Here is a 46906-nt window from a genome sequence, read left to right on the forward strand (position 1 = left end):
GATATTTCGATACTGGGAGGTACCTGTGCGCTCATCGGTTCTGATTGCCTGTCTCATGCCCCTTGCCCTTACTCTCGGCGCTGCCCAAGCCGGCGCGGAAGATCTCTACGTCGCCTACGCTGGCTCCATGGGTGCCGTGATGGATCTGCATCTAGGGCCGGAGTTCGCCAAGGCGCACCAGGTCCAATACCGCGGCGAGGGTCAGGGAGCCTATGGCCTCGCCCGCCTCATCGCCGACCACAAGATTCGTCCGGACGTCTTCGTATCCATCACCCCTGGACCCATAGAGATCCTGCAGCAGGCGGGTCTCGTGCGTGCGGCCTATCCCGTCGCCAGCACCCAGATGTGCATCGCCTACAGTCCCGACAGTCCCTACGCCAAGGAATTTGCCGCCGCAGCCCAGGGTCGGAAACCCTGGTACGAGGTCCTGCAGATGCCTGGCGTGAGCTTTGGACGCACCGATCCGCGCACGGACCCGCAGGGACAGAACATCATCTTCACGATGCTCTTGGCGGAACGGTATTACCACATCCCGGATCTTGCGAAAAAGATCCTGGGTTCACAGACGAATCCGCAGCAGATCTTTACGGAGCCCTCGCTGCTGGCGCGGCTCAAAAGTGGGCAGCTCGCCGCAAGCTCGGGCTATCTCAGTGCCGTCAGCTCCCAGAAACTGCCCTGCATAAAACTGCCGCCGGAAATCAATCTGAGCGACCCACGCTATGCCAAAGACTGGTACGACAAGGTGCAGTTCACCATCACCGTGGATGGCAAGGAAAAAGTCGTGCATCCTCAGCCTCTGGTATTCTATGCCGCGGTTCTGACCGATGCGCCCCACCCCAAGCTCGGCCAGGAATTTGTCGACTATCTGCGCAGTGCCGCGGGGCAAAAACAGTTCCGCGACAACGGCTACAGCGCGCCCCACGGCCCAACCCTGGGCACGGCCGGCGCCGGCTGACGCAAGGGCAGTTCGCATCCCCGCTCTAGAGGCGCCATTGCGCTGCGATTGGGCCCAAGGCAAGAGCGGGGAAAAAGGTCACGGCCGCGAGCAGCAGGATGACGAGGGCCACAAAGACGATCATCAAAGGAGAGTCTTCGCGCAAGGTTGCGGCTCCCACCGCCGTACCCTGCTTGCACACCAGGCTCCCGGCCAGGGCCAGGAGCGGCAAGATACCAAAATATCGCCCAAAGAGCATGGCCAGAGCCGACAGCAAATTGTAAAAGCTGGTATTGACATTCAGGCCACCCATATCGCTGCCATTGTTGTTCACAGCACTGCTGAATTCATAGAGGATCTCACTGAAGCCTTGTGGTCCGGGATTAAAAACGCTTTCCCGGCCTGCCGGCAGGGCCACGGCCAGGGCGGTGGTCAGCAGCACCAACAGGGGCATCAGCAGAATGGCGAAGGACACCATTTTGACGTCGTAAGCTTCAATTTTCTTACCCAGAAACACCGGCGTCCGTCCAGTCATGAGGCCAGCCAGAAAAACAGCGAAGATCATCACGGCCAGAAAACTCTCCAGACCTACGCCGATTCCGCCGTAGAGCAACTCCCCTAGCTGCATGTAGAGCATGTTGATCCCACTACTCATCGGGGCGGCGGAATCGTAAGCACAGCCGGACATCCCGGCACCTGTAGTAGCGGCTAGACTGCCAAATAGCCCACAGGCACCAGCGCCAAAACGCAGATCTACCCCCTCGAGATCACCCCCTCCAGCATAGAGGGGAAGCGCCTCTTGAGCGACGCTGGCGGGTAAACGCGGATTCCCTTGCAGCTCGAAATATTGGCTGGACAAGGATAAAGGCAGCCACAACAGCACCGTTGTGGCGAGAATGGCCCAAGCGAGCCTTCGACGCCCCAGCATACGTCCAAAGAGAAAGATATAGGCCGTGGGAAAAAGGATGAAGGACAGCATCTGCCCAAGATTCGATAAAGGGCTCGGATTGGCGAAAGGATGTGCCGCACCGCCATTGAAAAAGGCGCCACCGTTACCACCCAGGATAGTGATAGCTTCTTGCGAAGCAGCAGGGCCCATGGCCAGAACCTGCTGATGCACTCCACGGCCGTCATACACGAAGGGCTGTATGAGATCGGCGTGGACATAGGCCGCCAGATTCTGAATGGCCCCCTGCTGTACATAAAAGAGCGCAAATATGGCAGCGACGGGCAGAAAAAGGTAGAGCACCGTGCGGGTGACATCGACCCAGAAATTTCCGAGACCCTTGCCCTTCCTGCGCATAAACGCACGGGTGAGGGCGAGCAGAGTCGCCGCGCCGCTCGCCCCCGCCAGAAAGTTTTGTTGGGCCAGACCCAAGGCCTGGGAAAGATAACTCAAGGTACTTTCGCCGCCATAGTCCTGCAGATTGGTGGTCGTCACAAAACTCGCGGCCGTGTTGAATGCCATCACCGAAGACATCCCGGGGAAATGCTCGGGGTTGAAGGGCAGATGTCCCTGCAACGGGAGCAAAAGATAGAGGGTTACGGCACCCAGTACATTGAAGCCGAGGAAGTTCAGAGCATAACTTTTCCAGTCCATGTCCTCCCGGGCGGCTCCGCCCGCCACACGATAAATCCCTTTTTCCACAGGGCCCAGGAGCCTACGCGCCCAAAAGGGTCGACCGTCGTAGACCGCTTCCAGATAGGCGGCCAAGGGGTAGGCCAAGGCTATGGAAAGGCCCAGAACCAAAAGAGTTTGCAGGAGGGAAGCCGTAAAACCGCTCACAAGTCACGCTCCATGGATTCGGACGGCCTCATCGGTATCGGAATACGCCAAGACCGCCACGGAAGGTCTCTCGCGGACAAGATCGTGCTGACAAACGGAGCGCGAGACGCTCTGTCCAGGGAAAGACCTTCCGTCGCCGCCTTTGGCTGGATAGATTTATCAAAAACCGACGGCGCGTTGCTGTACCGTGGACTGTGGGGACTGCTCGGCGGTCGCGGACTCCGTGGACGGGGAGTGCGCGTAGCGTGTCCGAAGGCGCGCCAAATCCCCGGCGCTCAGACGCCATTCCTGCCAGAAGGCGGCACCATCGAGGCCGATGCGCCAGAAGCCAAGGGTGGAGCTTTCGCGGCAGTACCAGAAGGCTCGATGTTCGATATCGGCCAAGAGCTCCCAGCGACGCATTTCCCTTGCCTTACGCGCAGGCTCGGCAAAGGCCTTGCCCCAGGGGAAATCATCGTGCGGCGCCACTTGCGGCAGCAGTTCACTGAGATCGAGCGTGGTGACGCTTCCCGAATACCTCGCGCGATGCGTACGGTGTGCGGCATCCAGGCCGCGCAGATGCCGGGAATACAGCCAATACAATGCCAACAAGAGCAGCGCGAAGCTGAGAATCACGACCGATAACATAAGAAAACCCTCCCAATCGCGAGACACGACGGACACAGTGGAATCCCATCCCAGATCGATCACGGCCGCAGCCTCCGCAGATGGGCGTCGGACCAGTGGCCCTTCCTGGCCTCATGCCGCACTTCGTGAAAGCCGCGCAAAAAGGCGTAGAGGCAAGGATCCTGCCCCTCACTGCGCAAAGGCCAGCGCCCTTGGGCGATGGTGATGGCCTGGTACAGGGGCGCGGCGGGATGCTCCTCGGCCCAACGACGACCGTCGCGATAGGCAGCGCGCCGGCGGCTCCGCTCTCGCGCCGCCCAACTCAGGAATGCCGCTAGTGCCAGCACAAACCATGGCATTGCGGGCAGCAGATGGGACCACCAATCCTGCGAAATCATGGCAGCATCCTCGTATCGAACCGGTCCGAAGCCGAGCCTAGGCCCAGGTATAAACGGGCTGCGGCAGGGTCGGCAGACCCAGTCGCTGGGCAAGACTGCGCATCGTCGCCGGCGCCAGCCAGGTACCCAGTCCTTCACCCTGTCGCACCCGCAGCAGCACCCTTGCCTGGCGGCCCGCAGCGATAAGGGTCGGGATACCGCGACGTCCGACAAGGCCCGCTGCCCGAATCTTGGTTGCCATGCCGCCCGTACCCAGAGCGCCTTTGCTGCCGCCAGCCATGGCGATGAGCCTCGGATCATCGCAGCGGCAGCTGTCCACCAGGCGTGCCATGGGGTCTCGGCGAGGATCGGCGGTATACAATCCGACCTGATCCGTGAGCAGCAAGAGAAGATCGGCGCGCCAGATCCGAGCTACCTGTGCCGCCAGCAGATCGTTGTTGCCGATACCATTGTTGGCATGGACCGTAGCGTCGTTTTCATTGAGGATAGGGATCGCGCCAGCCACCAGCAGCGCGTCGATGGAATCCCGCAGACGCCGCTGGGCCGACCGCCCCGATAGGTCCACATTGGTCAGCAACAGTTGCCCACAGAGGGTATCGCTGGCCTCGAAGCACTCCTGAAAAACGCGCAGCAGTGTCGCCTGCCCGAGACTCGCGGCGGCACGACGCGCCACGTCTGCGGCGCTGCCGTTCACATCGCCGCATGCCAGATGGCCGCGCCCGACACTGACGGAACCCGAACTTACCAGTACGACGTCCAAACCCTGTTGGCGTAGAGTCGCCATCTGAAAAACCAGACTGCGAATGGCGAGACGATCCGGCTGACCGTCTTCCCGGGTGAGCAGACTGCTGCCCACCTTGACCACCCAACGCCGCCCATACTGCGCGGCACGCCGGTTGGGCGGACTCGACCGCGTCATTTCATTGGCGTATATCGACATGGCAGACTCCTGTGCTGACCATTGGTCTTGGCGCGAGGTATTCCTCAGGCCGGCTCGCTTTCGGCCGGTTGTTCACCAGCGCGGGCCATGGCGAACCCGCGTTCGAAGGCGTAAAGCAAGACTCCTGCACTGGTTTCGGGATACAGGGCATAACAGGCCGCTTCCACCGCATCGGCATCGGCCTGCGGATGCTCCAAGGCCCAACGGTATCCCTGCCATTCGGCCTTCATTATCTGCAGTTTCAGAGATTCCATGACTCGTCTCCCATGACTGACAAGCACATTTTTATGAGCGCACGTTCTTTGTTTTAGAAGTTTAGTCCCGACCATTTTCCCGGGCTATAAAAAACGCATAAATTCGGACGGGCCAGCAGAACTAGAAAAGCAAACCCGTTTCCAGAAGTCCCCGGGTCTGGCTGCGATCCTTGCCCCTCGGCCCGGCAAAGCCCTGACCCGAAGGGGAGAAGGCGCAGACATAAGAGAACTCCGCCCGGGCAAAGAAAGCTCCCTGCCGAAAGCTCGGAGTCAGGGTCAGGGACCAGGCGTGGGAGTCGCCCGGCAGGTTGGTGATGCCCTGAGCATAGGGACTGGCGGCGCCACTACCCGACACCTCCAGATACTCCACCCGCCCGCCCAGAGACCAGTGCGAGGTCCAATGGTAGCTTCCCAAAACCCCGACACCCAGATTGTGGAAGGACTGAGTCAGACCGATACCGGGTTGACGCGGGGTGTGCATATATTGCACGTACGTTGTCAGCGCCCAAGGCTCGGCATCGTAGCTGTAACTGAGCCCATAGATTGCGCTGTCGTCGGCACCATCGCTGATATTGCCACCTGTGGCACTGCTGGTATTCCCGCCCGCGCGACCCAGATTACCGCCACCGTAAAAACCAATGCTATTGTGGGCATCCAGAGCGTAGCTGAGAGCACCCGAAAGGTTATTGAAACGATCGCTGTAGTAACCATCCGTCCAAGCCAGAGACGCCGTCAGCGCGCCCCAATGGCCATTGAGCTGTACGCCCCGGCTGATGTTGGGTGCCACATTCCAGAGCAGGCCCCGTTCGATATCGATATTTTCGTAGGTGAAGCCACTTTCGACACCAATGAGGGAGGGCAGCTTGCCCACCTGTAAGGAGAAATGCGCATTGGGAACGATGCTCAGATAGGCAATGGGCAGCGCGCCGAACTGCTGCAGGGTGTTGCTGGTGGAGCTGAAGCCGCTGGCGAGGGTGGGATAGTTGTAGGCACCCCCTTCCAAATAGAATTGCACGAGGCCCTGATCCTTCTGCACGATGACCAGTGCATTGCTGAGATCAAGGCCTTCGTGCTTGGCGCCCAGAGTGCCGCCCGCACCCTGGGGATGGTTCTGGGCAAAGGCAAAGGCGCTGACGACACCCTGCACCCCCAGCCTCCCCAAAGGCCCGGCATCGATCTCATAGGGCTTGGGCAGGGTATAGGCGCAAGCCATGGCCGGCAGGCCGAGGAGGCCGACGGCCACAACCCAGTTGCGGCATTTCAGGATACGAGCGTAACGAGACATGGAACTTCCTCTGGAGAATTGCCTGTGCGCCACACTAATCAAAATCCTGTAAAAAGGCTCTAAAAAACCCATAAAATTTCTGTAAAATTCAGGATCGTGATCATAAAAAAAGGCGCCGTATGGCGCCTTGAAAAAAGTGAAGCGTTTTACTTAGCCTTTCCTTGTTGCTGATATAGCCGATGTAGGGCCAGGTTCAATTCCAACACATTCACCCGGGGCTCGCCGATGAAACCCAGAACGGCGGGGCGGGTGTAGCGCTGGATGAGTGCCGCCACCTGCGCCTCCGGCAAATGCCCCGCCTGGGCCACCCGCGCCAGCTGGTAGCGAGCAGCGGCAATGCTGATGTCAGGGTCAAGTCCGCTCATGGACGAGGTGACGAGATCTACCGGCACTGGACGATCGCCATCGGCCGGATCCGCCGCCCGCAGGCGCGCGACCCGCTCCTGGACGTGTCGGACGAGCTCTGGATTGGTCGGCCCGAGATTGGAGGCGCCGGAGTTTTCGGCGTCGTAGGGCACCGGGTCCGTCGCCGATGGACGTCCCCAGAAATACTGGGGCTGGTCAAAGTACTGACCGATGAGCCGGGAGCCCACCACCTTGCCGTTTTCGCGGATGAGGGAGCCGTTGGCCTGGTGCGGAAACAGTACTTGGGCCAGGCCCGTGACCAGGAGCGGATAAACGATGCCCGTAGCGACCACCAGCAGGGCAAAGACGATGAGTGCTGCGCGTAAGGAACGGATCATGGTGCGGTCCTCAGATAAGGCTCAGGACGATATCGATGAGCTTGATGCCGATGAACGGAGCGATCAGCCCCCCCAGGCCGTATATCAGGAGGTTGCGACGCAAAAGCGCCTGCGCAGACACCGCCCGATAGGCAACCCCCTTCAGCGCCAAGGGAATCAGGAAAGGAATGACCACGGCATTGAAGATCACGGCAGACAGAATCGCGCTCTGGGGCGAACTCAGGTCCATGATGTTCAGGGCAGCCAGCTGCGGATAGGTCCCCACGAAGGCCGCCGGAATGATGGCGAAATACTTGGCCACATCGTTGGCGATACTGAAGGTCGTCAAGGACCCGCGGGTCATGAGCAACTGCTTGCCGATGCGGACAATCTCCAGGAGCTTGGTGGGGTCCGAATCCAGATCCACCATATTCGCCGCCTCGCGCGCTGCCTGGGTGCCACTGGCCATGCACACGGCCACGTCCGCCTGGGCCAGGGCCGGCGCATCGTTGGTGCCGTCGCCGGTCATGGCCACCATGTGCCCTTCCTGATGATATTCGCGGATACGCGCCAGTTTGGTCTCGGGCTTGGCCTCGGCCATGTAATCGTCGACCCCGGCCTCGGCCGCAATGGCCCCTGCCGTCAGTGGGTTGTCGCCCGTAACCATGACAGTACGGATGCCCATCTTCCGCAGCTCGGCAAAGCGCTCCTTGATGCCGGGCTTGACGATGTCCTTGAGCTCCACCACACCGAGGCCACGGCCGTCCAGGGCCACCACCAGGGGTGTGGCACCGGATTGCGCCACCTTCTGGACGATCTGATCGATCTCCGCCGGCCATTGACCACCCTTTTCCTTCACCCAGGCTTTGACGGCATCGGGGGCGCCCTTACGCAATTCCTTCCCACCGGCATCAACACCACTCATCCGCGTTTCGGCGGTAAACGGAATCCATTTGGCGTCGTCGCCCAAGGTCTCCTTCGCTTCCGGATATTTCTGCTCCGCCAGCAGGACGATGCTCTTGCCCTCGGGGGTATCGTCCGTCAATGAGGACAGGCGCGCGGCACTGGCCAGCTCCTGATCCGTCACCCCGGGCGCGGTGTAGAAGGCCGAGGCCTGGCGATTGCCAAAGGTGATGGTACCGGTCTTGTCCAGAAAAAGGACGTCGGCATCGCCCGCCGCCTCGATGGCGCGACCCGACTTCGCCACCACATTGGCTTGCAGCAGGCGCATGATACCGGCAATACCGATGGCGGGCAGCAAAGCGCCGATGGTGGTGGGAATAAGGCAGACCAAAAGGGCCACCAGCACCGTGGTGCTGATCACGGTTCCGCTGTGGTTGGCGTAGTGCACGCTGTAGTAAGAGAAAGGATAGAGCGTGACCGTCACCACCAGGAAAACGATGGTGAGCAGAACCAGCAGCACGGCCAGGGCAATCTCGTTGGGAGTCTTGCGGCGGGCCGCCCCCTCCACCATACGGATCATGCGGTCCAGGAAGGTCTCGCCGGCACTACTGGTAATCTTCACCACCAGCCAGTCCGAGAGCACTCGGGTGCCGCCGGTGACGGCGCTGCGGTCGCCACCGCCCTCGCGGATGACCGGTGCCGACTCGCCGGTGATGGCGCTCTCGTCCACCGAGGCCACGCCCTCCACCGCCTCGCCATCGGAAGGGATGGCATCACCCGCCTCCACCAGGACGTAATCGCCGGGCTGCAGGCTCGCTCCGGGGACCTCTTCCCAAGCGGCGCCGTGGCGTGGCTCACGGAGCTTCTTGGCGGTCACCTCGTGACGAGCCTGTCGCAGACTCGCCGCCTGTGCCTTGCCCTGCCCCTCGGCCAGGGCCTCGGAGAAATTGGCAAAGAGCACCGTGAGCCAGAGCCAGAAATCCACGGCCCAGACGAAGCCCGCCTCCGCCCACCGGCCGTGCAGCAGGTCGGCAATACCGATGACCGTAACCAGGATGGCGCCGATGAACACCACGAACATCACCGGATTGCGCCATTGTACCCGCGGGTCGAGCTTGCGGAAGCTCTCGCGTACGGCGGTCCGGCCCAGCTGCCGCCAGGAAAAACTCGCACTATGAATGTGATGGGTCGTCATGATCTGTCTCTCAATGACCAATCGAAGAGGTGTTGTGTACCGCCGTCGGCAGGCTCAACTGCTCCGCTATGGGCCCAAGGCCCAGCGCCGGGATGAAGTTCAAGGCCCCCACCAGCAGCACCACGACGGTAGTGAAGACCACGAAGAGGGGTGTGGCCGGGTTGAGGGTGCCCGGGCTTGCCGGGATGCGCCTCTTCGCCGCCAGGGAACCGGCGATAGCCAGCAGCGGGAGATAGGCGAGATAGCGATTGAGCAGAACACACAGGCCCGTGAGCAGGTTATAGAAGGTGGTGTTGGCATTGAGCCCACCGAAGGCGCTGCCGTTATTGTTGCTGGGACTGGTGACGGCATAGAGAATCTCCGAGAACCCATGGGCCCCGGGATTCAGCACGGCATCGCGGCCGCCCGGCAGACTCACCGCCACCGCCGTGCCGATGAGCACCAGCATCGGCATGACCAATATGGCCAGCGAGGCCATCTTGATCTCGTAGGACTCGATCTTCTTGCCCAGAAACTCCGGGGTGCGACCGATCATGAGGCCCGCCAGGAATACCGCGATGAGGACGAAGGCCAGCATGGAAGCAATACCGGTCCCCACGCCACCGGGAGTGACCTCACCCAACTGCATCAGGAGCAGATTCACCATACCCGACAAGGGCATGAAGGAGTCGTAGGCGGAATTGGCGGCTCCCGTCGAGGTTCCCGTGGCCACAGCGCCGAAGAGGGCACTGCCAGCAGTACCGATGCGATCCTCGACCCCCTCCATATTGCCACCACCGGCTAGCAGACTCGTATTCTTCTGGTCGACGCCGATGGTCGTGAGCACAGGGTTGCCGGCCAGATCCTGCTGCTGACTCAGTATGGCGAGAGGGGTGAAGAGCAGTAGCATGACCGCCAGAATACCCACCCCGAGACGCATGTTCTTGACGCGATGACCGAAGTAGAAAACCAAGGCAAAGGGGATGAGAAAAATGGCCACCATCTGGAAGAAATTGGTGAGGCCCGTGGGATTCTCAAAGGGATGTCCGGAATTGGCATTGAAAAAGCCGCCGCCGTTGGTACCCAGCAGCTTGATGGCTTCCTGCGACGCCACCGGCCCCATGGCGATGACTTGCTGCGTCACCATCTGGCCTTTGTGCAGAAAGGGCTGAATCAGGTCGACGTGGACGTACGCGGCAAAGTTCTGGATGGCACCTTGCTCGACGAAAAACAGAGCGAGGATAACCGACAAGGGAAGGAGCACGTAGAGCGTCGTGCGCACGAGATCCACCCACAGATTACCGATGCCCGATTTCTCGGCACGGGTAAAACCACGGATCATGGCCAGGGCCAAGACAATACCGGAAGCGGCAGAGAGAAAGTTCTGTACCGCCATACCCAGCATCTGGCTCACGTAACTCATGGTACTTTCGCCACCATAATCCTGCCAATTGGTGTTGGAGACGAAACTCGCCGCGGTATTGAAACTTATCTGCACCCCGGGACTGCCGAAGTGCATGGGGTTGAGGGGCAGGTAATTCTGGAAATACAAAAGCAGATAGAGAAAGACAGCGCCTACCAGATTGAAGAGAATCCAGAGCAGGGCATATTGCCGCCAGCTCATATCGGCTTTGGCATCGACACCGGCCGCGGCATATATGGCGTGCTCCACTGGACCCAGCAGCCTTTTGGCAAGGCAGCTTTGGTCACTGAAGATACGCTGCATATAGGCACCCAAAGGCCACGCCAGGACGATGGTCACCACCAACATGGTAAAGGTGAGCAGCAGGGCGTCGTTCATAGGAAACGCTCCGGATTGAACAGGAAGAAGAAAAGATAGACGAGCAAGGCGGCGGCAAGCCCCAGTCCGATCCAGGTGAAGATATCCATCACCAACTCCTTACACGCTCGAGGAAATAGACGAGGCCTGTGCCCAGACCAAAGGGTATCAGCAGTATCACCAGATAGAGCAAAAACATGATCGATCTCCTTGCAGACTCCGGCACCATAACGGCAGCGGTATAAAAATGCCATAAAAAGTCGGGCTCCGGCTGGCGGCAGTACCGCTGCCTATTGGCCCGCCGCGGCCCTTACCCTATGATGCCGAAGAGCGAGGGCGCCACGGCTGGCCACAAGGAACCCATGAGCGACGACAGTACAGAGGATAGACCGGACCCCGATGCCCTGCTGGCGGCGGTGCAGAAAGAAGAGGCCGCCAAACAGCGGGGACGACTGAAGATCTTTTTCGGTGCAGCGCCCGGGGTAGGCAAGACCTACGCCATGCTTCGCTACGGCCTGGACGAGATGAACAAGGGTCGGGACGTGCTCATCGGCGTGGTGGAAACGCACCAGCGCAGCGACACCCAGGCCCTGGCCGACGCCCTGCCACAGCTCCCCCTGCGGGAGGTACAGCACCGCAACGTCACGCTCAAGGAATTCGATCTGGACGCCGCCCTGGCGCGCCGTCCCGGTCTGCTGCTGCTGGACGAACTGGCCCACAGCAACGCGCCGGGCTCCCGTCACCAAAAGCGCTGGCAAGACCTGGAAGAGCTTCTGGACGCCGGCATCCACGTCGCCACCACCGTCAATGTCCAGCATCTCGAGAGCGTCAACGAAGTGGTGCGCGCCATCACCGGCGTGCAGGTGCGCGAAACCGTGCCCGATCGCATCATTGCCGAGGCGGAAGAGCTCACCCTGGTGGACATCAGCGATACCGACCTCCTTCAGCGCCTGAAGGAGGGCAAGGTCTACCTGGGGGAGCGCGGTGAGCGGGCCATGGCCAACTTCTTCCGCAAGGGTAACCTCATCGCCCTGCGGCAGCTGGCCATGCGCATCGCCGCCGATCGCGTGGATCTGGAACTGCGCCAGTTCAATGCCGAGAACCCGGAAGACTCCAAATCCGGCGGCGGCGTGCGGGAGCGGCTGATGGTGGCCATCGGCATGTATCCCGAGGACGAACATCTGGTGCGGGCGGGCTATCACCTGGCGACGGCCTTGCGCTGTCCCTGGATCGTGGTACACGTGGATACCCCCCGGGGATTGCTGCAGAAGCCCGAGGAGCAGGCGTGGCTGTGGAGCCACCTGCATCTGGCCGAACGTTTGGGTGCCGAGACCGTGCGCCTGACGGGCGTGGACGTGGCCGCGGAGATCCTGGCCTATGCCGAACTGCGGGACGTGACCCAGATCCTCGTCGGTCAGGCCCAAGGCCTGCGTCGCTACATCTGGTGGTGGCCCGGCTCGCTGCTGGGCAAGCTGCTCAACCGGCAGCGGCGCATGGATGTGGTCGTGCACCCCCTGCCCCTGAAGAAGGCCGTGAGCGAGGAGAGCCTGGAGCGAAGTCGTCAGTACCTGGGCATGACCATCAGCCCGGAGCAACGGCGCCAGCGCAACCGCGCCCTGGCCATGGGTGCGGGCCTCGGCATCGGTCTGTCGCTGCTCGCACTGGCCCTGAATCCGCTCCTGGGTCTGCCCAGCGTCTTCCTCCTGTACCTGGTGGGTACCGTGGGCACGGCTCTACACTACGGGCGCTGGCCCTCCATCATCGCCCTGTCCAGCGCCCTGGTGACCTTCTACGCCTTCGGTCTCAGCCGCGGTCTGCCGGCCACCCTCGGCTCCCTGGTGACCTTTGGCATCATCCTGGCCCTGGCCGTACTCATCAGCCAATTGGTAGCTCGCTCCCGCGAACAGGAAAACATGGCGCGCATGCGCGAGCGGCGGGCGCGCAATCTCTACACGCTGGTGCAGGCCCTCAGCCGTCTGCGCAGCGCCCCGGAGATTCTGACCACGGCGGCGGAGCAGATCCACAGTACCCTCGGCCTCAGCACCGCCTTCTGGTTGCCGGCAGGGGCCGACGACGGCTTGCCCCTGCGGCTGCTGCCAGAGGACACCGATCTGGGGGAGCAGCGCGATGGTCTGCAGTCCGCAGCCGTCTGGGTCTTTCAGCACGGTCGCCCGGCGGGCATGGGCACCGATACCCTCTCGGGTCTGCCGGCCCTGATGCTGCCCATCTCCGCCGGCGAACGAGTGCTGGGGGTGATGATGGTCAGCGACGTGGAGATCCGACGCACACCGGCGGACTGGCTGCGCTACATGGAGACCATCACCCGTCTGGTAGCCGTCGCCCTGGAGTCGGCCCGCACCTTTCAGCGGCGCAGCGAGGCCGACCTGCACCTGCAGCTGGAACGCATGCAGAGCGCCCTCTTGAGCGCCGTCTCCCACGATCTGCGCACACCGCTCACCACCATTCTGGGCTCTCTCGCCACCCTCGAGCGCCTGCACGGCACCCTGCCAGAGGCAGAACAGCAGCAGCTGATTCGCGATATCCGCACCGAGACGGAACGCATGAGCCAGACCATGGAGCGCATCCTGCGGGTAGCCGCTCTGCTGTCGGGCGGTGCCGAACTGCACAAGGAGTGGGTACCGCTCACGGAGATTTTGGGCAGCGCCCGGCGAGAGCGCGAGAGTCTCTGCGCCGATCGCCCCTTCAACGTCCAGATCCCCGCCGATCTGCCCTTGCTGCACGGAGACCCCACCCTGCTCACCCAGGTGCTGGGCAATCTCATCGAAAACGCCTGCCGCTACACCCCGCCGGGTAGCGCCGTGGATATCCAGGCCTGGGCCAATCCGCAGGAGATCTTCGTCTGCGTCATCGACCACGGCTATGGCATCCCGCCCGGGCGCGAACGCGAGATCTTCGAGCGCTTCAGTCGCGTCAAACCGCCGGTTGGCACGGGAGGCAGTGGCCTGGGTCTGGCCATCGCCCAGAGTGTTCTGCAGATGCACGGCGGGCGCATCTGGGCCAGCAACCAGGTCATGAACCGGGGCGCCAAATTCTGTTTTTCCCTGCCGCGGGAAGCGCCGCCCTCTCTGCCCAAGGAGGAGTAGGTGGCAGAAAACGGCACGATCCTGCTGGTGGAGGATGATACGGCCATCGCCCAGTTCCTGCGTCGCGCCCTCGCCGCCGAGGGCCGCTACCAGTTGCAATGGGAAAACACCGGGACCAAGGCCAAAGCCGGTCTGCGCCAGCGGCGGGCACAGGGGTCGGACCCCTTCCTCGCCGTTTTCCTGGATCTCGGCCTGCCCGACGGCGACGGCCTGGACCTGATCCCCTGGTTTCGCCGGGAAGCGCCGGAAAGCATCGTCATGGTGCTGTCCGCGCGTGGCCAGGAAGCCGACAAGGTCGAAGCCCTGCAGCGCGGCGCCGACGATTACCTGACCAAGCCCTTCACGGTGGGAGAGCTGCTCGCTCGGCTGCAGGCGCACCTGCGTCGTCTTGGCCGCAAAAGCGAGCAGGGGCCTCTGCGGGTAGGCGATTGGATCCTGGTGGACGATCGCCGCTGCCTGCAGTTGGGCGATCGGGAGATCCCCCTCACCGCCAAGGAATATCAACTGCTGCGCCTGCTTCTGCGTCATGCCGGTGCGGTACTCACCCACCGCCAGATCCTCGCTGCCATCTGGGGGCCGTCCCACGCCGAGGACAATCATTACGTGCGTATCTATATCCAGCGCCTGCGTGAAAAGATCGAGACGGATCCCAACGCGCCACAGTACTTGATCACGGAGCTCGGTCTGGGCTACCGTTTGCTCGTTCCCGACCAGAGCCGGAGCCAGCCCTGATGCCCGTCGACACCCCGAGCATCCACGCCATCGCGGTCATGATCATCGCACTGCTGGCGCTGGTGTCCTACAGCCGTCAGAGCATCCCGGTGGCGACCACGAGCCTGGGCATCCTGGTGATCATTCCCCTGTTCTTCGCCTTGCTGCCCATGCACAACGGCCACGGCACCCTGGATCCCACCATCTTTTTCCAAGGCTTCGGCAACGAGGCCCTGGTCGCCATCGTCTCCTTGATGGTGGCCGGTGCTGCCATCGTCCACACCGGCGCTCTGGAACCCTTGGGCCGCTTCCTCAGCAAAGTCTGGAACTGGGCGCCGCCCCTGGCTCTGCTGCTGGTGCTTCTGGTCACGGCGGTCCTGAGCGCCTTCGTCAACGACACCCCGCTGGTCGTGCTCCTGATTCCGCTGCTCACCAGCATTGCTCTGCGCACCAACCGGCCGGTGTCGCGCATGCTCATGCCGCTGGGCTTTTCCGCCCTGATCGGCGGTATGGCCACCACCATCGGCACCTCCACCAACCTCGTGGTGGTGTCGGTGGCGCAGTCCCTGGGGCTGCCGCCCATGGGGATGTTTCACTTCACCTTGCCCGCGGCCATCGCCGGTGGTGTGGCCATGCTGTATCTCTGGCTCATCGCACCGCTGCTCCTGCCCAACCGCCCGACCCCCTCCGGTGACCGCTCGCCGCGCATTTTCAATGCCAAGCTCAAGCTGAAGGAGGACAGCAAGTTTGTCGGCAAGACCCTGGCGGAGCTGCGTAAGGATGTGGGCGACATCAAGGTCAGTCGGGTACAGCGCGGCGAGCAGATCCTCGTACCATTTCCGGACCTCAAGCTCGCCGCGGGCGACGAGCTGCAGGTGCGCGATTACGCCGATAAGCTGAAGGATCTCGAGGCTGGCCTGGGGGCGGAACTGACCCTGGGCGACAAAAAGCATGAGTCCGCGGAAAAGGACAAGAACAAGGACGAAGACAGCGATCAGCAAGTGGTGGAAGTCGTGATACTGCCCGCCTCACCGCTGGTGGGGCGGACGCTCAAGGGCAGCCGCTTCGCGGCCCGCTTCGACCTCGTTCCCCTCGGCATCTACCGTCGTGGTACCAGTCTGCAGACCGACGATCTGGAAGCGGAGCGGCTGCGCAACGGCGACGTCATCCTGGTGCAGGGCTCGCGTGAGCGAATCGCCGAAATCCGTGCCCGCGGCGATCTCACCTTCCTCGATGCCAGTGTCGATCTGCCACGCAGCAAGAAAGCGCCTTTGGCTCTGCTCATCATGCTTGCCATCGTCCTGCCGGCGGCACTCAACCTCCTGCCCATTGCCGTGACCGCTCCAGTGGGGGTTCTACTCATGATCGTCACCGGCTGCATCGAGTGGCGCCAGGTGGGCGGTGCCATCAGCGCCTCCGTCATCCTCCTCATCGCCGCCGGTATCGCTTTGAGCACGGCGCTGGTCAAGACGGGCGCCGCCCATTTTCTGGCCCAGGCCTTCCTCAGCCTGACCCACGGGTTGCCACCGACCATCCTGGTGGGACTCATCCTCTTTTTCGTGGCTTTCCTCGGCAACGTCGCCTCGCACACCACCGGCGCCCTCATCGGCGCCCCCATCTCGGTCCAGATTGCTCACGGCTTGGGGCTCTCTCCGGAACCCTTCCTGCTGGCTGTGCTCTTCGGTGCCAATCTAGGCTACGCCACGCCCATGGCCTACCAGACCAACGTCCTGACCATGAATGCGGCGGGCTACACCTTCATGGACTTCTTCCGGGTCGGGCTGCCCTTGTTGATCCTCATGGGTGTGCTCATCAGCTGGATGTTGCCGCAGTTCTTTCCCTTCTGAGGGTGCGGTGCCCACCGCAGCGGGACACTCGACCACCCACCGGACAGGTGCAAGCGTCGCCGGGGTCAGTCGGTGACCGTCCTTTCCGTCGACCTCGCCTATAGACGTTACCGCGATTGCGGAACGGTGCTCCTGCGGCGGCAGGCGGGCGCCATCGCCGTCGATTTCCCGTCCTTGGAGCTTTCCGGCACGCCGGCGCCCGAGCCCTTGGCGGCGCGACTCGCCCACATCGCGGCCGAGGCTCAGGTCCACTGTATCCTCCTGGACGGCCCCCAGGCCTGGAAGGATGAGGACAACGGGCTCGTGCACGCGCGCCGCTGCGAGCGGGCCCTCAATACCCCGGCCAAGACCGGCCCGCCGGGACAGGTGAAGCCGGCCAACTATGGACCCTTCGTCGAATTTTCCATCGCCGTCTTCGATGCCCTGGAGCGCCTGGGCTGGCCACGTCTGGAGGACCCGCTGCGACCACGGCGGCGGAGCGTAGAGTCCTTCCCCACCGCCGCCTGGCGCGGGCTTGGCCTGCTCAGCCTGCCGGCGAAGAGCAGAACCCATCCCGCCGATCTTCAAGAGGCGCTCAGGCGCTTGTGCGCGGTCTTCCACCTGGAACTCGCCCGCGAACCCAATCACGACGAGCTCCAAGCCATCGTGGCCGGACTCGGCGGGCTTGCCCTGGAAGCTCAGAATGGTGGGGGTTTTCGCGCCGAGGGCGTACCGCCCTTCCGGAAGGCGGGCAGCCCGCGCGAAGGTTTCATCCTGCTACCTCAAAGCCGGTTTGGACTTTTCCCAGACTGAGCGGGGTCCTCCTGCCCTTGACGCTCGCGCCGGGGCTAAGCCATCATTGACCGGATTTACCTTCAACCAGAATCGTATTCAGGAGGATCATGGACGCGACCGACCAGAAGCGCCTGTTGCGGGAGATGCTCTTCGCCCGCCGCTTTGAGGAGCGCTGTGCAGAGGCTTATCAGGAGCGGCAGATCGGCGGTTTTCTGCATCTCTATCCCGGTCAGGAAGCCTGCGCCATCGGCGTGCTGGAAAAGGCACGTCCGGGCCACGACTATGTGGTCACCGGCTATCGGGACCACATCCACGCCATCAAGTCGGGGGTCGACCCCAAGGCGGTCATGGCCGAGCTTTTCGGCAAGGAAACGGGCTGCTCCAAGGGTCGCGGCGGTTCCATGCACATCTTCGATCCGGACCGGCATTTCATGGGCGGTTATGCGCTGGTGGGCGGGCCTTTTCCGCTGGCTGCCGGTTTTGGCAAGGCCATCCAGATGCGCGGCGGCGACGAGATCAGCATCTGCTTTCTGGGGGACGGGGCCAATAACCAGGGCACCTTCCACGAGACCATGAACATGGCCAGTCTCTGGGATCTGCCGGTGCTCTTCGTCTGTGAGAACAACCTCTACGGCATCGGCACGGCCATCGAGCGCGCCACCGTCGAGATCAACCAGTACAAGCGGGTGGCGCCCTACCGCATCGAGGCGGCGCAGTGCGACGGTCAGGACATCGATGTGGTCATGCAGCACGCCGAGACGGCGGTGAACTACGTGCGCGAAAAGCGCCGTCCCTACTTCCTGGAGCTCATGACCTACCGCCTGCGCGGTCACTCCATGTCCGACTCTGGCGCCTACCGCAGCAAGGACGAGGTGGAACAGTGGGCACGGCGCGATCCCATCGGCATCTACAAGGCCCGCCTCGTCGCCGCCGGGGTGCTGAGTGAAGCCGATTTCGCCGCCATGGACCAGGCCGTTCAGGACGAGATCGAGCAGGAGATCATTCCCTTTGCCGAGCAGAGCCCCGAGCCGGCGGTAGAGGATCTGGAGCGCTACGTCTACGTCGAAGGAGGCTGCACGGCATGGCAGAACTGAGTTATTGGCAGGCCATCCTGCGCGCCCACGACGAGGAGATGGCGCGCGACCCGCTGGTCTTTGCCATGGGCGAGGATATCGGTGTCGCCGGCGGCACCTACAAGGCGACCACGGGCCTCTACGCCAAATACGGGGAGAAGCGGGTCATGGATACCCCTATCTCCGAGAACAGCTATACGGGTATCGGTGTGGGTGCTGCCATGCTCGGCTGCCGCCCCATCGTCGAGATCATGAGCGTCAACTTTGCTTGGCTGGCCATGGACCAGCTGATGAACAACGCCGCCAAGATCCACTACATGTCCGGCGGCCGTATCCGCTGCCCCTTGGTGCTGCGCCTGCCCGGCGGTACGGCCCACCAGCTGGGGGCACAGCACTCGGCGCGCATGGAAAAAGTCTTCATGGGTGTACCCGGCCTGCGCGTCGTCACCCCCTCGTCCCCCCGCGATGCCTACGGCCTGCTGAAGAGTGCGGTCCGCTGTGACGACCCGGTGGTGATCATCGAACACGAGGCCATGTACAACCTCAAGGGCGAAGTGCCGGACGATGAGCACTTCACTCCCCTGGAGGGCTCAGAGGTGGTGCGCCCGGGCAAGGATCTGACCCTCTTTGCTTACAACATCAGCGTGCACTGGGCTCTGGCGGCGGCGGAAAGACTCGCCAAGGAGCAGGGAGTGGAGGCAGAGGTCGTGGATCTGCGCGCACTCAAGCCCCTGGATCGCACGGGTATCGCCGCCAGCGTGCGCAAGACCCATCGTGCCATCGTGGTGGAGGAAGACGAGGCCGCGGTGGGAGTGGGTGCCGAGGTCATCGCCATCCTCAACGAGGAATGCTTCTTCGAGCTCGATGCGGCACCAGTGCGGGTCCACGCCCGGGACGTGCCTACCCCCTACAACCGGCGCCTCGAGAAGGCGTCCATTCCCAACGCCGATGACGTCGTCGCGGCGGCGCGCAAACTCCTGGGTCGCTAGGCCAAAAGCTCGGCCGCCCCACCCCTTCTGTCCTGAGGAATTCGTAGACCATGGCTGAACCCTACGTCATCAAGATGCCCCAGCTCTCGGACACCATGACCGAGGGCGTACTCGTCTCCTGGGAAAAGCAACCCGGTGATCGGGTGGAACGGGGCGACGTGGTGGCCACCATCGAAACGGACAAGGCCATCATGGACGTGGAGGTATTCCGCTCGGGTTTCCTCGCCGGGCCTTTGGCGGCCGTGGACAGCGTCGTACCCGTGGGTGAGGCTATCGCCTATCTGACGGATACCCCGGTGCAGTCCATCGAAACCGCCGACACGGCCGTGACAGGCGCCGCCGAACCGGGGGCTGCTCCAGGAACGGCGACCGCGGTGAGTACGACCGCACCGGCGCCAGCCGCCCCGGCCGCGCCCGCCGACAATGCACACCCCATCAAGATGCCCCAGCTTTCGGACACCATGACCGAGGGCGTGCTGGTGTCCTGGGAAAAGCAGCTGGGCGAGCGGGTGGAGCGTGGCGATGTGGTGGCAACCGTCGAGACGGACAAGGCCATCATGGACGTGGAGGTCTTTCGTTCGGGCTTCCTGTCGGGGCCCATGCTGGCCGTGGACAGCGTCGTCCCTGTGGGCGAACCCATGGCCTGGCTGGTGGATACCGCCGACAAGGTGCAGCGCGGGACGACGACAGCCGCTCCCCCCACCCCGATCAAGACCGTCGATACGCCTCCTGCGGAGACGGCCAAAGCACCGGCAAAGGATGGGCGAGCGGCAGAGGCCGACGCGCGGGCGCCAGCGCCACGTCCTGACGAGAACGTTCTCCCTGCTCCCCGTCCCCAGGGGGCTAAGGCCAGCCCCTATGCCCGGCTGCTGGCGGGCAGCCGCGGTCTGCGCCTGGATGGTGTGCAGGGCAGCGGGCCCGATGGGGTCATCGTCGCCGCCGACGTCCCTGGCGGTACCGCCGCGGCTGTCGTCGAATCGGTGCCCGTGGCTGGTGAGGGCCGGCCCATGACGGCCATCGAGAAGTCCATCAGTCAGGCCATGACCGCCTCCCTGAGCATCCCGGTCTTCCACGTGACCATGCACATTCGTCCCGAGGCCTTGCAGCGTGCGGCCAAGGCAGCGGGTGTCTCCTTCACCGTGGCCCTGGCCAAAGCGGTGTCCGAGGCGCTGCGGCGCCAGCCTCGAATCAATGCGGCCTATCAGCATCCGGATCGCATCGTCGAGGGGCGGCCGCACGACATCGGTATCGCCGCCACCACCGAGGATGGCAGTCTGGTGGTACCGGTGCTGCGCGACCTGGCCCACAAGGACGTCCAGACGCTGCAGGAGGAGTGGAAGCCGCTGCTGGAAAAGGCGCGCAAGCGGCGCCTGAGTCCGGCGGACTATCAGCACCCCACCTTCACCATCTCCAATATGGGCATGTACGGCGTCAGTCAGTTCGACGCCATCGTCACCCCCGGGACGGCGGCCATCCTGGCGGTGGCGGCGACGGGACCGGAGGGTATGCCCGTCACCATCACCGCCGATCATCGGGTGGTGAACGGCGCCGATGCCGCGGCCTTCCTCAAGGATCTCAAGGAGCTGGTGGAAGCTCCGCAGAGCTGGCTCGCGGCCGGTGGTCCCGCCATTCCCCCGGGCGACTACGATGTTCAGGTACTCGTCATCGGTGCCGGTCCCGGAGGTGAAGATTGCGCTCGGGAGCTGGCCGAGAACGGTATCCGCGTGGCCATGGTCAACCATGCGCCCCTGCCCGGTGGTGAGTGCCTCTGGCGCGGTTGCATTCCTTCCAAGGCCTGGCGCGCGGCGGCGGATCGCATCCGGAATCGCGAGCACGATGCCGCCATGGGGATCCACTTGGGCGAGGCACGGCTGGACTGGGAACAGCTGGAGAGGCATCGGCGCGGGATCGTCCAGACCCGTGGGGAGATGGCGCTGAAGACGGATCAGGGCATGAAGATCCAGTTCCTCGAGGGCCACGCCCGCTTCACCGGTCCGCACAGCGTCGAGATCGAGGGCAAGGACGCGCGCACCCTCAGCTTTGGCGCCTGTGTCATCGCCACTGGGGCGCCTGCCTTCGTGCCGCCCATTCCCGGCGCCCAGGAAGCTCTGGCGGCAGGTGCCGCCGTTACCTCGGATACCGTCTGGAATCTGTCCGCCCCACCCAAGCGCCTGTGCATCATCGGTGCCGGCGCCATCGGCATGGAAATGGCGCAGATGTTTCACGACTTCGGTGCCGACGTCACGGTTCTGGAGGCGCTGCCACGCCCCGTGGCCGAGATGGAGGCCGAACTGGCCGAGCAGCTCATGCGTGCCCTGGCCAAGAACAGTCCGCGACTAAAGGTCCTCACCGGCGTGCAGGTGGAGGAGATCGCGGGGAAGGCGGGCGACCTGCGACTGCGCTATCGCAAGGATCAGGAAACCCAGACGGTTGGCGCGGACCTGCTCCTCATCGCCACCGGCAAGCGCCCCGACTGTTCCCGACTCGCCCTGGACCGCGCCGGGGTACGCCTGGGTGAGCGCGGCGCCATCGCCGTGGACGCGCGCGGCCAGACCTCGGTACCCCACATCTATGCGGTGGGTGACGTGGTGGGCGGCTACATGCTCGCCCACACGGCCGCCCAGCAAGGACGGGTGGCGGCGGCCAATCTTCTGGGGCACCACGCCGTCTACTCGGCCAGCAAGGACTGCGGGGTCACCTTCACCCGACCTCAGGTGGCCTTTGTCGGTCTGACAACGGAGCAGGCCAAGGCCGCCGGCCTGGATGTGGTGGAGGTCAAGGTCCCCATGAGCATCGATGCCAAGGCGATGATGACCGGGGAAACGGACGGCCTCATCAAGATGGTGGCGGAGCGCCGGAGCCACCGCATCGTCGGCGTCCACTTTCTGACGGATCACGCCGATACCCTGGTAGGTGAGGCGGTGATGATGATCAGCGCTGAGCTCACGCTGGAGCAGGTGGCCACCGCCATCCATCCGCACCCCACCCAGACGGAGCTCTTTGGCGAAATGGCGCGGCGGCTGCTTTCCCGCCTGCGCCGCTCGGCGCGGGCCAAAACCTGAGCGGTACAGGGCCCGTGAACGAGGGCAAGCGCACGGCACCTACGCACCCATCCCAGATCCTGCCGGGCAGTTTCGTGGAGGGTCTGCGGGGGACCATCCTGCGCTTTTACGCGAAGATCCTCGACGTCATCGTCGCGGTGCTCATCTTCCTGATGCTACTCACCCTGATTTTTGCCGTGGCCAGCCTGTTCTGGGATATCTACGGATCTTTGGTGGACTTTCGTCAGGAAGAGGTGATCCGCAGTCTGGTGTCGGATGTGCTCTCGGTCTTCGTGCTCATCGAGCTCTTCCGTACCTTCACCGACTACCTGGAGTTTCACCGCATCCGTCTGCGAGTGCTGTCGGAGGTCGCCATCGTCTTTGTCCTGCGCGAGCTTTTCATCGGCCTCTACGCGCACCGCCTGGGCCCGCTGGATCTGCTGGCCACCGCCGCGCTGTTGGCGGTGCTCGTCGGGGCGCGCATCGCCGCCGTGCGCTTCACCCCCAGGCACGGTGATCTGGACTGACAGGAGCCATGAAGAGAGCCAGGGAGAAAACCGGATAGTGTCATGTTGAAAATGATTACCATTATGATATAGTCCGCTCACGAATCCTTTGGGAGTGTGAGCGTCATGACCCAAATCTCTCCTTCTCTGGTAACTCTCGGCCGTGCCACCCAGGGTAGCCCGGTGGAGATCTGCGCCATCCAGACTTCGCCGCAAGAGCGGCGACGTCTGCTCGGTCTCGGTCTGCGTCTCGGCAGTGTTGCCCACATCTGCCAAGGACCCAACGCCCAGGGCGTCGTCCTGCAGATCGGCAGCGTGCGCATTGCCCTGGGTCGGCCCTGGTTGGAAGTCATTGCGGTACGGCAGCGGCCGTGCCCAGCGGCGCCAACACTGGCGGAAAAGCGTGTCTGAGCCTATGCAAGCGGCGACAGCAATGCCGATCAGCGCTGGTGGACCCAGACGGGTCATCGCCCTGGTGGGCAACCCCAACAGCGGCAAGACCACTCTCTTCAATGCCTTGACGGGTGCGCACCAGCAGGTGGGCAACTGGCCCGGGGTGACGGTGGAGCGACGGGAGGGGCGACTGCGCCTCGATTCCGGACGCGAGCTGATGCTCGTGGATCTGCCGGGTGTCTACAGCCTCCTGGGCGGCGGCGGCCTGGATCAGGACATCGCCCGGCAATATGTGCAGAGCGGTGCGGCCGACGGGATCGTCCAGGTAGTGGACGTCGGGAATCTGCAGCGCCACCTGTTGCTCACCCATGAGCTGCTGGAGCTCGGCGGCCCCTTGCTGCTGGTTCTCAACATGATGGACGAGGCCCGCGCACGGGGCCAGCTGCCCGATCTGGACGCACTGCGCCAGCGTCTGGGCGGCATCGTCGTGCTACCCATCGTCGCCCGCCGCGGCGAGGGTCTGGCGGAGCTGCGCCACGCCCTGGAAGAGGACTTTCCGCGCGCGGACGCGCATCTCCCTCCCCTCTATCCGCCGGCTATCCAAGACATTCTGTCGGTACTGCGCGCCGGTACCGGGGACCTCGGGCCATTGGATCGCCTGCGCACGCTGGAGGGTCTGGCAGCCGTGCCACCAGAGCACGAGCAAGGCTTTCGCGAGGCGCGGGAAGCCATAGTGGACAAGACCGGTGAGGATGCCGCCGACGCGCTGGCGGCCGCCCGCTTTGCCTGGGCCGAGGAGACGGCCAGCGCCGCGCTGCCAGCGGTTTCGGACGCTTTACCCCGGGATACCTGGACACAGCGCCTGGATCGTTGGATCCTGCATCCGGCCGCGGGTCTGCCCATCTTCCTGCTGGTGCTCTACGCCCTGCTGGTGAGCAGTTTCAATGCCGGCGCCATCTTCCAGGACTTTTTCGAGGATAGCAGCAAGGCGCTCTTCGTCCACGGCCTGGGCCACGTGCTGCTCGCCGCGGGACTGCCGGACTGGAGTGTGCAGGCGCTGGCAGGGGGCCTCGGAGGCGGCGTGAGCATCGTCCTCAGTTTCGTCCCGCCCATCGCCTTCACCTTTCTCTTTCTGGCGGCCCTGGAGGATTCCGGTTACCTCGCGCGGGCGGCCTTCACCATGGATCGTTTTTTTCGCCGGCTGGGTCTGCCAGGCACGGCCATGGTGCCCATGGTCATCGGCTTTGGCTGTAACGTACCGGCGATCATGGCGACGCGCACCGTCGAAGACCCGCGGGCGCGGGTAATCACCGCCTTGATGCAGCCCTTCATGTCCTGCTCGGCACGCCTGGCGGTGTACCTGGCCTTTGCCGCGGTTTTTTTTCGGGGCTACGGTGGTCAGGTAGTCTTTGCTCTGTATCTCACCGGCATCCTGGCCGCCCTCGTCACGGCCTGGCTGCTGCGGCGGGGACCACTGCGGGGAGCGGACCGACCGCTGGCGCTGGAACTGCCGCCCTATCGCTGGCCGGGACTGCGCAGTGTCGTCCTGCACGCCTGGCAACGTCTGCGGGTCTTCGTGCTGCGGGTGGGCAAGGTCATCGCCGTACTGGGGGCCGTGCTCCTGCTTCTGCCGGGCATCGGTTGGGTCGACGGTGGGCTGCGCGGCACCGATATCGATCACTCCCTGTTGGCGCAGGGCAGTCGGGCTCTGACCGTCGTCTTCGCCCCCATGGGTATCGGCGAAGAACAGTGGCCGGCCGTAGCGGGGCTCGTTGCCGGCGCCATGGTCAAGGAGGTGGTCATCGGGGTCATGAACGGCATCTATCAGCGGCAGGAGAGTGCGGACCTGATGGCAGCCTACCGGGAACCCGCGATCGGCGCCGAGTTGCGCGCTGCTGTCCTGACCATCCCGGCGCACGGGCGAGAATTTCTGAAGAATCTGACGGATCCCCTGGGCTTTGCCAACATCGGCGACACTGCTGCCAGCGCTGCGGCCGCCGGCGCCGACCACGCCACGCTCCGCGGGCTGGCAGCGGGCTTTACGGATCTGTCGGCCTTTGCCTACCTGCTCTTTGTCCTGCTCTATCTGCCCTGCGCCAGTACTTTTGCCGCCCTGCGGCGGGAGCTCGGCAGCCGCTGGGCCTGGTTCTCCATGGTCTACAGCCTGGCGCTGGCCTGGCTTCTGGCAGGAAGCGTCTATCAGCTGGGGACCTTTGACCGCCACCCATCCCAGTCGCTGCTCTGGCTGGTCATGGTCCTGACGGTGGTGCTGGTCTTCTGGTGGTGGTGGCGACGTCCCGGGCACATCGCCATGGCCGAGACCCACATCCTCGGGCGGGGACCCGGATCGTGAACAGCCCTCTTTTCCGAGTGCGCGATGCCTTGCGCACCGGACCGCAAAGTCTTGCGGAGCTGGCGCGGGCCACGGGCCTCGACAGCGACAGCACGGCCCTGGCCTTGGCGCACTGGCGTCAGCGCGGGAAGATACGCAGGATCTTTGCCCTTGGGACTGCCGCCCACGGCGGATCCACCTGCGCCAGCGCCTGTGCCGCCTGCCGCGGCTGCGCTGCCGGGGCGGCGGCACCATCCCGGGACGAGTCGCGCTACCTCTGGCTGGACCAAGACCAAACTTGACGACGGCGGCCATGGACGAGCAAACTAGTCGGGTATCAGCATATCAGAGCGCTAACGCGCGGGAGAACCCTTTCATGAGCACTGCAACCGAAAGCATGACCAATCTCAGCGAGCTGCCGCCCGTCATGACCCTGACCACCAACGCGGCGGAGAAGATCAAATCCCTCATCGAAGAAGAGGGCTCTACGGATCTCAAGCTGCGGGTCTTCGTCACCGGCGGCGGCTGCTCCGGTTTTCAGTATGGTTTCACCTTCGATGAGAACGTCAACGACGGCGATACGGAAGTGGAGCAGCACGGCGTTACCCTGCTGGTGGACCCCATGAGCTATCAATATCTCGTAGGCGCCGAAATCGACTACAGCGAAGGCCTGGAAGGGGCGCAGTTCGTCATCAAGAATCCGAACGCTACCACCACCTGCGGCTGCGGCTCCTCGTTCTCGGCCTGAGTCCTATCGCTTTACCGGGGAGACGCTCTCGTCTCCCCATCCTCGCCCGTTCTGGGTTATGATCCGGCCTTTGGCTGCGTTGAGGAGTCGTTATGGCCGAAACATCCGTCGCCCCGGGTCTCGAGGGCATTCCCGCCACCCGTTCCAGCATCTCTGAAATCGACGGGCAGGCCGGCCGCCTCTCCTATCGCGGCTACCCCATCGACGAACTGGTCGAGCACAGCAGCTTCGAGGAGGTTGCCCTGCTGCTGCTGGACGGTGATCTGCCCAGCGCCGAGGTACTGGAGCGTTTCGATCGGGGCCTGCGCAGCCACCGCCAGGTCAAGTATAACGTCCGCGAAATCATGAAGTTCATGCCCATCACCGGGCATCCCATGGACATGCTCCATTGTGCCGTGGCCAGTCTCGGCATGTTCTACCCCCAGCAGGAGCTATCCGACAGCGAACGGGAAAACGTCTCGCACCTGGATGCCATGGCCATGCGCATCATCGCCCGCATCCCGACCATCGTCGCCATGTGGGAGCAGATGCGCTATGGCAACGATCCACTGCCGCCGCGGGCGGATCTGGGCCACGCCGCCAATTTTCTCTACATGTTGACGGGAAACGAGCCGGACCCGCTGCACGCCCGCATCCTCGATGCCTGCCTCATTCTCCACGCCGAGCACACCATCAACGCCAGCACCTTCTCGGTCCTGGTGACGGCATCGACCCTGACCAACCCCTACCACGTGATCGCCGGAGCCATCGGCACTCTGGCCGGTCCCCTGCACGGGGGCGCCAACCAGAAGGTCATCGAAATGCTGGAAAGCATCGGCCGGGTGGAACGGGTGGGAAGCTTTCTGGACGAGCGCCTGGCCCGCAAGGAAAAAATCTGGGGCTTCGGTCATCGGGTCTACAAGACCCGGGATCCGCGCGCCGTCCTGCTCAAGGAAATGATGCAACGCCTGGCCGAGGCCGGCAATCTCCGGCACAGCCAGCTCTTCGACGTGGCCCTGGAGCTGGAACGTCAGGCCAGCGAGCGGCTCGGACCCAAGGGTATCCACGCCAATGTGGATTTCTACTCCGGTATCCTCTACCACGAGATGGGGATCCGCAGCGATCTGTTCACCCCCATCTTCGCCATGGCTCGTTCTGCGGGCTGGCTGGCACACTGGCGTGAGCAGCTGGCGGACAATCGGATCTTCCGTCCGACCCAGGTCTACACTGGCGCCGGGCCCCGCCATTATCCGCGCCCAGCCTCGGCGAAGAGCCAAAGCGCATGATCGGCGTCCTGGGCACGGCGCCGCGCCTGGCCACGGATCGGGTCGAGGCGCTCCTCTCTCTAGAACAGCACCTGATCACGGAACAGTGTGCCATCGAACGCTGGTTTCGCTGTCAATGGCAGAAGACACCTCCGCCTTTCTATGCCTCCGTGGACCTCCGTAATGCCGGTTTCAAGCTCGCGCCCATCGACACCAACCTCTTCCCGGCGGGCTTCAACAATCTCAATCCCGAGTATGCCGCCCTTTATGTGAGCGCGGTGCAGCACTATCTCAGTCAATACCACCCGGGGCTGGAACGGGTGTTGCTGCTGCCGGAGAACCATACCCGCAACGGCTTCTATCTGGAGAACGTGGCGCGTCTGGCGGAACTTCTGGAGCAGGCGGGCCTGAACGTGCGGGTGGGCTCTCTCAAAGGGGAGTTCCAGGAACTGGAGCTGCCCTCGGGCGGACGCCTGCGGCTGGAAGCCCTGGAGCGGGAGGGAGATCGTCTGCAGGCAGGGGATTTTCGACCAGAACTGATCCTGCTCAACAACGACTTGTCGGCCGGAACCCCGCCCCTGCTGGAAGGCCTGGCCCAGCCCATTCTGCCGCCTTTGGCGGCCGGCTGGCGGACACGGCGCAAGAGCCAGCACTTTGCCCACTATCGCCGTCTGGCGCAGGAGTTGAGCGAGGTCATCGACATCGACCCTTGGCTCATCGACCCCATTTTCCGCCGCTGTCAGGGCATCGATTTCCTGCGCGCAGAAGGTCGCGACTGCCTGGTGGCCAACGTCAACGCGGTGCTGGACGCCATCCGCGAGCGCTATGCCCACTACGGCATCTCGGCGCGTCCCTTCGTCATCGTCAAGGCCGATGCCGGAACCTACGGCATGGGCGTGATGACGGCGTACTCCGGAGAGGAATTCCTGGAACTCAACCGCAAGGCCCGCACCCGCATGGCCAAGAGCAAGGAAGGTCTGCCGGTGAGCGATGTCTTCATCCAGGAGGGCGTCTATACCTACGAGCGCACCGCCGAGGATGCCGTGGCGGAACCGGTGGTCTATCTGGTGGGGCAGCAGGTGCTGGGCGGCTTCTATCGCGTCCACCGCGAACGTGGCGAGGACGAGAACCTGAATGCGCCGGGGGCGCACTTCGAGCCCATGGCCTTCGCCGAGACCGGAATCAATCCCTGTCGCAATTCGCCCCCGGACGCTCCCGTCAACCGCTACTACGCCTACGGCGTCATCGCGCGTCTGGCGGTCATGGCGGCAGCGCGGGAGGCGCAGGATTGGAGCGCCCAAAACCATGCTTGAGGCCGCTGTGCTCATGGATCCCATCGCGGGCATACAGCCGGCCAAGGATAGCACCTTTGCCATGCTGCTGGCGGGGCAGCGGCGAGGGCACCGCCTTTGGGTGTTCACCCTCGCCGAGCTCTGGGCCCGGGACGGGCGCGCCTGGGGACGGCTGTGGCCGGTGGAGGTCTGGGACCGCAGTACCGACTATTACCGCCTGGGGCCGGCGGTGGAACGCCCGCTGGCGGAGCTGGATCTGGTGCTCATGCGCAAGGATCCACCAGTGGATCTGGACTTTCTGCTGGCCTGCCATCTGCTGGACCACGCTGGTACCTGGGTAGTGAACGATCCGCGCAGTCTGCGCGAAGCCAATGAGAAACTCTTCGCCCTGAACTTTCCGGAGTTCCTGCCGGAGCACCTCATCAGCCGCGATATCCCGGCCTTGCGCGCCTTTTTGGGCGAGCACCGGGAGATCGTCGTCAAACCCCTCAACGCGCGCGGTGGTGAGGGGGTTTTCTATCTGCGTCAGGGCGATCCGAATATCGGCAGTATCCTGGAAACGGTCACCCAGTGGGGACGGCATCCGGTCATGGCGCAGCGCTACCTGCCGGCCATTCGCCAGGGCGACAAGCGAATCTTGCTGGTGGACGGGGAACCCATCCCCACGGCCATGCTGCGGGTGCCGGCCGCCGACGACTTCCGCGGCAACCTGGTGGCCGGGGCGCGGGCAGTGGCGGCCGATCTGGACGCGCGCGAGCGCGAGATCTGCGCCCGCGTCGGCCCCACGTTGCGCGCGCGGGGGCTACTCTTCGTAGGGCTCGACGTGATCGGCGGTTACCTCACCGAGATCAACGTCACAAGCCCCACGGGGGCGCGGGAAATCCAGCGTTTTTCCGGTATCGATGCGGCGGATCTGCTATGGCAGCGGCTGGAGCGAGGAGCCTGACACGGCCTCGGCACACTGGGTGTACCTGTCAAAAACCGATAAAGCAGGTATCATGAAGGCATGAGCTTTTCGTCCCTCAAGAACCACCTCCTCATCGCCATGCCGAATCTGCACGACGGCATGTTCGATCGCAGCGTCATCGTCATCTGCGAGCACGGCGCGGAAGGTGCCATGGGACTGGTCATCAATCGTCTACTGGATATCCCCCTGGCCAAGGCCCTTGAGGCCGTAGGCATTACCCCGCCCGAGGATGCCATCCAGAAACCCGTCTACTGGGGCGGCCCGGTACAACCGCAGCACGGTTTCATCCTCCACGATGGCGCCGGTGACTGGCAGGTGAGCATGCCCGTGGGCGATGGGCTCTTCTTGACGAGTTCGCCGGACATTCTCGCGGCCATCGCCGAGCACCGCGGTCCGGAACACTTTCTCCTGGCCCTGGGCTACGCCGGCTGGGGCGAGGGGCAGCTGGAGCAGGAGCTGAGCGAGAATTCCTGGCTGCATGGGCCCATCGACCTCAGTGTCCTCTTCGACCTCCCCCCTGCAGAGCGCTGGCAGGCGGCAGCCCGAGGACTCGGGGTGGACATGCGCTTGCTCAGCGGCGCCGCGGGACATGCTTGAAGACCACGCAGCCTCCGCCTCCGGTCCCTGGCTCGGTGTCGACTACGGCAGCCGGCGCATCGGCCTCGCCATTCTCGCCCATCTGAGCATCGCACCCCGTCCTCTGTGCACCCTGGCCAATGGTGCCGGCGGGCCCGATTGGCGGACCTTGGAGAAGATCCTGGCGGAGTGGGCGCCCGTAGCCTGTGTGGTTGGCCTCACCGCCCACGCCGATGGTACGGAAACCACCGTCACCCGCGCGACCCGGCGCTTTGCCGCGGCCTTGCAGGAGCGCTACGGCCTACCCATTCTCTGGCAGGACGAGAGCCTTAGCAGCGTCACCGCCGAAGCGCGCCAGCGTGCAATGCACCAAGGCCGCCGGCAAACGCGGGCGGACCTGGATCCGCTCGCTGCCTGCGAGATCCTGCGCGGTTTTCAGAGCGAGAGGTGTCATCCATGAACTCCCGTTTCGATGTCGATGCCCTCCTGAACACACTGGCAGAACAGCTTCGGCCTCTGGTGGACCCCGCAGCGACGGCGATGATCGGCATCTTCACCGGGGGCGTCTGGGTGGCGCGCGCCCTGCATCACCGTCTGGGCCTCGTGCTGCCTCTGGGCGAACTGGATATCTCCTTTTACCGCGACGATTTCAGCCGTATCGGTCTGCACCCGGAAGTACGTGCCTCGCGGCTGCCCTTCGATGTGGAGGATCGTGATATCCTTCTGGTGGACGACGTTCTCTATACCGGCCGCACCGTTCGTGCCGCCCTCAATGAAATCTTCGATTATGGGCGGCCGCGGCGCATCCGCTTGGTGGTGCTGGTGGATCGCTGCAGCCGGGAACTCCCTATCGCCGCCGATTTTTCGGCCCTGCAACTGCGCCTGGACAGCCACCACGAGATCAAACTCAACGGCCCGGAGCCCCTGCGTCTGGAAGTGCAAGCGCGGGAGTCCGGATCGTGACCGGCCTGCGTTTTGGCGACGGCAATCCGCAGTACGACCGCCAGGGGCGGCTGCGCCACCTGCTCAGCATCGAGGGCCTGCGAGAGATCGATCTCCTGCAGATCCTGGATACGGCCGAGTCTTTCCTGGGCATCGCCCAGCGGGCGATCAAGAAGACGCCGACCCTGCGTGGACGCACCCTGGTAAATCTCTTTTTCGAGAACAGTACCCGCACCCGCAGCACTTTTGAGCTGGCTGCCAAGCGTCTGTCGGCGGACGTGCTCAACATCGCCGCGAGCCAAAGCAGCGCCACCAAAGGCGAAAGCCTCCTGGATACGGTAGACAATCTCATGGCCATGCAGGTGGACGGTTTTATCGTGCGCCACCCGGAGGCGGGCGCCGCGCACCTATTGGCCAGGCATCTGGGCGATCGGGCCCTGGTGGTCAATGCCGGCGATGGTCAGCACGCCCACCCCACCCAGGCCCTCTTGGACGTCTTCACCATCCGACGCCTGGCGGGGCCGGTGGAACAGCAGGTGGTCTGCATTCTCGGTGATCTGCTGCACTCTCGGGTGGCGCGAGCACTGATCCACGCCTTGTCGATCCTCGGCTGCCCCGAGATCCGGGTACTGGGGCCGCGTACCCTGGTACCGCCGGAATTCGCCAGTCTGGGGGTACAGGTCCACCACGATCCGCGCGACGCCCTGCCCGGCGCCAGTGTCGTCTATGCCCTGCGCCTGCAGCGGGAGCGCATGGAGAGCCATCGTTTGCCGAGCCTGGACGAGTTCCATCGGCGTTTCGGCCTGACCCCGGAACGTCTGGCCCTGGCCGCGCCCGGCGCCCTGGTACTTCACCCGGGACCCATCAATCGCGGTGTCGAGATCGGTAGCGCCGTAGTGGACGGACCGCAATCCGTCATTCTTGCCCAGGTAGAGCACGGGTTGGCAGTGCGCATGGCGGTGTTGAGCCTCCTGGCGGGAGTGGGTGGCCATGAAGACTGAATCCCGCCTCATTCGCGGTGCACGCCTCTTGGACCCTTGCACGGGCCTCGACGCCGTAACCGATCTGGCCATCGACCGGGGGCGGATCCTGGCCGTCGGCGAGCTCCCCGCCGGCTTCACGCCGACGGAGGTCATCGATGGCCAGGGTTGCTGCCTCTGCCCGGGCTTCATCGAAACCAGCTTTCAGGGGCACACCCCAGGCTCCGGGCGCGACGGCAGTCTGGCCTCGGAGCTGCGGGCCGCGGCAGCGGGGGGCTTCACCAGTGTGCTCCTGCGTCCGGACACCTCGCCCGTGGCCGACACCCCCGGAGTGATCCGGGAACAGCAGGCTGAGGCGGCCGCCGCGGGGCTTATTCGGGTCTTGCCCTGTGGGGCCCTGACGCCAGGCCTGCGCGGGCGGGAGCTGAGCGAGATGGCGGCCCTGCTGGAAGCGGGTGCCGTCGCCTTTGGCCAGGCCCAGCGCAGCATCGAGGATACCCAGCTTCTGCGCCTCGCCTTGAGCTACGCTGCGGACTTTGACCGTACCGTCCTGCTCCACCCCGAGGATGCTCGTCTGGCGGCGGATGGGGTGATGGACGAAGGGCCTCTGAGTCTGCGTCTCGGCCTCGGCGGTCGGCCCCGGCTGGCGGAGGACATCGGTCTCTATCGCGATCTCCAGGTCGCTCGCCTGGCCCGTGCCCGCGTGCACTTTCCTACCCTCAGCAGTGCAGCGGCTGCGGAACAGATCGACGCGGCGCAGGCGGCGGGCCAGGCGGTGACGGCGGGGGTCAGCATCCACCACCTCCTGCTCACCAGCCAGGACATCGGCACCTTCAACACCCACGTCAAGATCCTGCCGCCACTGCGCGACGCGCGCCAGCAGGAAGCTTTGCGCCAGGCTCTGGCGCGCGGCACTCTGTCGGTATTATCGGCACAGCACGAGCCCTGGGGACCGGATCATCGGGGCTCGACCATGACGGCGGCTCCCTTCGGCATTGCGGCCATCGAATACCTGCTGCCCCTGGCCCTGAATCTGGTACGCGCCGGCCTGCTGTCGATGCTGCAACTGGTGCAGCGTCTCACCACCGGGCCGGCGGCCGCCCTGGGTCTGCCGCTGCCCAGCCTGGCGCCGGGTTCGGTCGCGGACCTCTGCCTGTTTGACCCGGAGCAGCCCTGGGAGGCGTCGGCCAATGGCTGGAGTGTGGGCGACAACCACCCCTATCGCCACTGGGAACTGCGCGGTGCGGTGCGCCTGACCCTGCGGGACGGACGCATCGTCCATCGTCGGGAGCCATGAATCTGCGCCCCAATTCCATTTCCCGTCTGGTGGTGGTGGGCTTCGGTCTGGCTATCGTCCCCCTGGTGCTGGTCATCGTCAGTGTCACCATCGCCATCGCCCATTTCGCCGAGGAGGGCCAGGCAGGCATCCTGCGGGCAGTGGCTCTCAGCGACTCGGCCAACCGTATGAGCAGCGCCGTGCGCTCCATGGAACGCTACGGGCTGCAATACACGGTGCTGCAGGACTCCGCCTTGCTCGTGCTGTTTCAACAGAGTTATGAGGAATACCAGGATGTCAGCGCCCGTTTTCGCAAGGCGGCACCCACCCAGACGGATCTCGCTCGTCTGCATCGACTCAACGCGCATCTGCGCCAGGCGCGGCGCCTGCTGCCAGTCGCCGCCTTGGAGGGCAACCGCAGTGCCCTGGAAAGCGAATTCAGCCGCGCCAACGGCGAGGTGCAGCGGCTGCAGAGCGACGTCAACGACGGCATCAGCGCCGAGGTGGCCAAGCTCGGCACCCGGGCTCTGGCCATCAAGCGCCTGACCATCCTCGAGGTGCTGCTGGTGCTGCCCCTGTCCATCGCCGTCGCCCTTTTTTTCATCGTCCTCATCACCCGCCCCATCCGCCGTCTGGACCACGCCATCACCGGTCTGGGCGCTGGCGATCTGGATAGCCCCATCCGCGTCAACGGCCCGCGCGACATTGCCAGCCTGGGCGACCGCCTGGAGTGGCTGCGACAGCGCCTGGGCGAGTTGGAGGCGGCCAAGATCCACTTCCTGCGCCAGCTCTCCCACGAGTTGAAGACCCCCCTCACGGCGATCCGCGAAGGTGCCGAGCTCTTGCAGGAGGACCTGGGCCACGAGCTGGATCCCGAACAGCGCGAGATCGTCCACATCGTCCGCGATAACAGCCTGCGCCTGCAGCGGCTCATCGAGGATCTTCTGCGCTTCAGCATCGCCGAAGGACCGGTGGCGGCTGGGATGCAACAGGACGTTCGCCTGGATCAGCTCCTGGAGGAGCTCATCCAGAGCTACAAGCCCGTGCTGCGCAGCAAGAATCTGCGCCTGGAACTCGCCCTTGCCCCGCTCCTCGTCGCCGGTCATCGCGACCGCCTGCGCACCATCTGCGACAATCTGCTGTCCAATGCGGTGAAGTTCTCGCCCCAAGAGACTACCATACGCCTGCAGCTGGAAGCGCAGGAGGGGAATGCCGTTCTCGATGTCATCGATGCCGGCCCGGGGGTGACGCCGGAGGAGCGCGAGAAAATCTTTGATATCCTGTATCGCGGCAGTGCCAGCGGCCAAGGAAAAGTGGAAGGCAGTGGCCTCGGGCTAGCCATTGCCAAAGAATACGTGACGAGCTATGGGGGAAGTCTTGAAATTGTCGATTCCGATGGTCCCGGTGCGCATTTTCGGTGTCGCTTACCGATGGCGCCCGAGTCTCGCGCTGATACTGGTACTGACCAGCCTCAGCGGCTGCGCAAGCATGCCGAACGAGAAACCCAAAGCCCCTAGCGTGGTCCTCGCCCCCGGAGAGGTCGTGGTGTCTGCAAGCCGTCTCGCCGCTCTCGAGGCCAAGGTCGCGGAGCTGGAGAAGGCAACGCCGGCCACTGCCGACTGTCGTTCGGCCCAGAGCGAGGCCAGCAGCCTGGCCCGTCAACTGGCCGCCGCACGCGCCGGCGACCCGGGCTATCAGAAGCTGGAAGCCAAGGTAAGCGACCTGCAGAACCGCCTCAACCAGGCGCTGCAGCGCGAGGGCGAGCTGCGCAAGAAACTCAATGAGCTGGTCCAGATTGAAAAGAACGCCCGCGTACCCCAGGGAAACTGAAAACGCATGGACAAAGGAAAGATCCTGTTGGTAGATGACGACGCAGACCTCTTGCGTCTGCTGTCCCTGCGCATGAAAAGCGCGGGCTATGCCATCCTCACGGCCGCCAATGGCAGTGAGGCCCTATCGGTGCTGGCCATGGAGCATCCGGGCCTGGTCATCACCGACCTGAAGATGGACGAGATGGACGGCATGGCTCTACTGGACGCCATCCGCCGCGAGTACCCGACGCTGCCGGTAATCATCCTCACCGCCCATGGCTCCATACCCGACGCCCTGGTCGCCGCCGACCAGGGGGTTTTCGCCTTTCTGACCAAACCGTTCGACGGCAAGGATCTGATGGCGCAGGTGGATCGCGCCTTCAATCTCACGGCGGCCAGCACCGGCAGCCGCAAGACTTCGGACCTGGGTTTCGAGCGCATCCTCACCCGCAGCCCACGCATGCAGGCGGTGCTGGATCAGGCTCGCCTGGTAGCGGCGTCCGACGCCAGCGTCTTCATCCACGGCGCCAGCGGCACGGGCAAGGAGCTGCTGGCCCAGGCCATTCACCAAGCCAGTCCGCGCCGGAGCAAGGCCTTCGTCGCCGTCAACTGCGGCGCCTTTCCCGAACAGTTGCTGGAATCCGAGCTCTTCGGCCACAAAAAGGGCGCCTTTACCGGTGCGGCCAGCAATCACGTGGGCCTGTTCCAGGCCGCCGATGGCGGCACCCTCTTTCTGGACGAGATCGGCGACATGCCCCTGGCCCTGCAGGTGAAGCTCTTGCGCGCCCTGCAGGAGCGGGTGATCCGTCCGGTGGGGGCGACGGAGAGCATCCCGGTGGACGTGCGGGTGATCTCCGCAAGCCACCGCGACCTGGAAAAGGAAATGGCGGAACGGCGCTTTCGCGACGACCTCTACTATCGCCTCTGCGTGGTCACTCTGGAGCTACCGTCTCTGGCGGAACGACCCGAGGACATTCCACTGCTCGCCGAGTTTTTTCTCCGCGACACGGCCAGCAAGAACCGCAAGGATGTCCGCGGCATCGCCCCGGAGGCCATGGAACTGCTGGTGGCGGCTCCCTGGCCCGGCAACGTCCGTCAGCTCGCCAATGTCATCGAGCAGGCGGTCGTCCTGTCCACCACTCCGCGCATCGGCGCCCCCCTCATTCGCCACGCTCTGCGCGACCGCGAGGGTGAGGTGCTGCCTCTGGCCGATGCCAAGGGCCGTTTCGAGATGAACTACCTCATCCAGATCATGCGCATGACCCGTGGCAATGTGAGCCAGGCAGCGCAGCTGGCGCAGCGCAACCGCACCGAATTCTATCGCCTGCTGCGGCGCTACCACCTGGATCCCGCGGCCTTCAAGGAAGAAGAGTCCGACTGATCCTTGGCAGGGACAGCGGAGCGCGCTATGGTAGGGTTCGGAGGTATGCCCTATGCCCGCATCCAACCTGTTGGATATCCTCGGTGTCATCATCGCCATCTGCGTCCTGCTCTTTCTCGCTGTGGCCTTCACCTATCTCGTAGCCCCACAGTTTCTCGATCGCAGCTTGCGCGGCCTCGGCCTGCATCGGGGCATCGGCGCACTTACCGCCGCCAATGTCTTCAGTGCCCTAGGCAAGCTCGGCGGCTTCATGGTGCTGCTCGGGGTCATCACCCTGGCCATGGTCTGGTTCAATGCCTGGCCGCGCGGCTGGCTGATCCCGGCCATTCAGGAGCTGGTGATGGCGGTGATACTCCTGGGCGTTGGCTACTTCGGCAGTCGCGGACCTTCGGGCAAAGCCTGAGGGACAAGGGCCCGGCGTCGCGCCGGGTCGTGGGATGTTAGGAGGATAGTCGTGTCCGATCAAAAAGTTTCGCTTCCCTTAGCCTCGCTCTTTGCCCTGGGCCTCGGGGCTCTACCGGCGGCAACTCTCGTGGCCATGCCGACTACGGCGTCGGCCTCCACTACGATGCAGAGCAGCAAGAACGGGATGGAGGGCGGCTGCTCCCGCTCCATGTCCAAAACCATGAGCGAGGGTGGCTGCTCCCGCACCATGGCGCCGGAGGGGCATTGTGTGAGTGCGGCAGCCATCAAGGCGCACGGCGGCAACTGCGGTAAAAGCTATATGGAGAAGCATCCTCAGATGGCCATGCCTCAGGACCACTGAAGGGCGATGGCAGCGCTGCCAACGTCCGGCACTCCCCTGGGTCTTGGCCTGCGCCGCAGTTTTCTGGCGGAGCTCGCGGCACGCGACCCCCTGCCGCTGGATTTTCTGGAGACTTCTCCTGAGAACTGGTTGCGTTTTGGTGGTCGTCCCGCCCACACGCTGCGGGAATTGAGCGAGCGGGTGCCGCTCTTCGCTCACGGACTGTCCCTATCCATCGGCGGACCGGATCCCTTGGATCGCGTCTTGCTGGACGCCATCGCCCGCTTTCTCGAAGAACACCGCTGTCCATACTACAGTGAACACTTGGCCTTCTGCCGCGACGATTCCTATCTCCACGATCTGCTCCCCATCCCCTTCAACGACGAAACCTTGTGCCACTGCCGAGACCGTATCGCGCAGGTGCAAGACATTCTGGAGCGCCGACTGCTGCTGGAAAACACGGCCTACTATGGGGATTTTGCCAGCAGCACCATGAGCGAGACAGAATTCTTCTGCGAGCTCGTGCGCGAAAGCGACTGTCTCATCCTTCTGGATATCAACAACCTCTACGTCAACAGCCGCAATCACGGTTATGACGCCCAGGCCTTCCTGCAGGCGCTGCCGCCGCAGCGGGTGGTCTATCTGCACCTGGCCGGGCATGCGCCGCACCCCAGTGGTCAACTCATCGATACCCACGATCGCGGTGTTTCGGCACCGGTACGCGAACTCCTGCGCCAGGCCCTGACGCTGCTGGGTCCGCGCCCCATCCTCTTGGAGTGGGACCACGCGATTCCTGGCCTCGACCAGCTGCTGGATGAGCTCGGCCAACTCGCGGCTACGACACGTCCCAACGCCGCATGACCCTTGACTCCAGGCTGCGTGGTCTGGCCACGGGTCTACGTCGGGGGGACGCCGACATGGCCATGGCCGCCGGGATGGCGGCCGACACCTTCGCCCTCTACCGCGCGCTTCTGCTGAGCAACCTCGAAGCGGGTCTGGCCGCCTGCTATCCCCAATGCAAAAAGCTCCTGGGGTCCGACTGGCCGGTGCTCGTAGAGGATTTCCTGGCTCACGGCGACATCCCCAGCCCCGCTTTTCACGAGTGTCCAGAAGCCTTCCTGCGCTACATCATCGACCGCGGGAGCAAAGGGCCACCGTGGCTGGCAGCCCTCGCCCATTGGGAGTGGGAAGAGCTGGCCCTGTCCTTGGCCCCCTGGAGTCCCACGCCGCGCGGCAGAGCCTTCGCGTCCTGGCAGGATCGGCCTTTGCTCCCACCCGTGCACTGCCTGCGCAGCTATCCCTTCGCCGTGCACCGCGTCGAAGGCCGGGAAGGACCGCCGGAGCCCGAGACCGTCTATCTCTTCCGCTATCGCGACGGTGCGGGTCGCATCTGCCATCGGCAACTCGGCCCGGCTGAGGCACGCTTGATCAGCGCCATCGACGAAGGATCGGAGACGGTGGCGGCCGCCATGGCCTTGGCCTTTCCCGACAGCCCTCTGGATGGGGATCAGCACCGCCGCATCGCCAGCCTTTTCCATTCCTGGATGGAGGAAGGGGCCCTGCTCGGCTGTCGCGGGGAGGAGTGTCGGTGAGCACGCCCCCCCGGCCCGGGGTGGTGGTGCTGCACGGCGATCGCCTGGAGGACCTGCTCAGCGCCGTACGCCAATGGCTCGCTGCCAATCCACTGCCGCCCTTGGTGGAGGACACCTTTCTGGTGCAGAGCAACGCCGTGGGCGAGTGGCTGCAGTGGCAGCTGGCCGAGGGCGACGGAATCTGTGCCGGAATTCGGGTCGCCCTGCCCGCCCGCTTTCTCTGGGAGAGTTACCGGCGCGTGCTGGGACCACAAGGCTTGCTCGACGACACAGCCTGGAGCAAAGCGGCGCTGCGCTGGCGCCTGCTGCGGCTCTTGCGGAAACTCGAGCAAGAAACCGCGGCATCCGGCGGACCGCCGATGCGTTTTGCAACACTCGCCGAATCCTCGACCTTGGAACGGCGCTGGCGCCTAGCGGGTCTGCTGGCCGATCTACTGGACCAGTATCAGGTCTATCGTGCCGACTGGCTGCAAGACTGGGCCGCAGGACGCTGGACCCTGCGCGACGGGCGCGGTGCGTTGCAGGATCTACCGGTAGACCAACAGTGGCAGGCCCAGCTATGGCAGTGGCTCTGCCAGGAGATGGCCGGTGAGGGCAGGCCCTTTGCCGGCCGCGGGGAGATCCACCAGGCCTTTCTGCGGCGCCTGCACGAGGCCGACCCAGCCTCCCTGGACCTGCCGCCACGGCTGATCTTCTTCGGTGCCGTGAGCCTACCGGCCCAGACACTGGAGGCTCTGGCGGCTCTGGGCCGGCATCTGCAGGTGCTCATGGCCATCCCCAATCCCAGTCCCTACCACTGGAGCGAGGTCACCGGTGCCGATGAGGATCTGCGCCGGCAGCGACACGGCCAGCCTGGGGCGGTAACCGCGGCGGGATTCGGTCCAGCTCTGCTGGCGGCCTGGGGACGTCAGGGGCGGGATTTCATGCGCCTTCTGGATCGTTTCGACGAGAGCACCGAGCTTGGTCCGCTCTGGGGCTTGCAGCGGGTGGATTTCTTCAGCGAGGATACGGGCAGGACCCTGTTGCGGCAACTGCAGACCCGCATCCGCGACCTCACGGACCGTCGCGATCCTCCTCAGGCCCTGGCTGAGAGCGACGATTCCCTGGTTTTTCACAGCAGCTATGGCCCGCTGCGCGAACTTCAGGTCCTGCAGGACGAACTGCTGCTGCGCCTTCGTGCCGACACCGGTCTGCGCCCACGAGACATCGTCGTCATGGTGCCCGACATCGCTACCTATGCGCCGCTCATTCCAGCCGTTTTCGGTGCCTATGGGCGGGAGGATCCCCGGCATATTCCCTTCCACGTCGTCGATCTTTCGCCGCAGGAACGCTCGCCGCTGGTCCGGACCCTGGCCTGGCTGCTGGAGCTGCCGCAGCGCCGCGCCCTGCAAAGCGAGATCCGCGACCTGCTGGACTGCGCCGCCCTGCGGCGGCGCTTTGACCTGAGCTCGGAGGATCTGCCGCAGATCCACACCTGGCTGGAGCAGGGCGGTTGGCGCTGGGGTCTGTCGGCGGCGCATCGCGCCGATCTCGGTTTTGCCGCCTGCGGTGACACCACGAGCGGCGCCTTCGCCCTGCACAGCCTGCTGCTGGGTTACACCAACGGCAGTGACAGTCACTTTGACGATCTCGAGGCCTGTGGCGAGGTAGGCAGCCTCGACGCCGTCCTTCTGGGTCGGCTCTACGAGCTTTGGAGGCGACTGGAATCCTGGCGGAACCTTCTCAGCCAGGCGACGACCCCAGCCGCCTGGGTGGAGCGGGCCCGGCAACTCCTGGCCGACTTTTTTGTGGCCGCCGACGCCGAGGACCGCGAAGCACTGGAACAGCTGGAGGGGGCTCTGGAGGACTGGCTGCTGCAGACGGAGAGGGCCGCCTGGGACGCGGACCTACCGCTGGAGATCTTCCGCGAGGCATGGCTCGAGGGCCTCGAAGCCGCCGGAGATGGCGCTTTCTTTCTGGGCGGCGGGGTGACCTTCTGCACTTTGATGCCCATGCGCTCCATTCCCTTCCGCATGGTCTGCCTGCTGGGCATGAACGACGAAGACTATCCCCGTCCCAATCCTCGCCGGGATTTCGACCTCATGGCTCTGCCCGGCATGGCGCGCGCGGGCGATCGCTCGCGCCGGGACGACGACCGCTATCTCATGCTGGAGGCGCTGCTTTCTGCCCGCGACTGCCTCTACCTCAGTTGGGTCGGGCGCGACCCTCGCCATCAGGAACGACGCACACCCTCCGCCCTCATCCTGCAACTTCAGCGCGAGATCGTCGCCACCTGGGGCGACGCGGCCCTGCGCGCACGCCTGCACGAGGATCCCTTGCAGCCCTTCAGTCCTCGCTATGGGGAGCCCGCAGGTCCGCTGACCTTCGCCCGCGAGTGGTTCCCCCTGACCCTTACGCCGTCTCACGACCTCGCTGCACCCGCGCCTCCCGTCCCGCCGCTGGAGTTGGGCCTGCTCGATCTGAAAAATACCTTGGCCGATGCCCTGGCCAGTTTCTACTCCCTGCGCCTGGGCGTGGAGATGCCCTGGCGCGATGCGGTGGCGGCCGATACCGAAGCCTTCGGACTGGACGGACTCGGTCAGTGGCAGCTTCTGCAGCAGCTCTGGGAGCGGGCGGCCAGCCCCGAGGAACTGCAGGACCTTCTGGCGGCCGAGCGGCGTCGGGGGCGCCTGCCCCTGGCTGCCGCGGGACGGCAGCAGGAGCGACGGGTACTGAGCCTCATGGAAGAGCTGCTGCGCAGCTGGCAGGCGGTGGCCGCAGAAATGGGGCCCGAAGCGACGGTGCTGCATGCCGAGCTCCTCGGCGAAGGTTATCGTCTGCGGGCGGAGCTACCCCGGGAACGCCCCTGGAACTCCAGAGCTCTCGGCTTTCATCTGCGTCGTCACACCAGCAAACTGCGCTACCGGGGCAAGGCCCGGGCCGATCGCCTGCTAGCGTGGTGGCTGGAGCTTACCATGCTGCAGGCGCATCGGTCCGAGGGGGCGGTGCTCGGCCTCTTTCTGGGTCAGGACGGCTGGCTCTGTGCACCACCGCCCGAAACGCCCGGCGATACCCTGGCCCAACTCCAGACCTGGCTGGGGGAAGCTCTGAGGGAGCCGCAGCCCCTCAGTCTGGACTGGGCCATGGCCTTGCTGGAGGACGCAAAGCGCGGCGGCGACGCCGCCAGCCAGGCCTATCTCCTGGGCGATGGACAAGAACCGGGCGGGGCTTGGCAACAGCACTGGCTGCTGCGCCGGCATTTTACCGATCCCGAGGCGGTGCTGGCCTGGCGCAACGGTGCCGGACTCTCCGCACTGGATCTCGCGCGCAGGATCTACGCGCCTTACTGCCAGTGGCTCGCGCGGGTTCAGCCACTGCCGGATGGCCTGGAGTTGCCCGGCCCGCAGCTGCTGCAACGGGCACTGGACCTTGTGGAGGGTGGGGCGTGAGCCAGCTCCTCGACCCGCTCCACCTGCCCCTGCAGGGCAGCGCCCTCATCGAGGCCAGTGCCGGCACCGGCAAGACCTATACCATCGCCACCCTCTATCTGCGTCTGCTCCTTGGCCACGGTGAGCCCGCAACGCCAGCGCGCCAGCCCGAGGAAATTCTCGTAATGACCTTTACCCGTGCGGCCACGGAGGAATTGCGCGAACGCATTGCCTTGCGTCTGCACGAGGCCATCGCCGCCCTGCGCGAGGGAGCGACGGACGCCCCCGCGGATCCCGTGCTGCAGCGGCTGCTGCGGGACTATCCCGATCCAGCGGCGCGGGCCCAGGCCCGTACACGCCTGGAGAACGCCTTCAACACCGTGGACGAGGCCAGCATCCACACCATCGACGGCTGGTGCCATCGGGTCCTGCGGGAACATTCCCTGTCCACGGGGCACGATCCCGAGGCCGAGATCCTGAGCGACAGCGTGCCCCTGAGAATCCAGGCGGTGCAGGATTTCTGGCGGCGCGCCATCTATCCTCTGCAACGCGCTGCCCGCTGGTGGCTCGCACGAATCCCCGACCCCGAGACCTTGCGCAGAGAGGTCGCCGAACTGCCCTGGCTGGATCCACCACTGCCGGTGCCCGAGACGCCCTTTGATCGTTGGCTGGAGGAGGCTGGCGCCGAGTTGTTGGACGCCTGCGACGCACTTAAAGGGCAGTGGTCCGACACGCTCCGCTACTCCTACGGTGCCGAGTTGCAGACGCTTGCCGTCCTCAAAGATTACCCACTGGATCGCAGGAGCCTGCCGCCCGCGAAGATTCAGGACGCGCTGCGCAGCCTGGATCGCTGGTGCGCCGAGGAGGACCAGTTCATCCCGGAGGCGATGGAGACCCTGGGCAAACTCGGCGCTCTGGAAGACCATTGTAGAGGGAAAAAGCATGCGGTGATCCTGCCGTCCAGCCCAGAGTTCCAGCGCTTTCTCGCTGCCCTCGTGCAGTGGCAGGAGCGCAGCGATCGCCTGTATCGGGAGGCATTGGAGCGCGCGGCGGCGGATATCGCCGCGCTCTACCGCAAAGCAAAGCAGGATCTGCGTCAACTGGAATTCAATGATCTCGGCCGAATACTCTGGGCAGCCCTGCGCGGTCCGCAGGGTGCCGCCCTGGCACAGGCGCTGCGCCAACGTTTTCCCGTCATCCTCATCGACGAGTTTCAGGACAGCTCCGCCCGCCAATACGCCATTTTCGAGCGCATCTACCGACCTCACGAGCCCTGGCCCGACACCCTGATGCTCCTCATCGGCGACCCCAAGCAATCCATCTATCGCTTTCGCGGGGCCGACCTCGACAGCTATCTGCGAGCACGCGCCCATACCGCCCCGCGGCACTACGTCCTCGGCACCAACTATCGCTCCACCGAACTCCTGGTGGAGGCCCTCAACCACCTCTACCAGGGGGCCGACGGACGCTGGCCCAGTGGCGCCTTCGACTACCGCGACGACGACGATGATCCCCTGCCCTATCTGCCGGTGGCTGCCGCCGGTCGCAATGAGCGCTGGCAGATCGCCGGGCGCGATGGCCCCGTCCTCACCTTTGCGCAGTACCCGGAGGCGATGACCAAGGACGCGTTCCTGACGCATTTCGCCGACTGGACCGCGGCGACCATCGCCCAGCTGCTCGGCGAGCCTGACACCGGCTTCGTCAATGCCGACGGCCAGTTGCGTCGGGTCAGCGCCAGCGATATCGCCATTCTCCTGCGCAACCGCAAGGAAGCCGACATCATGCTCTCGGCCCTGCGTCGCCGGGGTTTGCCGGCGGCCTTCCTCAGCGAAAAAAGCTCGGTCTACCACAGTCCGGAGGCGGAGGAACTGCGTCTGTGGCTACTGGCTCTGCTGCACCCCGAGGACGACGGTGCCCTGCGCCGTGCCCTCGCCCTGCCCCTGCTGGGTCTCGCTCAGGATCACCTGTGGCGACTCCACGAAGACGACGCCCGTTGGGCGCGAGAGGTGGAAAGGCTGCAGGAGACGGCGCGGATCTGGGCACGCTCGGGAATCCTCACCGCGCTGCATCGCCGCCTGCACCAGCAGGGTACCGCGGCGCGCATACTGGCGCGTCCCGATGGCGAACGCCGCCTCAGCAATCTCCTGCACCTGGGCGAACTCCTGCAGCAGGCAAGCCAGCACCTGGAGGGTCGGGAGGCGCTTCTAGAGCATCTGGAGCGCGAGCAAAGCAGCACGGATACCCCCGCCGACAGCCACATCCTGCGCCTCGAAAGCGAGGCCCAGTGCATCCGCATCCGCACCATCCATTCCGCCAAGGGCCTGCAGTATCCCTTGGTCTTTCTCCCCTTCATCGCCGCCACCCAGCAAAAAAGGAACAGTCCGCCCTGGCAGGTCACTCCCGGCGACGAGCACTCCACGCTGTCCTGGCAGAGCCCGGCGGCGGAGACCCTGGAGCGGGAGCGCTTGCGGGAGGATCTGCGTCTGCTCTACGTCGCTCTGACTCGGGCCGAATACGCCCTCTGGCTGGGGCTTGCGGCGGGCAAGAAAGCGAATACCCCGCTGTGGTGGGGCAGTGCCATCGCTCGTCTGCTGGCCCCAGACAGCGACAGCCCGCCAGCCCAGTGCCTGGAACCCTGGCAGCAACATCCTGCCTGCCAGGTGCTCGTCGCCGACCTCATCCCCCAAGGTCCAGCGCAAGGCCCCCAGCGCGCCGCACCCACGCGCGAAGCGCTCGTCTATACGGGTCGATTCGAGCGCGACTGGACCATTCACAGCTACAGCCGTCTCAGTCAGCGCCTCGAGACCTCCGCTAGCCCCTGGCCATCCTCCGGCCCACGGGCGGCAGCCCCGGGGTCGGCGCGGGAAGGCTGGCACGATTTTCCCCAGGGACCCGGAGCCGGGCGATTTCTCCACGAACTGCTGCAGTGGCTCTGGCGCGACGGTCACTGGCCCGAGGACTGGCAGGCGGACCTGCGTCGCCGTTGTGGCGAGCGCGGCTACGCGGACTGGGGTCCCGTGCTCGTCTCCTGGTTCGAGACCCTGCGCGACAGCCCCCTCGGGTCCACCGGGACCCGCTTCGGGGATCTGCGTGGGGCGCGCACGGAGATGCCTTTCTGGTTTCCAAGCCGGAATCTGTCCACCAGCCAGCTCGATGAACTCTGCCGTCAATATCTACTACCAGGGCGCGAACGTCCGCAGCTCGACGCCCAGAACCTGCGCGGACTCTTTCACGGCTTCATGGATCTGGTCTTCGCGCTGGAGGGCCGCTATTACGTCCTCGATTACAAATCCACGCATCTTGGCGGGGAGGATACCGCCTACGACAACACCGCCATCGCCGTAGATATCTTGGCACACCGCTATGAGCTGCAGGCAGCCCTCTACCTGCTGGCCCTGCATCGCCACCTGCGTCAGCGCCTGGGACGGAGCTATCGCCCGCAGCAGCTGGGCGGTGCCTGGCTCTGGTACCTGCGGGGCAGCGCCGGTGCCGGCAGCGGACTGCTGCACCTGCCCGCCGATCCCGGTCTGCTGGACGCGCTGGACCGCGCCCTGGGAGGACAGTGAGCCCCCATGTCCGCATTTGCCCCCAACTCTCGCCGTATCCTGCAGCTCCTGGGCGACTGGCATCAGGCCGGCTGGATCGGTCCGCTGGAGCCGACCCTCGCACACTGGCTGGCCCAACGCGATCCGGACATCGCGCCCGAGCTGCTCTTTCTCGCCGCCATTCTGGTACACCTGGAGGGACTCGGCCACACCTGTCTGGATCTATCCGCCTTCCTGGCCCAGCCCGCTTACTACCTGGACTGGCCGGCCGAAGCCCAAGAGGCCCTGGAGGATATGCTGCGGCAGATGGGACCCACGGCGGACGCCTGGCACACCGCCCTGGCCCGAGGCAGTCGCGTCCTCGCCCAACACCCCCAGATCGCGCACCCGCAGCCCCGCCATCCCGGCCCCGAAACTCCGCTGGTCTGGGATGGCCAACGCCTATACCTGCGCCGCCACTATCGCGACGAAATGGAGATCGCCGGGGCGCTGCACGACCGCGCACGCTCCATCGTCGCGCGTTTCCAGCAGGGTGAGGATATCCTCGCGCGTCTCTTCGGCCCCGTCAGCGCCAGCACCGCCGAGGACGGTCAGCGCCTCGCCTGCGCCCTGGCCGCGGAGCGCGGCTTCACCCTCATCACCGGCGGGCCCGGCAGCGGCAAGACCTATACCATCGCCCGTCTGCTGGTGCTACTGGCTCAGACAGCGGAGCTACGGATCGCGCTCGCGGCTCCCACCGGCAAGGCGGCCCTGCGCATGGACACGGCCCTGCAGCAGAGCGTCGACGATTTCGTCCGGCGCGGTGAACCGGAATTGGCCGACCTCCTGCGCCGTGTGCCCCCTGCCCA

General features: G+C 64.6%; 41 protein-coding genes. 31 read left to right on the forward strand and 10 right to left on the reverse strand.

From position 1 onward, the window contains the following. The first annotated feature begins 55 nt into the window (after nt 1-55). Nucleotides 56-955: an extracellular solute-binding protein gene (locus tag Q0C23_RS09580; protein WP_291512199.1), complete on the forward strand. Its 900-nt coding sequence runs from the start codon at nt 56-58 to the stop codon at nt 953-955. A gap of 25 nt (nt 956-980) precedes the next feature. On the opposite strand, the gene kdpA (Q0C23_RS09585) is transcribed toward Q0C23_RS09580, so the two are convergent. The 10 genes from kdpA (Q0C23_RS09585) to kdpF form a co-directional block, all read right to left on the reverse strand. Then, on the reverse strand, nt 981-2720 hold the full coding sequence (kdpA, locus tag Q0C23_RS09585) for a potassium-transporting ATPase subunit KdpA (RefSeq protein WP_291512156.1): 1740 nt from the start codon (nt 2718-2720) through the stop codon (nt 981-983). A gap of 159 nt (nt 2721-2879) precedes the next feature. After that, complete coding sequence (locus Q0C23_RS09590) at nt 2880-3347, reverse strand: hypothetical protein (RefSeq protein ID WP_291512157.1); 468 nt, start codon at nt 3345-3347, stop codon at nt 2880-2882. Between the two features lie 59 nt (nt 3348-3406). Continuing rightward, nucleotides 3407-3724 (reverse strand): hypothetical protein, encoded by a 318-nt coding sequence (locus tag Q0C23_RS09595; protein WP_291512158.1) that lies wholly within the window; start codon nt 3722-3724, stop codon nt 3407-3409. 37 nt (nt 3725-3761) lie between these two features. Beyond that, on the reverse strand, nt 3762-4664 hold the full coding sequence (proB, locus tag Q0C23_RS09600) for a glutamate 5-kinase (RefSeq protein WP_291512159.1): 903 nt from the start codon (nt 4662-4664) through the stop codon (nt 3762-3764). A 44-nt stretch (nt 4665-4708) separates the two neighbouring features. Beyond that, on the reverse strand, nt 4709-4918 hold the full coding sequence (locus Q0C23_RS09605; RefSeq protein ID WP_291512160.1) for a hypothetical protein: 210 nt from the start codon (nt 4916-4918) through the stop codon (nt 4709-4711). Nucleotides 4919-5039: 121 nt separating this feature from the next. After that, nucleotides 5040-6203, reverse strand: coding sequence for an outer membrane beta-barrel protein (locus tag Q0C23_RS09610; protein ID WP_291512161.1), 1164 nt, complete (start codon nt 6201-6203; stop codon nt 5040-5042). A 146-nt stretch (nt 6204-6349) separates the two neighbouring features. Further along, nucleotides 6350-6946, reverse strand: a complete 597-nt coding sequence (gene kdpC, locus Q0C23_RS09615; RefSeq protein ID WP_291512162.1) for a potassium-transporting ATPase subunit KdpC — start codon at nt 6944-6946, stop codon at nt 6350-6352. A 10-nt stretch (nt 6947-6956) separates the two neighbouring features. Next, a complete protein-coding gene (kdpB, locus tag Q0C23_RS09620; RefSeq protein WP_291512163.1) occupies nt 6957-9023 on the reverse strand; it encodes a potassium-transporting ATPase subunit KdpB in 2067 nt (688 codons plus the stop codon). A gap of 10 nt (nt 9024-9033) precedes the next feature. Then, nucleotides 9034-10803 (reverse strand): potassium-transporting ATPase subunit KdpA, encoded by a 1770-nt coding sequence (kdpA, locus tag Q0C23_RS09625; RefSeq protein ID WP_291512164.1) that lies wholly within the window; start codon nt 10801-10803, stop codon nt 9034-9036. Further along, nucleotides 10800-10892: a K(+)-transporting ATPase subunit F gene (kdpF, locus tag Q0C23_RS09630; RefSeq protein ID WP_291512165.1), complete on the reverse strand. Its 93-nt coding sequence runs from the start codon at nt 10890-10892 to the stop codon at nt 10800-10802. The genes kdpA (Q0C23_RS09625) and kdpF overlap by 4 nt, the downstream gene beginning before the upstream one ends. Nucleotides 10893-11144: 252 nt before the next feature. On the opposite strand from kdpF, the gene Q0C23_RS09635 reads away from it, so the two are divergent. The 30 genes from Q0C23_RS09635 to Q0C23_RS09780 all read left to right on the forward strand — a co-directional run. Next, nucleotides 11145-13886 carry a sensor histidine kinase KdpD gene (locus Q0C23_RS09635; RefSeq protein WP_291512166.1) on the forward strand — a complete coding sequence of 914 codons (2742 nt, stop codon included), beginning with the start codon at nt 11145-11147 and terminating at the stop codon, nt 13884-13886. Beyond that, nucleotides 13887-14618, forward strand: coding sequence for a response regulator transcription factor (locus Q0C23_RS09640; protein ID WP_291512167.1), 732 nt, complete (start codon nt 13887-13889; stop codon nt 14616-14618). Beyond that, nucleotides 14618-16444 (forward strand): SLC13 family permease, encoded by a 1827-nt coding sequence (locus Q0C23_RS09645; RefSeq protein WP_291512168.1) that lies wholly within the window; start codon nt 14618-14620, stop codon nt 16442-16444. Before Q0C23_RS09640 ends, Q0C23_RS09645 begins: the two co-directional genes overlap by 1 nt. Nucleotides 16445-16516: 72 nt before the next feature. Further along, on the forward strand, nt 16517-17236 hold the full coding sequence (locus Q0C23_RS09650; RefSeq protein ID WP_291512169.1) for a DUF429 domain-containing protein: 720 nt from the start codon (nt 16517-16519) through the stop codon (nt 17234-17236). An 89-nt stretch (nt 17237-17325) separates the two neighbouring features. Then, nucleotides 17326-18312, forward strand: coding sequence for a pyruvate dehydrogenase (acetyl-transferring) E1 component subunit alpha (pdhA, locus tag Q0C23_RS09655; RefSeq protein WP_291512170.1), 987 nt, complete (start codon nt 17326-17328; stop codon nt 18310-18312). Further along, nucleotides 18300-19280: an alpha-ketoacid dehydrogenase subunit beta gene (locus tag Q0C23_RS09660; RefSeq protein ID WP_291512171.1), complete on the forward strand. Its 981-nt coding sequence runs from the start codon at nt 18300-18302 to the stop codon at nt 19278-19280. The genes pdhA and Q0C23_RS09660 overlap by 13 nt, the downstream gene beginning before the upstream one ends. A 50-nt stretch (nt 19281-19330) precedes the next feature. Further along, nucleotides 19331-22342 (forward strand): FAD-dependent oxidoreductase, encoded by a 3012-nt coding sequence (locus Q0C23_RS09665; RefSeq protein ID WP_291512172.1) that lies wholly within the window; start codon nt 19331-19333, stop codon nt 22340-22342. Between the two features lie 14 nt (nt 22343-22356). Continuing rightward, a complete protein-coding gene (locus Q0C23_RS09670; RefSeq protein ID WP_291512173.1) occupies nt 22357-22848 on the forward strand; it encodes a phosphate-starvation-inducible PsiE family protein in 492 nt (163 codons plus the stop codon). Between the two features lie 105 nt (nt 22849-22953). Beyond that, entirely contained in the window at nt 22954-23238 is a 285-nt protein-coding gene (locus Q0C23_RS09675) for a FeoA domain-containing protein (protein ID WP_291512174.1), read from the forward strand. Nucleotides 23239-23260: 22 nt separating this feature from the next. Continuing rightward, nucleotides 23261-25573 (forward strand): ferrous iron transport protein B, encoded by a 2313-nt coding sequence (gene feoB, locus Q0C23_RS09680; protein WP_291512175.1) that lies wholly within the window; start codon nt 23261-23263, stop codon nt 25571-25573. Further along, on the forward strand, nt 25570-25854 hold the full coding sequence (locus Q0C23_RS09685; protein WP_291512176.1) for a hypothetical protein: 285 nt from the start codon (nt 25570-25572) through the stop codon (nt 25852-25854). The genes feoB and Q0C23_RS09685 overlap by 4 nt, the downstream gene beginning before the upstream one ends. Before the next feature lie 95 nt (nt 25855-25949). After that, nucleotides 25950-26300 (forward strand): iron-sulfur cluster insertion protein ErpA, encoded by a 351-nt coding sequence (gene erpA, locus Q0C23_RS09690; protein WP_291512200.1) that lies wholly within the window; start codon nt 25950-25952, stop codon nt 26298-26300. 92 nt (nt 26301-26392) lie between these two features. Further along, a complete protein-coding gene (locus Q0C23_RS09695; RefSeq protein WP_291512177.1) occupies nt 26393-27565 on the forward strand; it encodes a citrate synthase in 1173 nt (390 codons plus the stop codon). Then, nucleotides 27562-28857, forward strand: a complete 1296-nt coding sequence (gene gshA, locus Q0C23_RS09700; protein WP_291512178.1) for a glutamate--cysteine ligase — start codon at nt 27562-27564, stop codon at nt 28855-28857. The genes Q0C23_RS09695 and gshA overlap by 4 nt, the downstream gene beginning before the upstream one ends. Beyond that, a complete protein-coding gene (gene gshB, locus Q0C23_RS09705; protein WP_291512179.1) occupies nt 28850-29782 on the forward strand; it encodes a glutathione synthase in 933 nt (310 codons plus the stop codon). The genes gshA and gshB overlap by 8 nt, the downstream gene beginning before the upstream one ends. Nucleotides 29783-29842: 60 nt before the next feature. Continuing rightward, complete coding sequence (locus Q0C23_RS09710) at nt 29843-30400, forward strand: YqgE/AlgH family protein (protein WP_291512180.1); 558 nt, start codon at nt 29843-29845, stop codon at nt 30398-30400. Continuing rightward, complete coding sequence (gene ruvX, locus Q0C23_RS09715; protein WP_291512181.1) at nt 30393-30839, forward strand: Holliday junction resolvase RuvX; 447 nt, start codon at nt 30393-30395, stop codon at nt 30837-30839. Before Q0C23_RS09710 ends, ruvX begins: the two co-directional genes overlap by 8 nt. Further along, nucleotides 30836-31342: a bifunctional pyr operon transcriptional regulator/uracil phosphoribosyltransferase PyrR gene (pyrR, locus tag Q0C23_RS09720; protein ID WP_291512182.1), complete on the forward strand. Its 507-nt coding sequence runs from the start codon at nt 30836-30838 to the stop codon at nt 31340-31342. The genes ruvX and pyrR overlap by 4 nt, the downstream gene beginning before the upstream one ends. Further along, the gene (locus tag Q0C23_RS09725; RefSeq protein WP_291512201.1) at nt 31336-32322 is read left to right on the forward strand and encodes an aspartate carbamoyltransferase catalytic subunit; all 987 of its coding nucleotides are present in this window, start codon (nt 31336-31338) and stop codon (nt 32320-32322) included. The genes pyrR and Q0C23_RS09725 overlap by 7 nt, the downstream gene beginning before the upstream one ends. Next, the gene (locus Q0C23_RS09730; protein WP_291512183.1) at nt 32312-33598 is read left to right on the forward strand and encodes a dihydroorotase family protein; all 1287 of its coding nucleotides are present in this window, start codon (nt 32312-32314) and stop codon (nt 33596-33598) included. The genes Q0C23_RS09725 and Q0C23_RS09730 overlap by 11 nt, the downstream gene beginning before the upstream one ends. Beyond that, nucleotides 33595-35094 (forward strand): HAMP domain-containing sensor histidine kinase, encoded by a 1500-nt coding sequence (locus Q0C23_RS09735; RefSeq protein WP_291512184.1) that lies wholly within the window; start codon nt 33595-33597, stop codon nt 35092-35094. The genes Q0C23_RS09730 and Q0C23_RS09735 overlap by 4 nt, the downstream gene beginning before the upstream one ends. A gap of 25 nt (nt 35095-35119) precedes the next feature. After that, complete coding sequence (locus Q0C23_RS09740) at nt 35120-35407, forward strand: hypothetical protein (protein ID WP_291512185.1); 288 nt, start codon at nt 35120-35122, stop codon at nt 35405-35407. Nucleotides 35408-35413: 6 nt separating this feature from the next. Beyond that, nucleotides 35414-36769: a sigma 54-interacting transcriptional regulator gene (locus Q0C23_RS09745; RefSeq protein ID WP_291512186.1), complete on the forward strand. Its 1356-nt coding sequence runs from the start codon at nt 35414-35416 to the stop codon at nt 36767-36769. Nucleotides 36770-36821: 52 nt separating this feature from the next. Continuing rightward, a complete protein-coding gene (locus Q0C23_RS09750; protein WP_291512187.1) occupies nt 36822-37172 on the forward strand; it encodes a hypothetical protein in 351 nt (116 codons plus the stop codon). Nucleotides 37173-37223: 51 nt separating this feature from the next. Further along, entirely contained in the window at nt 37224-37535 is a 312-nt protein-coding gene (locus Q0C23_RS09755) for a hypothetical protein (RefSeq protein WP_291512188.1), read from the forward strand. A gap of 6 nt (nt 37536-37541) precedes the next feature. Further along, entirely contained in the window at nt 37542-38375 is an 834-nt protein-coding gene (locus Q0C23_RS09760; protein WP_291512189.1) for a DUF692 domain-containing protein, read from the forward strand. Next, the gene (locus tag Q0C23_RS09765) at nt 38372-39106 is read left to right on the forward strand and encodes a DUF2063 domain-containing protein (protein ID WP_291512190.1); all 735 of its coding nucleotides are present in this window, start codon (nt 38372-38374) and stop codon (nt 39104-39106) included. Before Q0C23_RS09760 ends, Q0C23_RS09765 begins: the two co-directional genes overlap by 4 nt. Next, nucleotides 39103-42534, forward strand: coding sequence for an exodeoxyribonuclease V subunit gamma (gene recC, locus Q0C23_RS09770; RefSeq protein WP_291512191.1), 3432 nt, complete (start codon nt 39103-39105; stop codon nt 42532-42534). The genes Q0C23_RS09765 and recC overlap by 4 nt, the downstream gene beginning before the upstream one ends. Continuing rightward, the gene (recB, locus tag Q0C23_RS09775; RefSeq protein ID WP_291512192.1) at nt 42531-46079 is read left to right on the forward strand and encodes an exodeoxyribonuclease V subunit beta; all 3549 of its coding nucleotides are present in this window, start codon (nt 42531-42533) and stop codon (nt 46077-46079) included. Before recC ends, recB begins: the two co-directional genes overlap by 4 nt. Before the next feature lie 6 nt (nt 46080-46085). Continuing rightward, nucleotides 46086-46906, forward strand: an 821-nt coding sequence (locus Q0C23_RS09780) for an AAA family ATPase (RefSeq protein WP_291512193.1), incomplete at its 3' end; no start/stop codon positions are given.

This window comes from Acidithiobacillus sp., assembly GCF_023256195.1.
Lineage (GTDB): Bacteria > Pseudomonadota > Gammaproteobacteria > Acidithiobacillales > Acidithiobacillaceae > Acidithiobacillus_A.

What these genes read in the sequence shown, in the direction of transcription:
- Q0C23_RS09580 (WP_291512199.1), top strand. Translation starts at nt 56, where the DNA reads ATGCCCCTTGCCCTTACTCTCGGCGCTGCCCAAGCCGGCGCGGAAGAT.
- Q0C23_RS09590 (WP_291512157.1), bottom strand. Translation starts at nt 3,347, where the DNA reads ATGTTATCGGTCGTGATTCTCAGCTTCGCGCTGCTCTTGTTGGCATTG.
- Q0C23_RS09595 (WP_291512158.1), bottom strand. Translation starts at nt 3,724, where the DNA reads ATGATTTCGCAGGATTGGTGGTCCCATCTGCTGCCCGCAATGCCATGG.
- proB (WP_291512159.1), bottom strand. Translation starts at nt 4,664, where the DNA reads ATGTCGATATACGCCAATGAAATGACGCGGTCGAGTCCGCCCAACCGG.
- Q0C23_RS09605 (WP_291512160.1), bottom strand. Translation starts at nt 4,918, where the DNA reads ATGGAATCTCTGAAACTGCAGATAATGAAGGCCGAATGGCAGGGATAC.
- Q0C23_RS09610 (WP_291512161.1), bottom strand. Translation starts at nt 6,203, where the DNA reads ATGTCTCGTTACGCTCGTATCCTGAAATGCCGCAACTGGGTTGTGGCC.
- kdpC (WP_291512162.1), bottom strand. Translation starts at nt 6,946, where the DNA reads ATGATCCGTTCCTTACGCGCAGCACTCATCGTCTTTGCCCTGCTGGTG.
- kdpB (WP_291512163.1), bottom strand. Translation starts at nt 9,023, where the DNA reads ATGACGACCCATCACATTCATAGTGCGAGTTTTTCCTGGCGGCAGCTG.
- kdpA (WP_291512164.1), bottom strand. Translation starts at nt 10,803, where the DNA reads ATGAACGACGCCCTGCTGCTCACCTTTACCATGTTGGTGGTGACCATC.
- kdpF (WP_291512165.1), bottom strand. Translation starts at nt 10,892, where the DNA reads ATGGATATCTTCACCTGGATCGGACTGGGGCTTGCCGCCGCCTTGCTC.
- Q0C23_RS09635 (WP_291512166.1), top strand. Translation starts at nt 11,145, where the DNA reads ATGAGCGACGACAGTACAGAGGATAGACCGGACCCCGATGCCCTGCTG.
- Q0C23_RS09645 (WP_291512168.1), top strand. Translation starts at nt 14,618, where the DNA reads ATGCCCGTCGACACCCCGAGCATCCACGCCATCGCGGTCATGATCATC.
- pdhA (WP_291512170.1), top strand. Translation starts at nt 17,326, where the DNA reads ATGGACGCGACCGACCAGAAGCGCCTGTTGCGGGAGATGCTCTTCGCC.
- Q0C23_RS09660 (WP_291512171.1), top strand. Translation starts at nt 18,300, where the DNA reads ATGGCAGAACTGAGTTATTGGCAGGCCATCCTGCGCGCCCACGACGAG.
- Q0C23_RS09665 (WP_291512172.1), top strand. Translation starts at nt 19,331, where the DNA reads ATGGCTGAACCCTACGTCATCAAGATGCCCCAGCTCTCGGACACCATG.
- Q0C23_RS09675 (WP_291512174.1), top strand. Translation starts at nt 22,954, where the DNA reads ATGACCCAAATCTCTCCTTCTCTGGTAACTCTCGGCCGTGCCACCCAG.
- feoB (WP_291512175.1), top strand. Translation starts at nt 23,261, where the DNA reads ATGCCGATCAGCGCTGGTGGACCCAGACGGGTCATCGCCCTGGTGGGC.
- erpA (WP_291512200.1), top strand. Translation starts at nt 25,950, where the DNA reads ATGACCAATCTCAGCGAGCTGCCGCCCGTCATGACCCTGACCACCAAC.
- Q0C23_RS09695 (WP_291512177.1), top strand. Translation starts at nt 26,393, where the DNA reads ATGGCCGAAACATCCGTCGCCCCGGGTCTCGAGGGCATTCCCGCCACC.
- gshA (WP_291512178.1), top strand. Translation starts at nt 27,562, where the DNA reads ATGATCGGCGTCCTGGGCACGGCGCCGCGCCTGGCCACGGATCGGGTC.
- gshB (WP_291512179.1), top strand. Translation starts at nt 28,850, where the DNA reads ATGCTTGAGGCCGCTGTGCTCATGGATCCCATCGCGGGCATACAGCCG.
- Q0C23_RS09710 (WP_291512180.1), top strand. Translation starts at nt 29,843, where the DNA reads ATGAGCTTTTCGTCCCTCAAGAACCACCTCCTCATCGCCATGCCGAAT.
- ruvX (WP_291512181.1), top strand. Translation starts at nt 30,393, where the DNA reads ATGCTTGAAGACCACGCAGCCTCCGCCTCCGGTCCCTGGCTCGGTGTC.
- pyrR (WP_291512182.1), top strand. Translation starts at nt 30,836, where the DNA reads ATGAACTCCCGTTTCGATGTCGATGCCCTCCTGAACACACTGGCAGAA.
- Q0C23_RS09730 (WP_291512183.1), top strand. Translation starts at nt 32,312, where the DNA reads ATGAAGACTGAATCCCGCCTCATTCGCGGTGCACGCCTCTTGGACCCT.
- Q0C23_RS09735 (WP_291512184.1), top strand. Translation starts at nt 33,595, where the DNA reads ATGAATCTGCGCCCCAATTCCATTTCCCGTCTGGTGGTGGTGGGCTTC.
- Q0C23_RS09745 (WP_291512186.1), top strand. Translation starts at nt 35,414, where the DNA reads ATGGACAAAGGAAAGATCCTGTTGGTAGATGACGACGCAGACCTCTTG.
- Q0C23_RS09750 (WP_291512187.1), top strand. Translation starts at nt 36,822, where the DNA reads ATGCCCGCATCCAACCTGTTGGATATCCTCGGTGTCATCATCGCCATC.
- Q0C23_RS09760 (WP_291512189.1), top strand. Translation starts at nt 37,542, where the DNA reads ATGGCAGCGCTGCCAACGTCCGGCACTCCCCTGGGTCTTGGCCTGCGC.
- Q0C23_RS09765 (WP_291512190.1), top strand. Translation starts at nt 38,372, where the DNA reads ATGACCCTTGACTCCAGGCTGCGTGGTCTGGCCACGGGTCTACGTCGG.